The following is a 56,376-nucleotide window of genomic DNA, read 5'->3' on the forward strand; positions in this document are numbered from 1 at the left end:
TCCTTGCCTCCATTCCCGGCAAGGGCTGGACGCCTCCTCGTTTGGAAAATGCGTGACACCATGCAGAACATAGTCTTTCCACCCTCCATCTGGGCTGCCACTGCCCCTGCCCGCACACAAGCAAAGCCGCTGACCAATGACGCGGAAGCCGATGTCGCCATCGTCGGCGGTGGCTTTACGGGACTTTCAGCAGCGCTCCATCTGGCGAAACGCGGCAAGCGTGTCATCCTGCTGGAAGGCAATGCGGTCGGCTGGGGCGCATCGGGGCGCAACAATGGACAGGTCATTCCGACCATGACTTCGGCGGAACCCGATGCAATCGCCAAACGCTACGGCGCATCGGGCGAACGTTTTGCTCGACTGATCGGCAATAGCGCCGACATTCTGTTTTCCATCGTGCGTGATGAAAACATCGAGGCCGAGGCCGAGCAGAACGGCTGGTTCCAGCCTGCCCATTCGCCGGGCCGGGTGAAGCTTTCGCAAACCCGCGTGGACGCATGGAAACGCTTCGGCTTCCCGGCGGAATTTTTCGACCGCGCCGCAACATCGCGGCTGTTGGGCAGCGATTTCTGGTATGGTGGCATGTTCAACCCGACCGGCGGTCATATCAATCCGCTGGCCTTCGCGCGCGGTCTTGCCACTGCTGCCGAACGCCACGGCGCGATCATTCACGAACAAAGCCCGGTCATCTCCTATGCCCAGGTGGGTGATCACTGGGAGGTCAAGACCGCCAGCGCCACAGTGCGCGCCAAGGGCTTTTTGCTCGCCACCAACGCCTATACCGGCGAGTTGCGTGAAGGGCTTGCTCCGCGCCTTGCCCGCACCATCGTGCCGGTGCTCTCGTGGCAGATGGCGACCGCGCCCGTCAGCGATAATCTGCGCGCAACGATTTTGCCCGGTCGGCAGGCCGTTTCCGACACCCGCGGCGACCTGCGTTTCTTCCGCTACGATGCCCGCAACCGGCTGATTACCGGCGGCGTGGTGATGGGCGATTTCAACATCGCAGAACGCGTCAAGCGCAAGACGGCGCGCAACATGGCGGAAGCCTTTCCAGCGCTTGGCGAGCCGGAAATCACCCATGTGTGGAGCGGCTATATCGGCATGACATGGGATCGCTTTCCACGCGTTCATCAGCTCGGCCCCAATGGCTGGGCCTGGATCGGCTGCAACGGGCGCGGCGTTGCGCTTGGCACATCGCTCGGGCGGGAATTTGCACGTGCGCTCGACGGCGAGCCTGTGCAGGAACTTGCCCTGCCCGTCTCGGAACCGGCACCGCTGCCTTTTCATAAAGTCGCGCGAAAGATTGCCCCGTTCTACCTCGCATGGCTTCGGCGCAAGGATCTCTCCGAGCCAAATCTCTAGTCCCGCTCATTTAACGTTCATGTGAAAGGTCAGGTCCATGAATCAAATGTCAATTCTCGAACGTCGCCGCATCGAAGCGCTGGTTCTCAAGAATGTTTACGAAGTTATTCGCGAACGCTCCGGTGAGGAAGAAGCGCAGGCTGCAATCGGCGAAGCCGTCAGCCGTTCGGCCATCGAACAGGGCAAGAGCTTTGCCGACGAGCTGGGCCGCACGCCAACGATACAGGACTTTGCCGATATCCAGCCGCTGTGGACGAAGGAAAACGCACTGGAGATCGACGTGATTTCGCAGGGCGAAGATCATTTCGATTTCAACGTTACGCGATGCCGTTATTCGGAAATGTACCGCGAGATGGGTCTTGGCCATATCGGCCACCTGCTCTCCTGCAATCGCGATGGCGATTTCTGCATCGGCTACAACCCAGAAATGAAGCTGGAACGCTCGCAGACCATCATGAAGGGCGCAAGCCACTGCGATTTCCGCTACCGTCTCGACAAGACTGAAGACAACACAAAAGGAGCCTGACATGCCGGTTGAAAACTGGACATCGAACCAGCTGGACGAACTCGTCGCGTTCCGTCGTGACCTGCACGAAAACCCGGAGCTGCTTTACGATGTAAACCGGACTGCAGAAAAAGTTGCCGAAGCGCTGCGCGCCGCAGGCGTCGATGAGGTGGTGGCCGGCATCGGACGCACCGGCGTCGTCGGCGTCATTCGCGGCCAGTCGAACCGTTCCGGTCGCGCCATCGGCCTGCGTGCCGACATGGATGCGCTGCCGATCCTCGAAGAAACCGGCGCGGAATGGTCATCGAAAGTGCCGGGGAAAATGCATGCCTGCGGCCATGACGGCCATACGACCATGCTTCTGGGCGCTGCCCGCGAACTGGCGCAAAGCCGCGCCTTCGACGGCACCGTCATCGTTATCTTCCAGCCTGCCGAAGAAGGCGGCGCAGGCGCAAAGGCGATGATCGACGACGGCCTGTTCAAGCGCTGGCCGGTCAATGAAGTCTACGGCATGCATAACCGCCCGAATCTTCCCGTCGGACACTTCATCATCAATTCCGGCCCGATCATGGGATCGGTTGACATTCTCGACATCACCATCGAGGGCGTTGGCGGACATGCGGCCTCCCCACACCAGACCATCGACCCCATCCCGGTGACGGCAGCACTCATTCAGGCAATCCAGACGCTGACCGCACGCACCGTCGACCCGCTGGATTCCGCAGTGATCTCGATCACCACCATTCAGGGTGGTGATGCTTTCAACGTGATTCCGCAGAAAATCCGGTTGACCGGTACGGTCCGCACGCTTCGTGAGGAAGTGCGCGACCATATCGAGGAAAAGCTGGCTCGCGCCGTGCAGGGCATTGCCGATGCTTTCGGCGCCAAGGCCACGCTCGACTATCAGCGCAGCTATCCGGTGACCGTTAATCACGAGCGCGAGACGGAACTGGCCGCAATCGCTGCCGATGCAGTTGCGGGCGCTGACCGCGTGGCTCGGGATATGCCGGCAACGCTTGGCGGTGAAGACTTTGCCTTCATGCTGAACGAGGTGCCGGGCGCGATGATCAATATCGGCAACGGCCCGAGCGCCAATCTCCATCATCCGAAATATGACTTCAACGACGATGTCATTGCCTGGGGTTGCTCGTACTGGACAACGCTCGTGCGCCATCGGCTGCCGACCGAGAACTGATAGCCGCCTATATATCTATTCAGGGCGGCGCCCCAAAGGGCCGCCCTTTGTATTTTTCGTAAAAAGCGAAGTGTTTTTACACTAAAACCTCTAGTTTATCTGAGCCTCACGTAATATAACGCGCTCCCAATAATCCATCGCGGCTTTTCCCGATGGGAAAAGAGAATCCGGTTTGGACGCATATCCTGAACGTCTCAGTTTCGGAAATGCGGGAAGCCAATGGTAGAGCGGGAAATCCATGAATATCGAGTCTGCCTTGAGCGACAGCGCCAATATTTTTGACCTTGCGCCAATCTCCCTGTGGCTTGAGGATTATAGCGGTCTGCGCAAGCAGTTCGAAGAATGGCGCGCGCTTGGCATTACCGATCTCGGGGCTTTCCTGCACGAAGACACAACCCGGCTGCGCATCTGTACCAGCCATATCCGGGTTCTGAAGGTCAACCGCAAGACGCTTTCGCTTTTCGAGGCGGACAGCGTCAGTCATCTGGTCGCCAACCTCGAACGCGTGTTTCGCGACGACATGCTGGACCCGCATATCGATGAGATGGTCCAGCTCTGGAACGGCGGCGGTACTTTCTCAAGCGACACCATCAACTATTCGCTCGGCGGCAAGCGGCTCGACATCCAGCTCAAGGGCGTCGTGCTTCCCGGCTATGAACACACTTGGGAGCGGGTTCTGCTTTCCATCGAGGATGTGACCGCTCGCGAGAATGCCCGCCGCGAGCAGGATCGGCACAAGCAGCACGCAGTGGGCCTTTTCGAACATTCACCGGTTTCGCTCTGGGTCGAGGATTTCAGCCGCATCAAGCAACTGATGGACGATGTGCGCCAGCGCGGCATCGTTGATTTTCGGGTGTTTACCGACGTGCATCCAGAATTCGTGCGCCAGTGCATGAGCGAAATCCGCGTGCTCGAAATCAACACCGAGACGACGGCCCTATTTCTCGCGTCCGACAAGAAAACGCTGCTGCAGAACCTGCCGCATATCTTCAAGGACGAGATGGAAGCCTCTTTCCGCGAACAGCTGATCGACCTGTGGAACGGGATCCTGTTCCAGCGTCGCGAAGTGGTGAACTATGCGCTCGATGGGTCCGAACGGCATGTTCTGCTGCAGTTCTCTGTTCTGCCGGGACATGAGACGGATTGGTCGCTGGTGCAGGTCGCACTTACCGACATCACGGCGCGCAAGAAGGCCGAGGCCTATCTGGAATATCTGGGCAAGCACGATGTGCTGACCAAGCTGCACAATCGCGCCTATTATGTCGATGAGCTTAACCGGCTTGAGCGCAAGGGCCATACGCCCGTTTCAGTCATCATCATCGATCTCAACGGCCTCAAGGCCGCGAATGATCAATGGGGCCATGCGACAGGCGACGGATTGCTGCGACGCATCGGAGAAGTGCTGAATGAAGCCGTGAAGCAGCCGGGCCATGCCGCACGCATTGGCGGTGACGAATTCGCGGTTGTGCTGCCTTATGTCGATGAGCGCGGCGCCGAGGCGATGGTCGAGGACATTCAGCGGCTGGTCGATATCAACAACCAGTATTATTCCCAACTCAAGCTCAATCTTTCCATCGGCTCTGCGACCAGCATGCCGGGCGAGAAGCTGGAAACCGTTGCCAAGCGCGCCGACCTGCTGATGTATGAGAACAAGCGCCAGCAGTATACGAGCGGTACAATCTAGAGCATTTCCTGTTTTGATTGAATCATTGGAAACACTCTATCTCTTTGTTTTTAAGCATGTCTTTATCCCAAAACCGGTCCCCACTTTTGGGAGACATGCTCTAGTCATCAAATGCGATAATCGTCTTGCCGCGCGTCAGATCGGTGACGAGGCGGGATAGTTCATCCCGCGCGGCGATGGGCATTGTGCCCGCCATTTTCACGCCGGTGCCGGTGAAATTCTCTTGCGCGATGGCAAGGTTTTCCACCGCTGTCAGGCGTGCTTTCAGCAGCGCATGATCTGAAAAATCGCAGGCGAACTGAAATCCGACCAGCGGAATAACTTCTGTTTTCTCAGCCTGTCGCAGACAGGTAGCGGCAGTGCCGCCATAGGCGCGCATCAGGCCACCACTTCCCAGAAGAATGCCGCCGAACCAGCGCGTAACCACGACTGCAATATTGTCCAGCTGCTGGCCGTCGATTGCCTGCAGGATCGGCTTTCCTGCCGTGCCGCTTGGCTCACCGTCGTCACTGAAACGGTAGTTCTGCCCCATGCGCCAGGCCCAGCAATTATGGCTCGCCGACAGATCGGAATGCTCGCTCAAAAAATCCTTCGCCGCCTGCTCGTTTGCGACAGGCGCAGCAATGGCCAGAAATCGACTTTTCTTGATCTCCTGACTAAAGGTTTCGACGCGACTGATCGTGAACATGGCAATCCTACAAAGATGATTGCGGGGCCTAGCATTTTCCATTGAGGATGACGACCCCTTCCAGCTTCCCCTGGCATTGCGCCCACCGGATATAGGGTATAAGGCAATTGAAAAATGAGCCCAAATTTTTGAGCTCTGTTCTTGCATATCCAGATGAAAGGTCCCGCCGATGTTCGATTTGATCGTGAGAAACGCCAATCTCCCCGACGGTCGCGAGAAGCAGGACATTTTGGTCAAGGACGGCAAGATTGCCGATATCGGGCCCTCCAAGGGGGAGCATCAGGCGGCTCAGGAAATCGATGCAACCGACCGGCTCGTGACCCCGCCTTTCATCGATCCGCATTTCCATATGGACGCGACCCTGTCGCTCGGCCTGCCGCGCCTCAACCGTTCCGGTACGCTTCTTGAAGGCATCGCGCTCTGGGGCGAACTGAAGCCGATGCTGACCGTTGAAGCCATGGTCGAGCGCGCGCTGCGTTATTGCGATCTGGCCGTTTCGCAGGGCCTGCTGGCCATTCGCAGCCATGTCGATGTCAGCGATCCGCGCCTTCTCACTGCTGAAGCGATGATTGAAGTGCGCGAGAAGGTGAAGCCTTACATCGACCTGCAGCTCGTGGCCTTCCCGCAGGATGGTTACTACCGTTCGCCGGGCGCAGTCGATCTCGTCAACCGCTCGCTCGATATGGGCCTCGACGTCGTCGGCGGCATTCCGCATTTTGAGCGCACCATGGCTGATGGCGCAGCCTCGCTGGAGGAACTCTGCCGCATTGCCGCTGAACGCGGGCTGCCGGTCGATATCCATTGCGACGAAAGCGACGATCCGATGTCGCGCCATGTCGAGACGCTGGCGGCGCAGACCATGCGTTTTGGCCTGCAGGGCCGCGTTTCCGGTTCGCACCTCACCTCCATGCATTCCATGGATAATTATTACGTCTCGAAGCTCATCCCGCTGATTGCGGAAGCAAAGATGAACGCCATCCCGAACCCGCTCATCAACATCACGCTTCAGGGCCGCGCGGACACCTATCCCAAGCGCCGCGGAATGACACGCGTGCCGGAGCTGATGGCTGCCGGTATCAATGTCGCTTTCGGCCACGATTGCGTGATGGACCCCTGGTACTCGATGGGTTCCGGCGACATGCTGGAAGTCGGTCACATGGCGATCCATGTCGCACAGATGACCTCCATCGAAGGCAAGAAACAGGTTTTCGATGCACTCACCGTCAATTCCGCCAAGGCACTGGGCCTCGACGGCTATGGCCTTGCCAAGGGCTGCAATGCCGATTTCGTAGTGCTGCAGGCGCGCGATCCGATTGAAGCGCTGCGGCTCAAGGCAAACCGCCTCAAGGTCGTGAAGCGCGGCAAGGTCATCGCCGAAACCCCGCAGCGCATAAGCCGCATCAATCTCGAAGGCCGTCCGTCTTCGGTTGACGGGGCTGATTACGCGCCAATCGGCTAACAATTTCAACAGTTTCGGCCTACCCGGCACATTGCCGGATGAACGAACCGGAACAGTCGCGGCTTGAAACCCCATGCCTAATTTTCAGGCCGCAGCCTAATTCGCTTGTATTCGAGGCAGATTGAGCAAAGATAGAACCGTTGCTCATACATTCTGCTCACACAAAACGAAGCAACCGGCAGTGCATTCCCGGCACGCCGAAAACACAAAAGAGGGGTCCTATGACCAAAATCATCAAAGCACCTAACTTTACCCGTCGCGACATTCTCGCAATGTCTGCAGCACTCGGCGCAACGGCAATGACCACTCGCGTCTTTGCGGCCGATGAAAAGCTGAAAGTCGCAGGCATCCACGCCTCGCCGGTCGAAAATGCCTGGAATTCCCGCCTTCACGAGGCACTGAAGCAGGCAAATGACGAAGGCGTCATCGAATATGTCTTTTCCGAAGGCGTTTCGGCGAGCGACTACCCCCGCGCCATGCGCGAATATGCCGAACAAGGCATCAAGCTGATTGTCGGCGAATCCTATGCCGTCGAACGCGAAGCGCGCCAGGTGGCAGGCGATTATCCGAAGACGGCTTTCGTCATGGGCTCCTCCGGCAAGCCGCAGGGCGATAATTTTGGTGTTTTCGGCACCTGGAACTTTGAATCTGCCTATCTCGCAGGCATGCTGGCAGGCGCGATGAGCAAGTCCGGCACCTTCGGCTCCGTCGGTGCCGTGCCGATCCCGGAAGTCAACATGCTCATCAATGCCTTTCAGGATGGCGTGAAGGAAACCCGTCCCGATGCGAAGTTCATCGCATCGTTCATTGGCACCTTCTTTGACCCACCGAAAGCACGCGAAGCCGGTCTTGCCCAGATCGACTCCGGTGCCGACATCCTGTTCGGTGAGCGCATCGGCACAGCCGATGCCGCCAAGGAACGCGGTATCAAGGCCATCGGCTCGCTGATCGACTATACGCCGCGCTATCCCGACACGGTCTTCGCCAATGCGATCTGGAATTTCCGCCCGATCCTGAATGCGGCTATCGCCGACGTGAAGGCCAGCCAGGCAACCGGCAAGGATTACACGCCGTTCAGCCTGATGAAGGAAGGCGGCAACGACATCATCTACGTCAAGGGCATTGCCCCTGCCGAAGCGGAAGCCAAGATGGAAGCCCGCCGTGTGGAACTGAAGGAAGGCAAGTTCGAGTACAAGCCGAACCCGGCCGAACCGAAGTAATCATTTAGGACGGGCAAGCATATCGTGGCAATCGACATGAACCAGCAGGATGCGACCGCGCTCGCGCAGGCGATTGTGGAAGGAATCCTCAGTGCCGAACAGGCCATGGATGCCGCTCTCGACGCAGCAGAAAAATGGCGCCCCTTGGGCGCCATTGCATATCTCGATCGCGATCTTGGCCGCGCCGGTGCCATCGCATTCGATGCAGCGCCATCCAGAGCTGCCTTCGCGGGCGTTCCCTCCTTGTTCAAGGATCTGGGCGGGCCCTGTGCCGGTCTGCCGATCCGACTCGGCTCGCAGGCATTCCTCAATGCCTCACCTCAGATGGATTCCGAACTCGGCCACCGGCTACGCGCAGCCGGATTGAATTTCTTCGGTACTACCACCGTTCCCGAATTCGGTCTGGCGCTTGCGAGCGAGCCAGCGGGAGCTCCTCCCGCACGCCACCCCTTCGATGAAACGCTTTCACCCGGTGGATCATCCGGCGGAGCAGCAGCAGCGGTTGCAACCGGGATAGTCGCAATTGCGCACGCTACCGACGCTGGTGGTTCCATCCGCGTACCCGCCGCAACCTGCGGGCTTGTCGGCCTGAAACCAAGTCGCGGTGCTATGCCCGCTGGTCCGCATTTCGGCAATTATCTCGCAGGCATTGCGAGCGAATTTGCGCTTTGCCGCTCGGTCCGTGATGCGAAAGCGTTACTGCCGCTTGTCGAAGGCAAAACAGAAGGCTTTCTGCCCGACCCGGCGATGCAGGCAGGCGATTTGCCGGACCGCCTTCGTATCGGCATAGTGACCGGCGATCTCGCAAACTATCCAATCACATCAGAGCGCTTGCAGGTTGTGGCAGAGGCGGCGCATTTCCTTGAGGTACAGGGGCACACAATCCGCGAAATCCCGGCTTCGGAATTCAGCCCGCTGATCGCTTCCAGCACGCGCGCATTCGACCGTATCATTTCCGTCAATCTTGCGGCTGCAATCGATTTTCTGGCCCTTGATGAAGACAAGCTTGAACCGCTCACCCGCGCCGTTGCGGAGCGCGGGCGGCGCATGGAAGCCACCGCGCTTTACCGCGCCATGAACGGAGCTGTCAGCGCCGCACATATGCTCTGGCAGATTTTCCGCGACATCGACGTGCTGATTACACCCATGCTCGCGCGCGGGCCAATGCCGCTCGGCTCCTTTCCCATGGATCACGGTGATGTCGATGCACATTGGCAGAAGATGAATGCTTTCGCACCTTATGCAGCGCTCGCCAATATTTCCGGTTTTCCGGCGCTCTCGCTTCCCTTTGCGACGGATACCAACAACATGCCGGTCGCCTTGCAGCTTGTAGCGCCGATGGGCGCGGACCGGCTGCTTTTGAGCCTTGGCCAGCGTCTGGAGGCGGACCAGCGCTGGCAGCACAGATTTCCCGTTGCGGGGTTGAACATATGACCACGACCGTTCTTGAACTGCAGAACATCACCAAGCGGTTTGGCCAGCTTACCGCCAATGACGATATTTCGCTGAAGCTTGAGCGCGGCGAAATCCTCGCTTTCCTGGGCGAGAATGGCGCAGGCAAAACCACGCTGATGAATATCCTGTTCGGCCATTATGTGCCGGATGAGGGCCGTGTCTTCGTCAAGGGTGCAGAAATCCCGCAGGGCAAGCCCCGCGCCGCCATCGATGCGGGCGTTGGCATGGTGCACCAGCATTTCACGCTCGCGCCCAATCTCACGGTTCTGGAAAACATCATCACCGGCACTGAAAGCCTCTGGAAGCTCAAATCTGCGCATGGTGCTGCGCGCGCCAAGATCGCGCAGATTGCCGAGCGTTTCGGCCTCAAGGTCGATCCGGATATGCGGCTTGGCGATCTTTCGGTCGGCGAACAACAGCGCGTGGAAATTCTCAAAGCGCTTTATAACGACGCCGACATTCTGATCCTCGACGAACCGACCGCCGTTCTGACCACGCAGGAAGCCGAAAACCTCTTCGCGACACTGAAAGAAATGGCACGTCAGGGCCTGTCGCTGATCTTCATCTCGCACAAGCTGCATGAAGTCATGTCGGCAGCCGACCGCGTTGTCGTCCTGCGCGGCGGAAAGCTTGTCGCTGAGCGCAAGGCCTCCGAAACCTCGAAGGAGGAACTCGCTGAACTGATGGTTGGCCGTCGTGTTTCGCGCCCTTCGCGTGCAGCGGCCACGCCCGGCGAAACCTTGCTGGAAGCAAAGAATGTAACAGTGGTGGAAGATGGCGCGACACGCTTGACTGATCTCGGCTTTCACCTTCGCGCTGGCGAAACGCTCGGCATCATCGGCGTTTCCGGCAACGGCCAGGCAGCGCTTGGGCGTCTCGTTTCGGGTCTCAGCCAGCCTGCGAGTGGCTCACTTGTCATGTTCGGCCAAACGGTCACCAAATTCGACCCGCGCCAGTTTGTGGCGGAAGGTGTTGGCCGCATCCCGGAAGATCGCAACGCTGAAGGCGCAATCGGTGACCTGACGCTTTGGGAAAATGCTGTGCTTGAACGCGTGCGTGATCCGCAGTTCTCCAATGGTCTTCTGGTCAATCGCGCGGCTGCGCGTGAATTTACCGACCGCATCATCAAGGATTTCGATGTGCGCGGCGGCACGCCTGATAGCCGCATTCGCCTGCTTTCCGGCGGCAACATGCAGAAGCTTATTCTGGGTCGCAATCTGGAAACGGCTCCGCGCATTCTGATCGCGGCGCAACCGACGCGTGGCCTTGATGAAGGTGCCGTCGCAGCCATTCATGCCCGTATTCTGGAAGCGCGGGCAAAGGGAGCAGCGGTTCTGCTAATCTCGGAAGATCTGGATGAAATTATCGGCCTTGCCGACCGCGTACAGGCCATCGTCAAGGGCCGCCTCTCGCCGCCGATTGACGCCGGAGAAGCCAATGCGCAACGGCTGGGCCTGATGATGGCTGGGGAATGGCAGACTAATCTCACGAAGGGGCTGAACTGATGCGTATTGAAAGACGCGAAACACGGCCCATGGCACTGGTAGCAACCGCACCAATTATCGCCGTTTTGACCGCCTTTGTGCTTGCCGGACTGCTCATTGCCGCTGCCGGTGCGCCGGTTTTGGAATCCTTCCGCCAGATAGCCATCGGCGCTTTCGGCAACAAGCTTTCGATCACCGAAACACTCACCCGCGCAACACCCCTGATGCTGACCGGCCTTGCCGCTGCCGTCGCCTTCCGCTCCAAACTCTGGAATATCGGCGCCGAAGGCCAGTTCTATATGGGTGCGCTGGCGGTGGTCGCCTGTGGGACGCAATTGCAGCTTCCAGCCGCTATTCTCATTCCGCTGCTGCTCGTGGTCGGCGCGATTGCAGGCATGATTTTCCTGCTCATCCCGCTCGGGCTTCGCCTGCGCTTCGGTGTCGATGAAGTGGTGACGACACTACTCTTGAACTTCGTTGCCGTGCTCATCGTCTCGATGATGATCGAAGGGCCGATGAAAGACCCCCTCGCCTTTGGCTGGCCGCAATCCGAGCCTGTGCCGGATGCGGCGGTGCTGCCGAAAATCATGGCGGGCATGCGGCTTCACATTGGCATAGTCATCGCTATCGCTCTTGCGCTCATCATCGCCTATGTGCAAAAGCGCACCGTGTTCGGGCTGGAAACCAAGGCTGCCGGTCTCAACCCGCAAGCCGCGCGTTTTGCAGGCGTTCCGCTTGGCAAGACACTGGTGAAAGTCGCCTGCATTTCCGGTGGTCTTGCAGGACTTGCAGGCGCAATACAGGTCATGGGCGTTAAGGGTTACGTCACGACCGATCTGTCGCCGGGCTTCGGCTATTCCGGCATCATTGTCGCCATGTTGGCCAATTTGAATCCTATCGGCGCGATCTTCTCCGCACTTTTTGCTGCCGCAATGTTTGTCGGTGCCGACGGCATGAGCCGTGCCATTGGCATTCCGAGCTTCATCGCCGATGTCACCGTGGCGCTGTCGCTTCTGACTATGCTGGTTGCTCTGTTCTTCACACAATACAGGATCGCCCGATGAACGAGTTGATGGATATCCTGCTCTCCGCAGGCCTCTGGGTCTCGGTCCTGCGCATTGCAACGCCACTGATCTTCGGCACGCTCGGTGCGCTTTATTGCGAACGGGCGGGCGTGCTCAATCTCGGTATCGAAGGAATCATGACCTTCGGCGCGATGATCGGCTGGCTGACTGTCTATAATGGTGCCGACCTGTGGGTCGGTGTGCTCGCCGCCGCCGCTTCCGGCGCTCTGTTCGGCCTGCTTCATGCAGCCCTCACCGTCCCGCTCGGCCTGTCACAGCATGTGGTCGGTCTTGGCATCACATTATTTGTATCGAGCCTTAGCTATTTCCTGTTTCGTCTTCTGGTGCCGCTCTCTTCAACTCCGCCGACGATCACACCATTCCAGCCGGTCAATCCGTCCTGGCTTGCGGATATTCCGTTCGTCGGACAGGTGCTTGGCACCCAAACGGCCCTCACATGGATCGCCATTCCGCTGGCTCTCCTGCTTGGTTATGTGCTTTTCCGCACGCCGCTCGGCCTTGCCATCCGCATGACCGGTGAAAACCCGCATGCCGCCGAAGCGCAGGGCATCAACCCGATCCGCGTGCGCATTTTCACAATCATGTTCGGCAGCGCGCTCATGGCTGTCGGCGGCGCGTTCCTTACGCTTTCCGCCTTCAATTCGTTTTTCCCGACGATGATGCAGGGACGCGGCTGGGTCTGTATCGCGCTCGTCGTTTTCGCTTCTTGGAAGCCTGCTCGTGCGCTTCTGGGTGCCTTGCTCTTTGCACTCTTCGATGCTTTCCAGCTGCGTCTGCAGACGGTCTACGGCAAGGTCGTTCCGTATCAGCTTTTCCTGATGATCCCTTATATCATGTCGATTGTGGCGCTCATCGTGATGGCGCGGCGGGCACGTGTCCCGCAGGCGCTGATGCAGCCCTATCGTCGCGGAGAACGTTGATCGCATAGTGCGCGATAAAATAGGCAATGGTGAAAACAGCCAGTCCACCAAAGACATCGCTCAGATGGTGTCCGCCGTGCAGCAGGATCGCGGGTACCATGAATATATTCAGAGCGAGTACCGGTAAACGCACCCATGCGATGCGCCATGTAAAGACCACGGACATGGCAGCCATGACGGTGTGGAACGACGGGAATCCGATCAGGCCGAGCACATTGGCTGGCGTCAGATAATCTACCCCTTCCTTCGACAAGCGGATCAATTCCAAGCCATAGGACGGACCGACAGCCAATCCTGCACTTCTCACAACATCATCAGGCAGGTTCCATACAGCCGATGTACCGAATGTTGGAAAAAAGGCCCACACCACGATGCTGAGAAGAGCGCCTACAATTCCAGTCATCAGGAAATGAGCAAGTTTTTCTGATTGCCCCGAAAAGCCGAGCAACAGAACAACCATCACCAACTGCGGCAGAGAAGTGAAGTAAACTATCTTCAACAGTGCTGAAACACCGGGCCACTGCGCAATGTATGTGACCAGACTTGGCCAATCATATCCCATCAGTCGATCGACCCCGACCAGGAATTCGTCAATTCGCGGGAAATGGATCGGCAGCAACATATAGTTAAAGACCGACCCGACCAGTGTGAACAATATGAAGCCCGCAGTCAGAATGAGTGTCTCCGCAATCCGGGCATCATTCCTTACGAAGCGATAAAACAGGCCGAGCATGATCGTTCCAAGACCGATCGCCCCGATCATTCCGTAGCCTGTCCAGTCTACGCGAATGCCCTTCGCGGCAATCAGAAGAATGTCGATTGCGCCCAACGCACCAACGACAGTCAGAACAAATCGCTCATAACGCGAGAATATCATCAGCGCCCCCAATTGATCTCATAATCGACCAAAGAGCTGAAGTTCACGTTAAACGTGCAAACAAAAACGGCGCCCGAAGGCGCCGTTTTCTTTTATGTTGTCGAACTTATGCAGCGCTGGACTTGCCGCTCTTTTCGAAGCGCTTGCGCTCATTCGGGTCGAGGTAGAGCTTGCGAAGACGGATCGACTTCGGCGTCACTTCAACCAGCTCGTCGTCCTGAATCCACGACAGAGCGCGTTCCAGCGTCATCTTGATCGGCGGGGTGAGCTTCACGGCTTCATCCTTGCCTGCGGCGCGGATGTTGGTGAGCTTCTTGCCCTTGAGCACGTTGACTTCCAGATCGTTGTCACGGCTGTGAATGCCGATCAGCATGCCCTGATAGACCTTGACACCAGCGTCGATGATCATCGGGCCGCGATCTTCAAGGTTGAACAATGCGTAAGCAACAGCTTCACCCTGATCGTTGGAGATCAGAACGCCATTGTTGCGACCAGCGATTTCACCCTTGTACGGCTGATAGTCGTGGAACAGACGGTTCATGATCGCCGTGCCGCGCGTATCGGTCAGAAGTTCCGATTGATAGCCGATCAGACCACGGGTCGGTGCGTAGAACACCATACGAACGCGGTTGCCGCCGGAAGGACGCAGCTCGACCATTTCGGCCTTGCGTTCGGACATCTTCTGCACAACCGTGCCGGAATATTCTTCATCGACGTCGATGACGACTTCTTCCACCGGCTCCAGCTTCTCGCCGTTCTCGCCGTCCTTCATGACGACGCGCGGACGCGAAACGCCAAGCTCGAAGCCCTCACGGCGCATGTTTTCGATCAGAACTGCAAGCTGCAATTCGCCACGACCGGACACGAAGAACGAATCCTTTTCGGTCGATTCCTCAATCTTCAGTGCAACGTTGCCTTCAGCTTCCTTGAGCAGACGGTCACGGATAACGCGGCTCGTCACCTTGTCGCCTTCGGTGCCCGCATAAGGGCTGTCATTGACGATGAAGGACATGGTCACGGTCGGCGGATCGATTGGCTGAGCAGCCAGCGGCTCGCTTACCGAAGGATCGCAGAAGGTGTCGGCAACGGTGCCCTTGGAAAGACCGGCGATAGCGACGATGTCACCTGCATGGGCTTCGTCAATGGCCTGACGCTCGATACCGCGGAATGCAAGGATCTTCGAGATACGGCCGTTTTCGAGCAACGAACCATCCTGACCGAGAACCTTGACGGCCTGGTTCGGCTTGATCGAGCCGGAATGGATACGACCGGTGATGATGCGGCCCAGGAACGGATCGGCTTCGAGGATCGTACCAATCATGCGGAACGGACCTTCAGCAACCTTCGGTGCCGGAACGTGCTTGAGCACGAGGTCGAACAGCGGAGCCAGACCTTCGTCCTGCGGGCCTTCCGGGTTCAGCGCCATCCAGCCGTTACGGCCTGAACCGTACAGGATCGGGAAGTCGAGCTGTTCGTCGGTCGCGTCGAGATTGGCGAAGAGGTCGAACACTTCGTTGATGACTTCTTCATGACGGCCATCCGGACGGTCGATCTTGTTGATCGCAACGATCGGACGCAGGCCGACTTTCAGCGCCTTGCCAACAACGAACTTCGTCTGTGGCATTGGACCTTCAGCAGCATCAACGAGAACGATAGCGCCGTCCACCATCGAGAGGATACGCTCAACTTCACCGCCGAAGTCGGCGTGGCCCGGCGTGTCGACGATGTTGATACGCGTGTTTTTCCAGACAACCGAAGTGGCCTTCGCGAGAATGGTGATCCCGCGTTCCTTTTCGATGTCGTTGGAATCCATCATGCGTTCTGCAACGCGCTGGTTGTCGCGGAACGAGCCGGACTGCTTCAGGAGTTCATCGACCAGAGTGGTTTTGCCATGATCGACGTGTGCGATAATAGCGATATTACGCAATTCCATATGGAGATCACTTCTATATGAGTTGGGAGCCGCGCCAACAAACCCGCGCGGAAAAACAATGCGGCGCTCTTACAGGTTTTTTTGCATTTTAGAAAGGGGCAGCGCGAAACTGCCCCCCAATTAACCCGAAAAACCCGAATTTCATTGCATTTTTACACTGTCATTCTGACAGTTTTTTGAATTCTTTTTGGGCATGTCGTTATCGAAAAACCGGTTTCCACTTTTTTCGCGACATGCCCGAGCCTTACAAGAGCGTGCCTGACAAAATGACCAGCGCGACGCTGAAATAGATCACGAGACCGGTCACATCGACCAGTGTGGCGACGAAAGGCGCCGATGCGCTGGCCGGATCGAATCCGAGCCTTTGCAGGATGAAAGGCAGCATGGAGCCTGTCAGCGAGCCGAAAGTCACGATGCAGACCAGCGCCATACCGACGGTCGCGGCCACCAGAATCCAGTGTTCGCCATAGTCGTAGATGCCAAGCGTCTGCCAGATGGCGATGCGAATGATGCCAATGACGCCGAGGAAGCTGCCAAGGGCCAAGCCCGTTGGCAATTCGCGCAGGGCGACACGCCACCAGTCCTTGAGCTTGATTTCCTGCAAGGCCAGCGCGCGGATAATCAGCGACGTCGCCTGAGAGCCGGAGTTACCGCCCGATGACATGATGAGCGGGATGAACAGCGTCAGCACGAGAGCCTTTTCAAGCTCCAGCTCGAAATGCTGCATCGCGCTCGCGGTCAGCATCTCGCCGAGGAAAAGGATGCCGAGCCAGCCCGCACGCTTCTTCAGCATCTCGCCGAAGCCGATGCGCATATAGGGCTTGTCGAGCGCCTCCATACCGCCGAAACGGTAAGCGTCCTCGCTTGCCTCTTCCGTCATGGCGTCGAGCACGTCATCAACGGTCACAATGCCGATGATGTGACGGCTTTCGTCCACCACAGGTACGGCCAGAAGGTCGTGCTTGCGGAACAGGCGCGCCACTTCCTCACGACTTGCGAGAGGCGAAATGGTGATCGGCTCTTCGTCGCGGGCGATAGACAGAATCGGTTCGTCCGGCTGGCGGATGATGAGGCGGCGCAAGCTGACCACACCCAACAGAACACGGCTGGCCGGATCAACCACGTAGATTGCATAAACCGTCTCGCGCGTGCGTTCGACCTTGCGGATATATTCCAGCGTCTGGCCAACATTCCAGTTGGAAGGCACGGCAATGAATTCGATGGTCATGAGCGAGCCCGCCGTATTCGGCGGATAGCCCATCAATTTCTTCAGCGCGACCTTGGTTTCAGGCGCGAGAATGGGAAACAGGCGTGCGCGGTCGTCGTCTTCCAGTTCCTGAAAAACGTCGGTTGCACGGTCCGCCGACATACCATCGAGCAGGAGACTCGCGAGGCCGGGCGGCAGGGTAGCGATGATTTCGGTAGCACGGTGAAGTTCCGGCTGGTCGAGCAGACGGATGGCATCTTCGTGCGAAAGCTGCGCGATGACGGCGACTGCATCATCGGCATCGAGTTCGTTAACGAGTTCCACTGCGTCGCCGGTACGCATGTCCGCAATGCGGCTTGCGATGGCAGCAGCAGGGAGGTCGGCAACATTGAGTACTTCCGGGAAGAAGTTGTTGTCGGTCATGGGCTTGCCTTTCTGTCGATCCGCCGTCGAAGGCAGACCGTGCAAGCCGACCGCAAGCGATCAGATCACGAACTGCCTTGACGGCTGAAACAATCGACTGTGACTGTCGCTGGGCATAAGAGAATAAAACTCCGGTTGAAAATGCTGCCGCAGAAATTCGGCTGCGAGCGTGATTTGCGCTGGGTCGCCAATAAAGTCAAGCCCTGCAAGACGATGTCGAACGCTTTTTCCAAGCTCCTGCCCCGGCAGCGAGACGCCCGCGATGTGGAAACCGTGAAAGCGGCCTTCCAGCCCTTGCCCCTCTGCTACTTAACTCCTAAGTCTGATCCATATCGAATTCATCTGAACCGGAGTCTCATCATGTCCGACAAGACCGCTTACAATCGCGCCCTGACTGAATGGAGCGGACCGCTGGGCCTGCCGGATTTCACCGCTTTCAAGGATGACGATTTCGCGTCTGCATTCGATGCCGCGTTGGCTGCGGACCTCGCAGAAGTGGAAGTCATCGCGAAGGCGACCGATGAAGCGACCATCGATAATACGCTGAAAGCTCTGCAACTGACCGGCAAGGCGCTCGACCGCGTTTCATCGATTTTCTGGATGCGCGCTGGTGCGCATAGCAACGACACGATCCAGGCGCTCGAACGCGAGATCGCGCCGAAAATGTCACGTCATTATTCGCGCATCATGATGGACCCGGCGCTTTTCGCCCGCATCGACGCGCTCTATGAAAATCGCGATATGCTGGACCTCGACACCGAGACCAAACGCGTTCTTGAAAAGACATGGAAAGGTTTTGTCCGCTCCGGTGCGAAGCTCGATGAGGCGGGCAAAACGGAGCTTGCAGGCATCAATGAAAAGCTTGCCGGACTTGGCGCGCGCTTTGGTCAGAATGTGCTGAAGGATGAATCAAGCTGGGCCCTGTTCATCACCGATGAAGCCGACCTCGCCGGTCTGCCGGATTTCCTGAAGAACGCCATGCAAAGTGCCGCCGCTGAACGCGGCAAACCGGATGCCTGGGCGGTTACGCTATCACGCTCGATTGTCGAGCCATTCCTTTCCTTCTCCGAAAATCGTGAACTGCGCGAACAGGCGTTCAATGCCTGGGCGAAGCGCGGCGAGAATGGCGGCGAAAGCGACAATCGTGACATCGTGCGCGAAATGGTGGAACTGCGCGAGCGCAAGGCACATCTGCTCGGTTACGCCAATTTTGCCGCCTACAAGCTCGACGACACCATGGCCAAGACGCCGAAGGCGGTCATGGACCTGCTGGAACCCGTCTGGGACAAGGCACGCGCCAAGGCCCATGAAGAAGAAGTCGAACTGGAGCGCCTGATCGCAGCCGATGGCGGCAATCACAAGGTTGCGCCATGGGATTGGCGCTTCTATACTGAAAAGCTGCGTGCCGAACGCTTCGCCTTCGATGAGGCGGAACTGAAGCCTTATCTTCAGCTCGAAAAAATCATCGAAGCCGCTTTTGACGTGGCAGGCCGCCTGTTCGGCATCCGCTTCGAGGAAAAGAAGGGCATCGCTGCGTGGCATCCGGATGTGCGGGTGTTTCAGGTGTTCAATGCGGATGGCAGCGAACGCGGCCTTTTCCTCGGCGACTATTTCGCCCGCACCTCGAAGCGCTCAGGTGCATGGATGAGTTCTCTCCAATCGAGCCACAAGCTCGATGGCGGACAGAAGCCAATCATCTACAATGTGATGAATTTTGCAAAACCAAAGGCAGGTGAACCTGCCCTGCTCTCACTTGACGATGCGCGCACGCTGTTCCACGAGTTCGGCCATGCGCTGCATGGGCTTCTGTCGGATGTGACCTGGCCCGCCGTTTCCGGCACTGCCGTTTCGCGCGATTTCGTGGAACTGCCGTCGCAGCTTTACGAACACTGGTTGACCGTCCCGGCCGTTCTCGAGAAATACGCTGTGCATTATCGCACCGGCGAGGCCATGCCGAAGGCGCTCCTCGACAAGGTGCTTGCGGCCCGCACCTTCAATGCAGGCTTCAACACAGTCGAGTTCACCTCATCCGCGCTGGTGGATATGGCGTTCCATACCGGTAAGGAAAAGATCGCTGATCCGCTCGCTTTCGAGGTAAAGACGCTGGAAAAGCTTTCCATGCCGGATGCGATCATCATGCGCCATCGCACGCCGCATTTCACCCATGTCTTCTCCGGCGACGGTTATTCCGCTGGCTACTACTCCTATATGTGGTCGGAAGTGCTGGATGCGGACGCTTTCTCCGCATTCGAGGAGACCGGCGACGCCTTCAATCCTGAACTAGCGGCGAAGTTGAAGCAGCATATCTATGCCGCTGGCGGTAGCCGCGACCCGGAAGAGCTTTACAAGGCATTCCGTGGCAAGATGCCGACGCCGGACGCGATGATTGAAAAGCGCGGTTTGAACTAAAGCCAAAACAAAAGGCCGGGAAACCGGCCTTTTTTCAACTCTTGTGGGCTAGAATATTCACGAGCCGACCGTACGGGTCACGCGTGTAGAAGCGGCGCACGCCCCATTCCTCATCCGCCGGGCCATATTCAACGGGAAATCCCAACGCGATCGCGCGCTCCAGCACCGTATCGACATCATCGACCTCGATGGAAAGATCGGGCACCGGTGTGCCCGCCCCGCCCTCACTCATGATGCTCACCTGTACCCGTGCCTGCGCATCCGTGGCATAGGTGACGATCCAGCCGAAATCCATCGCCACATCAAGGCCAAGCAAGTCGCCGTAGAAGCGCTTTGCCGCCGCAGGATCGGCGGCTGCAATATTGGCAACGATGCGGCGGACGGCCATCAGTATTCGCCGAGCTTGATGTCCGGCGTGTAATCGACGCCGTCGACTTCCTTCACCACCGGCTGGCCGCAGTGCATGACGCCGGTTGCGGCGTTGAAAGCATAGGTCGGCGAACCATGGAGCAGCCAGCCCTTGTTGAGCGCCGCCGTGACGCGATGACAGAATGCGGAATCATCCGGACCTGTAATGAAACGATATAACTTCATGCTGTTACTTCCTCTGTTATAACTTTACGCCCGCTTTAGCGAGTACACGCTCGGCCATTTCGAGATGCAGACGTTCGACCATCTGCCCGTCGAGTGAGACGACGCCTTTCTCGGCATTTTCAGGCCGGGCAAAGACTTCAACGACAGCGCGGGCATGGGCCACCTCGTACTCGGTCGGTGAGAATGCGCGGTTAGCCGCTTCAATCTGGCCGGGATGAATCAGCGTCTTGCCATCGAACCCCATGGCGGCACCTTGCGCGCATTCCGCCTCGAAGCCAACGCTATCCCGAAAATCATTGTAAACACCGTCGAGAACGGTGATCCCGCCAGCGCGCGCTGCAAGAATGATCTGCATCAGCCATGGGACGAGATAGGGCCGCCCCGGTTGCGGACGCACGCCGGTTTCCCGCGCAATATCGTTCGGCCCGACGACGAAACAGGCAAGCCGCACCGCCGAACGATGTCCGAGAACCGCAATCTCGTCGGCATTGAGAATGCCACGCGCGGTTTCGATCATCGCCCAGACACCAAGTGCCGGATCGGCATCCTGACGATCAAGCCGGTTGGCCGCGTCGATTATGTCTTGCGGGCGTTCGACCTTGGGCAAAAGGATTGCATCTGCACCCATTTTCGCAGCCGCCGCGACATCATCCTTGCCCCACGGCGTTTCCGTCATATTGACCCGTACAATCCGCTCGAAACCAACCTTCGGATGGCTTGCGAAATGCGCGGCCAGCGCATCGCGTGCCGCGACCTTCGCCTCCGGCGCGACGGAATCCTCCAGATCATAGATCACGCAATCCGCTGACAGGGTCAGAGACTTTTCCAGAGCGCGAGCGTTGGCGGCAGGAACGAAAAGGACAGAACGACGGGGACGAACAATAGTTTTCATACCCCGATTTGTGCACCGAACCATCCTGCAGCGCAAGCGCCGAGAGCGCGAGCAGGCAGGCCCTTGAAATTCTGTATCGACGCGCCTATTTTCCAGCCTTCGGTTGGAATGCACCTGCCGTCCGCAGCCTTTGGCCATGGTAAAGCATTCCTGTTTCACGTTTTTGTTCCGGTGACGGCAGAAACGGCAATGCGGGCACCCGTTCATGAAAACGCCGCTCACAATCAGGAGCGAAAACAATGACCACAGCTATTATCGCTGGGACCAACAACGCTGACTTCAAGCATCAGGCCCGCCGTCTGCGGCAGGCTTTGAGCGAGGAAGGCATCAACATCAGCCACGGCAAGGCACTCGACCTTGTGGCGCGCCAGTCCGGCACACGCGACTGGAATACGCTGGCCGCCAATGACAGCAAGGTGGAGACCGCACCCGTCGAGGGCGATACCGCGCCTTACCGCGTCGGGCAGCGCATCACCGGCATGTTTCACACCACGCCGTTCGATGCCCGTATCATCGCCGTTGAGGAAACGATCAAGCCTGAACTGTGGCGCATCACGCTTCAGTTCGATCCGGCCATCGATGTGGCGGTTTCGCCGAACCTCTCAATGCGGCGCAGGCGTTATACGATCGTCGTTGGCACAGATGGCAAATCCCGCCGCCTGACCGGCAGCGAGACCGGTGGCGTCGCCCTCAATGTCTGATAATTGCGCAAACTGTATCAACGGCGCATGATCCGGAAAACTTGACGCGGTTTCCAGACAGGATTATGCGCATAACCCGACAGTCGAACTATCCGGCGCGCGGACAAGCGCGCCGGATATTTCGCGAAACGGGTCGGGAGTTGCGACCTATTGGGCAGTTTCGGCCTCAAACGTTGACTCTCGGTCAAGCTGATGTAAACCAGTTTGCAAATTGCAAATTCCCAACCGACAGGTTCAGGACATGGATAAGTTCACCAAGCTCACGGGCGTTGCCGCCCCCCTGCCGATCGTCAATATCGATACGGACATGATCATTCCGAAGGATTACCTGAAGACGATCAAGCGCACGGGTCTGAGCAAGGGTCTTTTCGCCGAAATGCGCTTCAACGAAGACGGCACGGAGAACCCGGATTTCGTTCTGAACAAGCCGGGCTATCGCAACGCACAGATTCTCGTTGCAGGCGACAATTTCGGCTGCGGCTCCTCGCGCGAACATGCGCCATGGGCCCTGCTCGATTTCGGCATCCGTTGTGTGATCTCGACCTCGTTTGCCGATATCTTCTACAATAACTGCTTCAAGAACGGCATTCTGCCGATCAAGGTCAGCCAGGAAGATCTGGACAAGCTGATGGACGACGCCTCGCGCGGCGCCAATGCGACGCTCACCGTCGATCTCGAAGCCAAGGAAATTCACGGTCCAGATGGCGGTTCGATTTCCTTTGATGTCGATGATTTCAAGCGCCACTGCCTGCTCAACGGTCTCGACGATATCGGCCTGACCATGGAAAAGGCTGGCAGCATCGACACATTCGAGGCCAAGCGCGCCGAATTGCGTCCCTGGGCATAATGTCGGTATGCACTATATATACTCGGCCAGAATGCTCGGTCGCAGGTTTGGTGGCCTGCACAAGTGAATAGGACACGATTGGCTGGAATGGCCCGAGAAGATCAAAGCGGTGACTGGGCGGGACGTCTCTCGCCCTCGCTGGACGAAATCGAATCCATCGCGATTGAAGCTCTTGCGCATCTGCCGCAGGAGTTTCGTGCGTTGTGCGGCGACATCATTATTCAGATCGCCGATTTCCCTGACGATCAGATCATCGAGGATATGGGGCTGGAAACGCCTTTTGATCTGCTCGGCCTTTTCGAAGGTCGTGGCATCGGTGAACGTTTCAGCCTGCAGACCGGCGAAGGCCCCAACCGCATCACGCTCTACCGCCGTGCGATCCTTGACTATTGGTCCGAACATGAAGAAACGCTGGGCGATATCATCACCCATGTTCTGATCCACGAGATCGGCCATCATTTTGGCTTGTCCGATGACGATATGGAAAATATCGAGGCGCAGGCAGAGTAAAGCCGCACAGCCGAGATGGCTGTCTGAATTTGTCGTTTTCGACGAAACCATCGGCAGTTCTGGCAGTTCTTCCTCGGATTCTGGCACAATCGCATACAGATATTGCATGGAGAGAATGCTATGGATTCTCTTGATGCAACTAATGGTCTGATTCCGACATTTGCATCCTTGGGATATGAGCGCCGAGCAAATGTCGAAATCAAAAAGACCACTAGTAACCTTATGAATCTAGTGGATTTTTCGAGTTTGATGTTTGAAACGAGATCTATATTGGACGGGTATCAAACGTCAAATTCAATCCACTAGAGTAGCGATATGAGCATTTCCCCCGCCATCTACCAGCTCCTCCTCGTATATGTGACTTACATCATTGCAGCTGGCAGCCCTGGTCCGAGTACGATGCGGATCATGGGCGTAGCCATGGACCAGGGCCGCAAATCAGGGCTTGTCTTTGCTGCCGGTGTCGTTACAGGCTCCATTTTTTTGGGGCGTGATGGCTGCGACTGGCGTCTCGGCCATCCTCACACGATTTGCCGAAGCTCTGTTCATCCTGAAAATCTTCGGCGGACTTTATCTGCTTTATCTTGCCTTCAAGGCCGGACGCGCGGCCATGACATCAGACAAAGCATTGGCTATGCGAGCTTCCAGCAGCAAAGCAATTCTGTCCCATGGCGAGCTTTATCGCCGTGGACTTCTGATGCATCTGTCAAACCCGAAGTCCATCCTGTCCTGGATCGCATTGGTTACGCTGGGACTCGGCACCAACTCTTCATGGCCACATCTGGCGGCGTTTCTGGGTGGCTGCATCGTGCTCAGCATCACCATTTTCTGCGGCTATGCCATCATATTTTCCACTATGCCAATGGTGCGCCTCTATCGTCGTGCGCGTCGCTGGATCGAAGGCGTCCTCGCGGCTGTCTTTGGCCTTGCCGGTATCCGCCTGCTTCTGTCGCGCTAACCTGATTGAGAAAGAGCACCATGAAACTCTTCAAAGGTCTTTCAGCCTTTCCGCTGACACCAAACGACACCGATGGCAAACTCATTGAGGATACGCTCTGCGTTTTTCTTGAGCGCATTCACGAGGCGGGAGCGGATTCTATCGGTCTTCTGGGAAGTACTGGCGGCTATGCCTTTGTCACGCGGGAACAGCGGTTGCATACGATCAATACCGCCGTCAGATTTATCGGCGGCAGAACACCGATCATCGTCGGCGTCGGCGTGTTGCGGACGGATGATGCGCAGACGCTGGCCCGGGACGCAGCAGATGCCGGTGCAGACGGGCTGTTGCTGGCGCCTGTTTCCTATACGCCGCTGACGCAAGACGAGGTTTTCCAGCACTTCAAGACCGTTGCCGAGACGACCGATCTTCCCCTTTGCATCTACAATAATCCCGGCACGACAAAGTTCATCTTCAACGACGAACTGATTGCACGGCTTGCCAGTGTGAAGAATATCAGCGCGATCAAGATGCCTCTGCCCGCAAATGGCGATTACGAAGGCGCAATGTCAAAGCTGCGTGCCGAAACTCCGCCAAGCTTCGCGATCGGCTATAGCGGCGACTGGGGGGCTGCGGATGCACTGCTGGCTGGTGCCGATGCCTGGTACAGCGTGGTTGCAGGACTTCTTCCCGACCCCGCTCTGGCGTTGACGCGCGCTGCGCAAAGCGGAAACAATACTGAGGCAGAACGCATAAATGCAGCTTTCACACCGCTTTGGGACCTGTTCAAAACCCACAGCAGTTTCCGCGTCATGTATGTCATTGCCGACCTTCTCGGTCTCGCGAAAATCGAGCCACCACGTCCGATCCTGCCGTTGGGAACCGAAGCATACGGGCAGGTTGAGGCTGCACTTGAGCACCTGAGGGAAATAGAGAGCTGACTTAAAGCGCCGCATCCTCACTCAAGAATTTGATCGCCATAAGCGCGGCACAACGACTGAGCAAGATGTCTCGTTCGACTGTAAGGTCCGCAGCAAAACGATCAGCAAGTCGACGATACGAGGCGTCTATAGTCGGATTTATAAGGTAGCGCTCCTCCATTTGCTCGCAAGTGGAACGAAGCTCACGAATATCAGGCATTATAGTCATCGTATGGCTTCCTACTAAAATTCGGAAGATATCATAAAACAAAGGCGCCCTCATCGGGCGCCTTTTGCATTTCTTTGTTAAGCGACGCTCAGACGAACATCGATATTGCCGCGTGTCGCATGCGAGTACGGGCAGACAATATGCGCAGCCTGAACCAGTTCTTCGGCCTTCGCCTTGTCCACGCCCGGAAGTGCCACTTGCAGCGCCACATCAAGCCCGAAGCCAGTGCCATCTTCACGCGGACCAATGCCGACCGTCGCAGTCACGGTGCTGTCTGCGGAAATGGCAACTTTCTCCTTGGCGGCAACGAATTTCAACGCGCCCAGGAAGCAGGCCGCATAGCCAGAAGCGAAAAGCTGCTCAGGATTGGTGCCTTCGCCGCCCGAACCGCCGAGTTCCTTCGGCGTATCGAGAACGACACTGAGCCGTCCGTCGGCAGTCTTGGCGCTGCCGGTGCGGCCGCCGGTTGCTGTGGATTGGGTTGTGTACAGAATTGGCATTTGGGCTTCTCCTTTGGTTTGTCTCCGCAGCCAAACTTGCAGATAGTTAAATTGTGCACAATCTAATTTTGCAAAACTTAACTTCACAATTATGTGATGCGCAATCCAATTGCGCATGATGTATGTATTTGCCAAGGAGTTATCACTATGAAGCGCGACGATCAGGATTCCAATCTCGGTCTTTCCAACATGGTCTGCTTTGCGATCTACTCGACCGCGAATGCGCTGACGCGCGCCTACCAGCCAATTCTGAGCAAGCTTGATCTGACCTATCCGCAGTTTCTGGTGATGATAGTGCTCTGGGAACAAGACGACCGGACGGTCTCTGAGATCGGCGCAAAGCTCAATCTGGATTCTGGAACCCTGACCCCGCTGCTGAAACGTCTTGAAGCCGCCGGACGCATTACGCGGCGACGCGACCCGCAGGACGAGCGACAGGTCCGCATCACATTGACTGAAGAAGGACAGGCACTGCGCAGGGAAGCCGAGAGCATTCCTGAACAGGTGTTCTGCGCGCTTGGTCAACCCATCGATGAGTTGCAGGATTTGCGCACAAGGTTGCTCGATATACGCGGCAATCTCGCGGAGAGCATTTCCCGCTAACAAAAAAGCGCCGGGTGACCGGCGCTTTTTAATATCAGTACTGAGTACTGTAGATCAGGCAGCAAGCGCCTTTGGCTTGATAAGGCCGCGCGCGACCAGCAATTCAGCGATCTGGATCGTGTTGAGAGCAGCGCCCTTGCGCAGATTGTCGGAAACAACCCACAGAGCCAGACCGTTCTCGACGGTGATGTCTTCGCGGATACGGCTGATATAAGTCGCATCTTCGCCAGCGGATTCGTAAGGCGTGATGTAGCCACCGTTCTCATGCTTGTCGACAACCTGGCAGCCTGGAGCTTCGCGCAGAATCTCGCGTGCTTCTTCCGGCGTGATCGGGTTTTCGAACTCGATATTGACCGCTTCGGAGTGACCAATGAAGACCGGAACGCGAACGGCCGTCGCCGTCAGCTTGATCTTCGGATCGAGCATCTTCTTGGTTTCGGCCACCATCTTCCATTCTTCCTTGGTGTAGCCGTCTTCCATGAAGACATCGATATGCGGGATCACGTTGAACGCGATGCGCTTGGTGAACTTCTTCGCAGAGACAGGGTCGGCGACGAAAACAGCGCGCGACTGTTCGAACAGCTCATCCATACCTTCCTTGCCTGCACCCGAAACCGACTGATAGGTCGAGACGACGACGCGCTTGATCTTGGCAACATCGTGCAAAGGCTTCAGAGCCACGACGAGCTGAGCCGTCGAGCAGTTCGGATTGGCAATGATGTTCTTCTTGCGGAAGCCTTCGACTGCATCCGGGTTCACTTCCGGCACGATCAGCGGCACTTCCGAGTCATAACGCCAGGCCGAGGAATTATCGATGACGACGCAGCCCTGCTTGCCGATCTTCGGCGACCATTCCTTGGAAATCTCGCCGCCAGCAGACATCAGGCAGATGTCCGTATCGGAGAAATCATACGTGTCGAGCGCCTTGACCTTCAGCGTCCGGTCGCCATAGGACACTTCCGTGCCCTGGCTGCGGCGCGATGCAAGCGCTACAACTTCGTCAGCCGGAAAGCCGCGTTCTTCGAGGATATTGAGCATTTCGCGCCCGACATTTCCGGTGGCGCCGACAACTGCAACCTTGAAACCCATTTTTCGTCTCCTGTCCCTCTCCGCTTCCAGATTCGGAACCCCGCAGGCCACGCGGGACTTCCGCCCCCGGGCCAGACCCGGGGAGAGGGCGAGCAGGCCAAGGGAATCAGACCGTTTTCGTGGTCGTTTTAGTAATGGCCGTGAGTGTTTTGGAAATCGAAGGCATGCGCGCTGCCCCGGCAAAAATGCCGGCAGTTCCAAGCGAAACTGACGCTACGTTGACGCGATCCACGCGGGTTCTCCTTCGTTCGCCACTGCTTTTACGCGGTTTAAAGATGGAGTCAATTCTCTACCTCTTCAAGAAGCGCATTTTTTAAGGCTCTCGCTCTCTACGACAGTATTTCAAGCTGGCAATTCTGTCTCATACTAAAGACTACTGCACGAATCCCCTTTTTCGGTTCATCATGCAAGTGTGAGGAGAGTGCCCGGACAGTTGAGAGGAACTGTTCCCGGCGCATCAGGCGAACTTCATTTACCCGGTGAAGAAAGATCGTCTTACATTTGCCCGTCAGGGGCTCTGTTTGGGAGGACAGATTAATGGCAGTCTCGTCAAGTGCCGACGTCGGCACGCAGAAAATGACGAGCGAAGAACGCAAGGTGATCTTTGCGTCGTCGCTTGGTACCGTCTTCGAATGGTACGACTTCTATCTTTACGGAACACTCGCAGCCTTCATCGGCGCGGCCTTCTTCAATGAATACCCGGAAGCAACCCGAAACATCTTCGTCCTGCTTGCTTTCGCGGCAGGCTTCCTCGTCCGTCCGTTCGGCGCTCTCGTCTTCGGACGCATCGGCGATCTCGTCGGTCGTAAATACACATTCCTTGTCACCATCGTCATCATGGGCGCATCCACGTTCCTCGTGGGTATCCTGCCCGGCTCGGCCACGCTCGGCATTTTCGCACCGATCATCCTGATCGCCCTGCGCATGCTGCAGGGTCTCGCACTCGGTGGTGAATATGGCGGCGCTGCAACCTATGTTGCGGAACATGCTCCGAACAACCGTCGCGGCTTCTTCACGTCATGGATCCAGACCACGGCGACACTCGGCCTGTTCCTGTCGCTGCTGGTCATTCTCGGCATTCAGGCCGTGATGAGCAAGGAAGCATTCGCGGCCTGGGGCTGGCGTATTCCATTCCTCGTCTCCATCGTCCTGCTCGGCATTTCCGTCTGGATCCGCATGCAGATGAGCGAGTCGCCCGCATTCAAGCGCATGAAGGAAGAAGGCAAGACCTCCAAGGCTCCGCTTTCCGAAGCATTCGGTCAGTGGAAGAACGCGAAGATCGCACTCATCGCCCTCTTCGGCCTTACCGCCGGTCAGGCCGTGGTGTGGTATTGCGGTCAGTTCTATGCGCTGTTCTTCCTCCAGAACGTTCTGAAGGTCGAAAACCAGTCGGCAAACATCATGGTTGCTATCGCGCTCCTGATCGGCACCGGCGGCTTCGTCTTCTTCGGCTGGCTGTCGGACAAGATCGGTCGCAAGCCGATCATCATGGCAGGCCTTCTGCTCGCTGCCCTGACCTACTTCCCGTTGTTCAAAGCACTAACCGGTGCTGCGAATCCGGCTCTGGCTCAGGCTGAACAGACCATCAAGGCAACTGTTACTGCAGCGCCTGGCGATTGTAACTTCCAGTTCAACGCCACCGGCACGTCGAAGTTCACCACGTCTTGCGATGTGGCGACGAGCTTCCTCGCCAAGAGTTCGGTGCCTTATGAAATCGTCCAGACGGCAGCAGCTGGCACCCCTGCAACCGTTACGATCGGTGACAGCACGATCACGTCCTACGACGCTGTTCAGGCTGGAGCAGATGCTGCAGCCAAGCAGTCGGCACTGTCTCACGACGTGAACCTCGCCCTGCAGAAAGCCGGTTTCCCGCTCGTTCGCGATGCTGCGAAAGTGCCGGACAGCAAGCTTGATGCATTCGTCGCCGCCAATCCGGAACTTCAGCTGAATGCCGAAGCAATCCGTGGTGGAGACAAGGCCATGGTTCCGGCTGCCGATCTGGTAAAGCAGAAGCTTCTGACCCAGACCGAAGCTGACGGCCTTGGCGTCAGCACCGATCAGGCCGTCTACACCATCCCGAATGCCGGTGCATTCAAGATGGTTGCCGACCCTGCACAGGTGAACTGGTTCCTGACAATCGCCATCCTGACTATCCTCGTCATCTATGTGACGATGGTGTACGGCCCGATTGCCGCGATCCTTGTCGAGATGTTCCCGACCCGCATTCGCTATACCGGCATGTCGCTGCCATATCACATCGGCAATGGCTGGTTCGGCGGTCTGCTTCCGGCTGGCGTGTTCGCACTGAGCGCTGCCAAGGGGGACATCTATTACGGCCTCTGGTACCCGATCATCATCGCTTCTATCACCTTCGTAATCGGCATGATCTTCGTCAAGGAAACCAAGGGCGTCGACCTGCATAAACTCGACTAATCATCGCAGCTGCACAAAGCAAAACGCCGCCCATCGGGCGGCGTTTTCATGTTTCTCCGAGTTTCATCGGCGATATTGCGCTTCAATCTCGATCAGCTTCTGCTTGCGCCACAGACCGCCGCCATAGCCGGTCAGTGACCCGTCCGCGCCGATCACACGATGACATGGAATGATGATGGCAATCTGGTTCGCCCCATTGGCCCGCGCGACCGCACGCACGGCAAGCGGCTTTTCCATGGCCTGCGCCAGTTCACTGTAACTGCGCGTTTCCCCTGCCCCGATATTCTGAAGCGCGCGCCAGACACCTTGCGTAAATGCGCTGCCATGCAGCACCAGCGGTAAATCGAACCTCGGAGAATTGCCGTCAAAGAAGGCATTCAACTGCTGCTCGACGTGATCATGCGTATCGAAACGACCGATCCCCAGATCACCGCGACAGGTAGCATAAAGCTTCTTCAGTTCCGCAGATAGCGCCTTGCGATCAGCGAATTCGAGAAGATGCAGGCTTCGTGCATCGCAGATCGCAATCATCGTGCCAAGTGGCGTCTTGATCCAGTCGGCGCGCAACAAGCCATCACCCCGCAATTTGCCGGGTGGAAGCCCCAGAATACGTGCAAAGGCACTACGAAAAGCTTCGGGAGATTCAAAACCCGCATCAATCTGGGCATCAATCACGCGCCCACCATCGGCAAGCGCCTGAAACCCATGTCGCAGGCGTTCCTGCCGCGCCATTTCCAGAAATGTCATTCCGAAATGACGGCGGAAACTGCGACGGACGGTCGAGACATCAAGCCCCATCCGGGCAACATCCTCTTCGCTCCAGCGTCGTTCCGGATCGGCCTCAAGCGCGTCGAGAAGCTTCTTGACGGAAGGCTCCGCCTCCGCAGCGGGCTGTAGCGGATGGCATCTTTTGCAAGGCCGGAAACCGTCGGCCATGCATTCGGCAACCGATGCGAAGAAGCGGCAGTTTTCCTGTTTCGGTTTCCGCGCCGGACAAGTCAGGCGGCAGAAAATTCCGGTTGAGACAACACCGACATAGGCCCTGCCCTCATAAGCGGCATCGCGGGCGACAAGTGCATCGTAGAGTTTGTTTTGATCTGGGAGCGTGAACAACATGCCGCTATTCTTATGCAGCACAGCATGAATTTACAGCCTCAAATCGGGCACTTATTCAAAAAAGAAAAGCCCGCCATGCGAAGTGCATGGCGGGCTTTCAGCAAGCGGTCTTGTCACGCTTATTGAGCGGAAAGCTTCGAAAACTTGTCGAGGATGGCATCGCCCATTTCGACGGTGCCAATCTTGGTCTTGCCTTCCGACCAGATGTCGGCAGTGCGCAGACCATCATCCAGAACCTGTGCGATCGCCGCTTCCAGGCGATCCGCTTCTTCAACGAGGTTGAACGAATAACGCAGGCACATGGCAAGCGAAGCAATCATTGCAATCGGATTGGCAACGCCCTTGCCAGCGATGTCCGGCGCGGAACCGTGTACCGGCTCATAAAGCGCCTTGCGCTTGCCGGTTTTGGAATCAACCGCACCAAGCGAAGCCGACGGCAGCATTCCAAGCGAACCGGTCAGCATTGCGGCAACGTCAGACAGCATGTCGCCGAAAAGATTGTCTGTCACAATAACGTCGAACTGCTTCGGCCAACGCACAAGCTGCATGCCGCCAGCGTCAGCCAGCATATGCTCCAGTTCAACGTCGGCGTGCTTGTCCTTGTGACGCGCGGTAACAACCTGATTCCACAGGACGCCCGACTTCATCACATTGCGCTTTTCCATCGACGTAACCTTGTTGCGGCGCGTGCGCGCCAGCTCGAAGGCGACATCGGCGATGCGCTCAATTTCGTAGGTGTCATAGACCTGCGTATCGATACCGCGCTTCTGGCCATTGCCGAGGTCGATGATTTCCTTCGGTTCACCGAAGTAAACGCCGCCGGTCAGCTCACGCAGGATAAGGATGTCGAGACCCTCGATCACTTCCGGCTTCAGCGACGAAGAATGAGCCAGCGCCGGGTAGCAGATGGCCGGACGCAGATTTGCATAAAGCTGCATGTCCTTGCGCAGACGCAGAAGACCGGCTTCCGGGCGGACTTCATAAGGCACGCTATCCCACTTCGGACCGCCGACAGCGCCGAACAGCGTGGCATCGGCAGCCAGCGCCTTCTCCATATCCGCATCCGAAATCGCCTGACCGTGCGCGTCGTAAGCGCAGCCGCCAACCAGACCTTCTTCGGTTTCAAAGCCGAGATTGAGGCCCGAGTTGAGGAAAGCGATGATCTTGCGGACTTCCGCCATCGCCTCTGGGCCGATGCCGTCGCCGGGCAGGAGAAGGAGTTTTCTGGATGCCATAATGCCAAGCCTCTGTTTTGTTTCGCATATTCGGGAGAATGGGGACCCGTTTCGCCGAGAATATTGCGTTCAAATTCACGACAGTAACGAATGGCATGACGCCGTCCGAAACCATCTTTATCTAGTTCCGCGAGGGTTATAGAGCCCTGTTGTCCGACAAGCAATAATGCGCATGGCTGAAACTTATGAAAAAGATAGAGGCTTATACAGAAATTATATAACAGCCGATAAAGCAGACACAGTTCGACGTTTCAGAGTTCCCGCAATCTGCAAATCGGCCTGCGGTCACTCCGTCAAACTGCGCGCTTCGGATGGCAGCATGATCGGGATTCCGCCCCGGACCGGATAGGCAAGCTTTGCCTTGCGCGAGATCAACTCGCCATGTTCCGCATCATATTCCAACGGCCCTTTGGTAAGCGGGCATACGAGAAGTTCCAGCAGACGTACGTCGATATTGCCGGTTTGCGTCTTGTCGTCCATTGTCTTATTCCCGAAGTTTATTGCAGCCGCGATCCGAAATCGTCGTCCTTTACTCTGGCCAATACCATTTCGGTAATGGCAATCAAAGTTGCTGCACGCGTCTTCAAATCGGGCGCTTCCAGAAGGGCCTGTTTTTCTGCAGGGCCAAAAGGCGACATGATGGAGAGCGCATTGACGAGGGTTTCATTGTTTGCCCGTGCAATACTGTCCCAGTCGGCTTCCAGATTGTGCGCTTCAAGATAATCGCGGAAAGCACCCAGCAAAGCATCCCGGTCGATTTCCGACGAATCCCGCGCCTCCTCCAGATCGGCCAGAAACGGCATGATCCGGCATTGCCGGTAAGGCTGACGGCAATGCATTTCTTCACGCACGCGAAATCGGCAGATACCCTGCAGGGTAATCAGCAGGCGACCGTCGCCCGTTTCGGCAAAGGTCGTGATACGGCCAAGACAGCCGACATTACTCAATTGCGGACGGAGGCTTTCATCAAGCTCATCGATCATTTCGTCATCGTCGCCATCGATTTTCGGCTGGATCATGCCGATGATGCGCTTGCCCGCCAAGGCATTTTCGATCATCGCCAGATAGCGCGGTTCGAAAATATTGAGCGGAAGCTGGCCACCGGGCAGAAGCAGCGCCCCCTTCAACGGGAAAACCGGCACCGTCTCGGGTATATCGGCGCCCGTTCTGTAACGGGCATTGCCCACCTGCATTACAACCTCCTCAAAAGCATATCGCTTTTTATCGTACTCTTACGACACGCTTTAAGCTTTTGTTTTCATGCATGTCTTTACCCCAAAACCGGTTCCCACTTTTGGGAGACATGCATTAGGGCTCACGAAACATGCGCCCTAACAGTTGGAATCCGCATGGCGCACAAAACATAATTTGCCCGCCATGCTCCCGACCGCTCGCGATCAGGAGAACAGAAGCGACGACAGCTTGCGCCGCGCGCCGAGCGTCGCCGGATCGGCATTGCCCCATGCCTCGAAAAACTGGAGCAGCTGCTTGCGTGCGCCGTCTTCATTCCATTCGCGGTCGGACTTCATGATGAAAAGCAGCTCACTAGCCGCATCTTCACGCCGCCCCTGTGCATTACGCACCTGCGCAAGATCAAACCGGGCCTGATAATCCTTCGGATCAGCCTGAATTCGCTTCTCAAGCGCAATCGGATCACCGATGAGCTTGACCTGATCAGCCAGCGCAAGGCGCGCTTCCAGCGCTCGAACGGCAGGCGCATTCTGTTTGTCAGCCGGAAGCTGGGCCAGAATTTCCCGCGCCTTTTCCGCATCGCCGGATTCCAGAAGGCAGGTCGCAAGACCGACAATCGCATCGACATTATCTGGAACGGCATGAAGGATGGACGAGAAAATCTCCGACGCCTGAACGAAATCACCGGCTTCGATCAGCTCATTCGCGGCCGTGATGGCTTCGGCAAGCGCCGCTTCCGCGTCGCTCGGCCCACCGATTTTGGCGATGAATTCCTTCACCTTCGATTCAGGGACGGCCCCCATGAAACCATCGACCGGCTGGCCATTGACGAAAGCGATGACCGCCGGAATGGACTGAATACCAAGCTGACCGGCAATGGCCGGATGATCGTCGATATTCATCTTGACCAGTTTGACGGCACCACCAGCGTCCCGCACGGCCTTTTCAATGATCGGTGTCAGCTGCTTGCAAGGTCCGCACCATGGCGCCCAGAAATCCACCAGCACGGGCTGATTGCGGGATTCGGTAATTACATCCGCCTGGAAACCTGCCGTCGTCGTGTCCTTGACGAGATCAGTTCCTCCGGCAGCGGCTGGTGCCGAACCGAAAGAAACATTTGCCGTCATCTGGCCACCTGCACCGGCATAAGGATTGTTCTGGCTGGTCATAAGAAATTCCTTCGTATTTTCCGACCGATGCGACGGTCCGCATACAAGCCGGTGTCGTTCTTTCAGTTCGTATCTTCAAAAGCCAATTTCAAGACGGTCGATTCAGCAAGTTGCGCTGTAACTTAGCGCTCCCGCCTCTCACTTCAATTGCCAATTGCCGTGTGCAAGAAAGCCGCCCGTTTTGAAAATCAGTTTATACCGAAGTGTCCGCTTTCGCACCTTCGGAAACGGCGAGAATGCGCGGTTCATGTCCGGTGGAAGTGAGGAAAGCGACGAGGTCTTCGCGCTTGATGGAAGTCGTGGCTTCGTTGGTCAGCGGATGGCCGTTGATGACGTCATATTTCATCAGATCAGCATCAAGAATGACCTGCACATTATGTGCTGTATCGTTGACCGCGCCAAACACCGTAACTGCACCCGGAATCACACCCAGGTATTCCAGCAGCTTTTCCGGCTTGCCGAACGAAACGCGGCTTGCCGCACCAATCAGCTGATGGATCGACTTCAGATCGACCACCGCGTCCTCCTCGACTGTCACGAGAAAGAAATTGTCTTTCTTGTCCTTCAGGAAGAGATTTTTCGTATGGCCGCCCGGGATTTCACCACGCAGGCTTTGGGAATCCGCGACCGTGAACAAGGGAGGATGTTCGACAGTTTTCACTTCGATACCGAGTTTCTGAAGATAATCGTGAAGTTCGCTCGGCGACAAAGGCATGATTCCACCCCATTCTGTTCGGCATTGAATATGTTGAGCATGTCATCACGCTCCTCACGCTTCGACGACTTGCAACAGCGCTTATAGACCATGGATAGAGGCTTAGAAACCATGCAAAGCAAATTGGATTGTTCGCACAAAACGCACCAGCCTCGCTCACGCCTCTGACAGCCGATTCCATTATCCGTGGAGGCTCATTTTTCTTGCTTTGACGAGAAAACGCAGCAGAGAACACGACACGCATTCTGGAAAGAATAATATTTACAGATACTTATCAATTAACCGGCAGCTAATTTCGTTGAAACGACATTTTCCTGTAATTTCCCTGTTGCAATCTCCGGGGCGTTAGTTCATATAGCGCCTGCCTGACGGAAACGACTGGCGCGAGCGGGTGTAGCTCAGGGGTAGAGCACAACCTTGCCAAGGTTGGGGTCGAGGGTTCGAATCCCTTCGCCCGCTCCAGTTTTCCGATCAGATAAGCAACAAAATCCCGGCTTTGTCCGGGATTTTTGCTTTTAAGGCGTATTTTGCGTCAGCTAAGTTCCACGGTTTGCCAGTGCGGATTACCGCAGGATCACGAGTTCAGCCGACTTGGAACCAATCGCCGACTGAACCCTTAACTTGCTAAAAGTGCAGCGTGTCAGGTCACCACGTTTTCTTCGTAAGTCTTTTTCACCCCCGGCACACAAAGACAGGCTGGCACGATCAGAACGGCGATAAGCATCATCGCTACAAAAGTTGCGTGCAGGGCATGTTGAAGCGCTAGCCGAAGCTCCTGCTGATCTATCAACATCTCCGCGCCATTCAACAGATCCCGAAGTTGGTCTGACGTAATCGCTTCGCCATGATTGGCGTTGGCAAGACCATAGGTCAGCACCGCACCGAGAATGGCTGCTCCGAGCGTACTGCCCAAATTGCGCGAGAAGACGTTTGATGCCGTGGCGCTGCCGCGCTCCGACCAACTCACACTATCCTGTGTCAGGATGAGCGCCCCAATGTTGAGCAGCCCCATGCCGAAACCCATGATCAGAGAACCGGTTCCAGCCAGTGTGGCTGAACTTGATGGAGTCAGCATGACAAGCAGGGAGGTGCCAATCGGAATGCAGATGCTTCCGGCGATCATGATCGGGCGTAATCCGAACCGCGTGAACTGCCGTGATGCGATCGTGGCACCGCATGGCCAGCCCAGCAACAACATGGTCAGGGCAAAGCCCGCGACCACAGGAGAACGGTCGAGAACTGTCTGTACATACATCGGCAGGAATGTCGTCAGCCCCATGATCGACATGCTGGCCAGAAAAACCGCCAGATTGGAGAAAGCGATAGGACGTTTCAGCCACAGGTCCGGTGCGACCATAGGCTCCTTCGCGCGACGTTCCTGCCAGATGAAGGCAATCAGCGAAAGAGCAAAGAGAATGAACGCCAGAATTCCTTCAAGCGAAACCGCGCTCTCCATCAGGGTGAGCGCAATCATCAGCGAGGAGATGGAGACGGCGAAAAGTGCTGCGCCAAGCACATCGATCGATACCGGCTTTGTCCGCTTCTCCTCATGAAGAAAGAGAAGAAAGCCCGATGCCGCCAGAATACCGACCGGCACATTAATCCAGAATACCCAGGCCCAGCTCAAGTTGTGAATGATGAGACTGCCAAGCAACGGACCGACAACGGCTGACAATGCCCAGACACTTGCAAGGTATCCCTGAACCTTGCTGCGCTGCGCTCCAGGGAAAAGATCGGCCACCACGGTCATGGCCGCAGGCTGGATTGCCCCCGCCCCGACGCCCTGCAACAGCCGGAAAACAATCATTGAAGGCATCGACCACGCAAAACCAGCCAGCACCGAAGCGGTCAAGAACAGCGCAATACCAAAAACAAGCACCGGCTTGCGCCCGTAAATGTCGGCCAGTTTGCCAAACACGACTGTCGTTGCTGTCTGTGTCAAAAGAAATGACGAGAAAACCCAGGAGTAGAGATTGAGCTGGCCCAGCTGCGCCGCGATCTGCGGCATTGCCGTCGACACAATCGTTGCCTCGACGGCGATCATGGCCATGCTTGCCATAATCGCGGCAACTACAAGCCCGCGATGAGAATGTTTTTCTGTCATGGATTGCCTTCAGACCAGAACCGGTCGTCGTTGATGGAAGCCTCCTCGCCTCCGACCTGTTTCTTAGACCTGCCCGATCACCACCGCAATAGGATGCCCGTCCCGACCAGTACACATTGTTGCTACCTCACTTGGATCGGGTTCGCTCAATCGACGGAAATGTTCTACCTGCTTGTTTTAGCGCACAACTTATCGGAAAACCGCTTCACACTTTGTAGAAACGCCTAACCTCTTGGAGAATGACCATGACAAACAGCACACCGCCCTATTTTCTGGAGGATACGGACGAAAGCGAAATCTCTTCCGATGTCGCAGGCATCGGCAATTTTCTGGTGACCACCCATATCCCCATACGGGCAGACGGTTCCATGGAAACCGGCGACATAACAGTCCAAAGCGAATGCACGCTGAACAGCCTCAAAGCATCGCTCGAAAAGGCTGGCAGCAGTCTGGCGAATGTTATTCACCTGACGATCTATCTGACTGACATCAATGAACGCCCCGCCTTCAACGAAGTTTATCTGCGCTTTTTCAAAAAGCCTTTTCCGGTTCGTTGCGCGGTCGGCGTCGCCGGGCTCGCCACGCCTGAAATGCGGGTCGAAGTCACGGCAATGGCCGTGCGCAATCAATAAGTTACGGAGCGGACGATCAGACGGTTTCGTTCAGCATATCCGGGCGTCGCGCACGAGCGACCCCGAGCTCAAGCAGGCTTCAGCGCACATTCTGCAAGAATTGCATATCATCATGCACTAATTTCATAACCTACTTCTTTGGGCTGCCTAGCCGTTGCTTCCGGGTTTATGCAATGCTCATGCATCAAACCAGAGGAGGGGTTCGATAAAATGAAAAAAATCATAACAATAATGGGTATCGCAGGCGCTATTCTGGCTACCGGATTCTCTGCCTATGCGGGAGAGACGCTGGATCGCGTCATGGAAAAAAAGGCCATGGTTGTCGCGACCAATGCTGGCTGGCCGCCCCAGAGCTTTCTGGATGATTCCAACAAGTTGGTAGGCTTCGACGTGGACGTGGCCAACGAGATCGGCAAGCGTCTTGGCGTCACCGTTTCCTTCGAAACACCAGACTGGGCAACATTGACAGGTGGTCGTTGGCAGGGTCGTTATGACGTTGGCGTCGGATCGGTCACGCCAACCAAAGCCCGCGCTAACGTCATCGATTTTGCTGGCATCTACTACTACAGTCCCTATGTCTATGTCGTTCATAAGGACAGCGCGGCAAAATCTGTCGCCGACCTGAAAGGCAAAATCATCGGTGTCGAGACCGCAACGACTTCAGAAGATTACGCTCGTCGGCAGTTGGAAATCGATGCCCCCGGCCTTCCCCCGATTGAGTACAAGCTCGAACCAGGCGAAATTCGCACTTTCGCAGATTCCATGCTGCCATTCGACGATCTGAGACTGGGTGATGGCGTCCGCATCGATGCAATCATCGCTCCAGAGCAAACGGCACAGAACGCCATCAAGAATGGCTACCCCGTAAAGATTATCGAAGGTGAATACGCTTTCCGTGAGCCGTTGGTGGTTATTGCCGAAAAAAACGATCCAGACTGGACAGCCAAGATTGGCGAAATCATCAAGCAGATGAAGTCTGACGGTACTTTGGCGACACTCACTGCAAAGTGGTACGGCAAAGACTACAGCGCCGACTGATATTACCCTTACATCAATATTGAAATGAGCCATCGTGACGATGGCTCATCCGATATGCTTTTCCTGGTGTTGCGATGACTTATCCGGCCACTTATTACAGCCAAACAAAGGCGGACGATTTCGCGCGTCCAACGCTTGAACGCGAAACAACAGCAGATGTCGCAGTGATTGGCGGCGGACTTGCAGGTTTGTCGGCCGCGTTGCAGATGTCGCGAGCTGGCAAGAAAGTCGTTGTCCTGGAAGCTGAAAGCATCGGCTTTGGCGCATCCGGACGCAATGGTGGATTTGTCAGCCCCGGCTTCGCGTCCGGTGGCGATGACATTGCTGCCCGCACGGGCAAGACGATTGCCAAAACACTTCATGAATTATCGATTGAAGGCGTCGAATTTGTTCGACAGAACATTGACACGCTGAAGATTGAAGAAGCCCAACTCATTCCCGGCATTATGAGCGTGCGCCGGTATGACGACGGTGAAAGCCTGAAACATTATGCCGAAGCGCTTCAACGCGATTATGGCTACAGAATAGATTTTCACCCGACAGCTGAAACGCGCAATATTCTGAATTCCAAACGCTATTTTCAATCCGTCTACGACCCTAATGCATTTCATATCCATCCGCTGAACTACTTGCGGGCGCTCGGTTGCGAGATAGAGCGGCTCGGCGGACGGATATTCGAGAACAGCCGCGTACTCCAATTGCTCGACCACAATGATGGCAAGCTTATAAAAACAGCCCGCGGGCAGGTCAAAGCGGGCAAAATACTGATCACCACAGGTGGCTACACCGATGGGCTCGTCAGCCAGATCAGACGGGCCTATCTGCCCATTGCCACCTATGTGATGGTGAGCGAAGAAGCGCCCGAACTGATCGCGTCGGCGATCCGCACCACGGCCGCGATTGGTGATAACCGTCGTGCCGGTGACTACTACCGTGTAATCGATGGTGGTCGCAGGCTTTTATGGGGCGGACGCATCACGACGAGAGCAGCCGATACGCCCGGCGTAGTCCGTGAATTGCGCAACGAAATGGTTGGAACCTACCCTCAGCTTGCTTCACTGAAGACAGAGTTGGCATGGTCGGGCCTGATGTCCTACGCCAGACACTTGATGCCCCAGATCGGTCAATTGGACCGCGCTACATGGTACTGCACAGCCTTCGGGGGGCACGGGCTGAACACAACCGCGATCGGCGGAAAGATCGTGGCCGAAGCCATTTGCGGACAGAGTGACCGCTACAAACTCTTCGAAAAATTCGGGCTGGTCTGGGCCGGAGGCGCCGCAGGTCTCGCAGCCGCCCAGCTAACCTATTGGAAACTGCAGATGCAGGATTGGCTTGCGGAGCGAAAGGCAAGCTGACAGGGGAGAGAACATGCTCGGGAGGTTTTTTCTGACGCGGCCCGAGGCCGCTAAACGTACTGTCCAGATAGCGTTCTTTGTTATCCTGACAGCACTCTTCTGTTTCATGAATATCCGGTTCTCCGGCATAACAAACTGGCTTGGCATCGACCCGAAAGTCGCAAAAGCCGGCTTCACCAAGGCGACGCTAATCTCCTCGATACTGCTTAGCATCGTCATCTTCGCGAATTGGAGTTTCCTGAGACTTTTTCCGCGTTGGGCGCAGATCACGGCAATATGGCTGGAACTGTTCCTGCTGCTGATGATCTTCTTCTATTCATTCGATCTCTCATTTGATTTTATCGCAAGAAAGATCGGATTTCTGATCAGCCAGGGTGTCGTCACGACGCTTTATATTTCCGCAGCCTCGATATTCTTCGCAACCATTCTGGCTCTGATCGGTGCGGTGGCCAAGCTTTCTAAGAATGGCCTCATCTACGGCCTGGCGACGTTCTACACTTCGCTTTTTCGTGGCCTGCCATTGTTGATGCAGATCTACATTATCTACCTTGGACTGCCGCAGGTGGGCTATGTCATCGGACCTATTCCCGCCGGTATTCTGGCGCTGTCCCTATGCTACGGCGCCTATATGACGGAAATCTTCCGCGCAGGCATTGAGAGCATTCCCCGCGGGCAGCAGGAGGGCGCATATGCGTTGGGTCTAGGGCCCTCGCAAACCATGTGGCTGGTCACGCTTCCTCAAGCGATGCGCATCATAATTCCGCCAACCGGCAACCAGTTCATCGCGATGCTCAAGGACTCGTCTCTAGTCTCCGTCATCGGCGTTTGGGAACTCATGTATCTTGCCCGTACCCAAGGTCAGACCGAGTTCCGGCACATCGAAATGCTCATCACCGCATCGATGATCTATTGGGCCCTGTCCATCGTTCTGGAATATGGTCAGGCCAAACTCGAAGCTCGCTTCAAGCGTTCCATCGCGCGTTAAGCGCGATGGAAATCCACTTCTCATTCGGTCGCCCCGACAAGGGGGACATGCTGATAAATGACAAGCAGAGCGATCATGGACAAGCGTCACGAAATTCTGTTCGAGCCGATCAAGATTGGCCCTGTTACGACGAAGAACCGCTTTTATCAGGTTCCGCATTGTAGCGGCATGGGTCATCGTTATCCCGAGCACGATCTGCGGCTGCGTGAAATGAAAGCGGAGGGCGGCTGGGGTGTCGTTTCCACACAGGAAACCGAAATCCATCCGACGTCAGATATCACGCCATCCAATCAGGGCCGCATATGGGACGAGAAAGACGCCGACCGTCTCCAGAAGCTGACTGAGGCCGTCCACCAGCATGGTAGTCTCGCTGCAATCCAGCTTGTGCATAATGGTATCCACGTCTCCAACCGTTTGACCAGACTGGCGCCGCTCGGTCCCATGGACATGATTGTCGATGTGGAGGACCCAGTTCAGGCAAGAGCCATGGACAAAGCTGACATCGCCCGGTTTCGCAAATGGCATCGCGATGCCGCACTTCGCGCCAAACGGGCCGGTTTCGATATTATCTATGTCTATGCGGGTCACGACATGACCTTACTGCAGCATTTTCTGCTGCAACGCTACAATACCCGCACGGATGAATATGGCGGGTCGTTCGAAAACCGCTTGCGATTGTTCCGCGAGGTTCTGGCCGATACGCGCGACGCTGTCGGCGACAAATGCGCAATCGCAGTCCGCTTTGCGGTTGAGGAGTTTCTGGGCGACCAGGGCATCCAGCACAATGGTGAAGGTCGGGACGTCATTGCCGCTCTCGCCGATGAACCCGATCTTTGGGATGTAAACCTGTCCGGCTGGTCCAACGACAGCCAGACGTCGCGCTTTTCGCAGGAAGGCTTTCAGGAGCCTTACATCTCATTTGTGAAATCACTCACCAGCAAACCAGTTGTGGGTGTTGGTCGCTATACCTCACCGGATACCATGGTACAGGCCATCCGCTCCGGTGTTCTGGACCTCATCGGCGCAGCCCGTCCGTCAATCGCCGATCCATTTCTGCCCGAGAAAATCCGGAGCGGTCGCATCGACGACATTCGCGAATGCATTGGCTGCAATATATGCACGGCCAGCGACAACACCGTTGCACCATTGCGATGCACGCAAAACCCGACGATTGGCGAAGAAGCGCGCAAGGACTGGCATCCGGAGAAAATCAGCAGGTTGCAGGCCACCGAGAAAGTTTTGGTGGTCGGCGGAGGACCAGCCGGTCTGGAAGCCGCTCGCGCCATGGCCGAGCGCGGTGCAGAAGTCATCATAGCCGAAAAGCATACCCATTGGGGTGGGCGCGTCACGGAGGAAGCGGCCCTCCCCGGGCTGGCAAGCTGGGCGCGTGTTCGCGATTGGCGCATGATGCAATTGCAGCGCGCGACCAATGTGGAGATGTATCTCGACAGCCAACTCGATGCCGACGAGATTCTGACTTACGGAATCCCGCATGTGGTGCTGGCCACCGGAGCGCACTGGCGCGCGGATGCAGTCGGTCGCTCGCATCGGCAACCTCCGGAAACACTGGAAGGACGCACGCTGAGCGTCAACGCTATCCTGAAAGACAAAACATCACTCGATGCGTGCCACGGACCTCTGGTGATATTTGATGATGATCGTTACTATCTCGGATCGGTTCTGGCCGAGCTGGCCGTGAGCCGCGGTATTGATACGACATTGGTCACGCCAGCGCCGATCGTGGCTCCCTGGACGGAACACACGCTTGAACAATCAAAAATTCAAACAAGATTGATAGAACTGGGTGTCAGGATAATCCCGCTGCATAAGCTCGCAAGACAAACATCGGACAGTCTGTCGGTCGCATGTGTCTATTCCGGCAGGGAAACCGAGGTTCCATGCAGCACACTGGTACCAGTGACCAGCCGCCATCCCAACAACACGCTGCAAGCTGCTTTGGAAGCCCGCAAAAATGACTGGCAAGATGCGGGCGTGATATCCGTCACGGCGATTGGCGACTGTTACGCACCATCTATCATCGCAGCTGCGGTCTATAGCGGCCATTATTACGCCCGTAATTTTGGCGCACAGGCCCCGGAAAATATGGATATGTATCGATAAAGACCCATCCGGTCGGCCAGCGTTCTGTTGATAGGCGAGGCTCGAACAGGTGTAACGGCGCAGGCGTTCGGACCGTCAAACAGCAGCTATCAACGGGTGGCTCCTGTGACCTTTAGTCTGGACGAACCAAGAGCTTGAATCTGACTCACCATGGCATGCGATTGGTCTCGCATCGCCGATGGTGTCATGCCGAAGTGCTGGCGAAACACCCGATTGAAATAGGAAAGATCGCCAAAGCCAACCTCGTAAGCAATTGAACTGATCGAGCGATTGTTATGTCGTGAAACACGCAGTCGGGCCATATCCAGTCGACGCTCAAGCACGTAACGGGAGAACGTCGTATTCTCAGCCTGAAAAAGCTTTTGGACCTGACGGGCAGTAACGCCAAACCTTGCGGTAACCGTACCAAGATCGAAGGTTGCATCCGACAGACCAGTCTCGATGAAAGCTTTGATCTGCGAAAGGTTCAGACCTGAGCGATGTTTACGGTGATCGTCCCGGAGAAACTCCAGAACCATTGGCAACACCTGTCGGAAGTGCGCCGCGATCATCTCGGCTTCGCCGGGCGCGTGCGTGCCTCGCATAAGCAGATAGGCACCATGCGTAATAAGGAGCTTTAATGGTGGATAGGCCTTCGGTATTGGGCGCATCAAAAAGTTTTTCACGGCCTGTTTTGAGACCGGAAAATAGCTCACAGGCAAACGTCCACAATCGACACGTCCGCCTTCAGGGAGCCACCATTCATACGCCTTGTCCGGCGACAGAAAAACTACGTCACCCGGCAACAGGTTCAATGTCTCACCGGATTGTCGGATGCGAAGCGCTCCTTCCATGCTTCGCACCATAAGCAATTGATCGGCCGAGCATCCGCCTTTACCCCGGATCAATATCTCGCAACTCGGAAAATAGCAGGTCATGATCCGGAGCGGATCTACCGAGCAGTAAATACCCCGGACAGCACCCTGTGCAGTTGCGCCCACGACCAGCGAGACATCTCCCACAATCTCAGTGAGCGCCGAAGCACAGAGTTTGCAGTCGGTTTCATTCCCGATATCGGCAATATGAAAGTGCTGCGGAACTATCGTTTCGATCTGCTTAGACGGAATCATGATGCATCCTTGCAACACGGGTAAATGACCAACGGTCAGTTCGTCCTGGTCCTATCAATTTTCGCCAGGAACCAAGCCGAACGCACAGGCCACCCTATAAAGTTGACAATAATAATCTAGTTTAAACGACTTTCGCGGAGACGGCCAGTCCTGTCTCCGTCGAATGAAGGCGGGACGACAAAAGGAGACCTTCATGGATCACCCTCATGACCAGGCACCATGTCCTTTGCGTCCAGGGGCGACTGTAACAGATTGATGGAAAACCGACGCCACGGATTGGCCATCCATCGGATTCCATTGACTATTCTCACTTGGGGAAAAACATGAACAGGCAATTCATAGTTCTGCTGCTCTCAGGCTGCGGATTTACGACGGCAGCGTTTGCACAGGAAACTGCAGGCAACGACGCAGGGGTTACGCGGCTGGACCAGATTATCATCACCGCCGGACGCAATGAGAGCTCAATTGCCGCTGTTGCTCAATCCGTTCAGGTGATTGATCGGGAACAAGTCGAAGAAGCGATGCGAATCTCGCCGAATGCCAGCGACTTGATTTCGCGCCTGGTTCCCGGTTTCGCACCAAGCAACCAGACCATATCCGGCGCGTCGGAAACATTTCGTGGTCGCAGCGTTCTGATCATGGTGGACGGTGTGCCCCGCAACACGCCACTGCGCGACCTGTCACGCATCCTGTCGATGATCGATCTCAATTCTGTTGAACGCATTGAGGTCGTGAACGGAGCTTCAAGCCTCTACGGTGCCGGCGGGACAGGCGGAACGATCAATTTCATCACCAAGCGGGGCACCAGCGACAAGCCGACCGTCACGGTACGCACCGGCCTTTCCGGCTACACGGAAAACCTTGGCAAATCGACCGCGCCGGAAACGAGCATCTCCATTGAGGGTCGAAAAGACAAGCTCGACTATTACTTCTCCGGAACCGGCGATTGGACCCGCCGCACCTATGACGGACATGGCAATGAAATGCCATCCGACGCCATGCTTGGACAAGGTGGCGGCGACAGGACGGTCAACGGCAATTTCTTCGGTGTCGTAGGCTATGAAAGCGGTCCGCGCCGGTTTGAAGTCAGCTTTGACTGGACCTACGCCAAGCAGAAGCCGGAATGGTTCACCAACTACACGACGAACCCGGTTTCACCGAGATTCGGTTCAGCCTACACCGGCGAACCACTTCGCGAGGATTCCAAGTATCTGACTGCAAAATATACCGATCAGGATTTTGCACTCGGCAATCTCGAAGTGAAGGCTTTCTATAACAAGATCTTCAAACAGTCCCCGTTCACCGAACTTTCGGCTGTGAACACTCAGGTCTATTATTCGGGAAATCCCCGACAGCCGACCGCATGGTTCAACCAGTCGAAATATGACTTCGACCGGACAGGCGTGAACATGACCATCACGACACCGATGGATTTCATCACCAATGGCAGCAAGCTGACCTGGGGTGTGGATTACGCTTACGACAAGGTGGCGCAGACCCTGCTGAACGACGAAGATGCTATCGCCCCGATGACGCAGAATTCCATCGCAGCTTTTGCGCAGGCCGAAGTTCCAGTCACGGAACGGTTCCGTTTGCAGGGCGGCGCGCGTTTCGATCAGTTCTACCTCGATGTGAATGATTTCACGCGGCCTACAGCAGTTGCCTGGCCTGCGCGGTCACTGGCGAATATCTATCCGGCGATCAGCGTTCTTGGTGGTTCGTTTGACTACAACGCATGGACCTTCAACGCTGGAGCGGTGTACGACGTCACGGAAGAGGTGCAGGCCTTCGGTAATTTCTCGCAAGGCTACAGCCTTACGGATATCGGCGCATTTACACGCCGCGCGGGTGTCAATTCACTTGCCGAAATCTGTGATGCCTACGGCTCGATAGCTGCCATCTATGGCTGCCGCGGCACGCCTGACTACACGATCAGCTATGCCGACATCGCGCCAAAGCCTCAGCTGGTCAACACTTATGAAGTGGGTCTGCGCGGCGATTGGGGCGATCTTCGCAGCACGGTGAGCAGCTATATTTCCACCTCCAAGGATGGTGTGAACTATGATATCGCGGCAAACCGCGTAAGCCAGCAGAAGGAACGTATCTGGGGCGTGGAGGCACGAGCCGACTACGACATCAATTCGATGTTCACCATCGGCGGTCTGGTTGCCTATCAGGAAGGCAAATATGACGCCAACCGGGATGGCAGCATCGGTTCGGACGAATACCTTCCCAATAACCGTATTCCAACCACATGGAAGGGGCTTGCCTATACCACAGTGTCGTTCGAAGGCGGGTACAAGGTCCGGGGGGAAGTTGAATATTTCTCGGGTCGCGACCGTATCAAGGGTCAGCAGATAGACGACGCTACATTGGTGAATATGGCGTTCTCGAAAACCTTCGAGAACGGCAGCGAAGCAAGCCTCGCCGTCCGCAACGTCTTCGACACCTATTATATCAACCCCACGGCAACAGCCACGCGTAACGCACCTGTAGCAGGGCTGGGGCGCAGCGTTTTCCTTTCCTATAAAGTGACGTTCTAAGGCAGAGCCGGGCGATGAAGATGCTTTTCAGCACCACGGCCTGCCTGGCAGGCCCGCACTCTCACAAGGGCAATCGATGATGACGATTGCCCCCTCTTCCATCGCCCGTCCCTCATCACGGAAACGGTTGTTCTGTGTCCTTGCAGGGCTCTATCTGGCTCAGGGCATTCCGACCTATCTGTTTGCTGCCGCCCTGCCTCCCATCTTGCGGGAACAGGATGTGTCACGCACCGCTATCGGCATGTTTTCCATTCTGCTTCTGCCCATGGTCCTGAAGTTTGCATGGGCACCTTTGGTCGACCGCTTCAGACCATGGGCACGTTCTCACCGGGCTGGCTGGGTCGTGCTTACGCAAAGCGGGATCATCGCGGCCATAGTGTGCCTCATCCCGCTGGGTCCGGATAATGTCACCGGAATTTTCATTGTCGGCTTCATTGCCTCTCTTTTGCTTGCCACTCAGGACATAGCGACCGATGGCTATGCTGCAAAATATCTCGACGAGGCAGACAGACCTCTCGGCAACGCCATCCAGGGCGGTGCGGTCGCTTTCGGCGTTCTGATCGGCGGAACGCTGGGACTGGTTCTTTATCACCACGCAGGCTGGGCGATCATGCTTGGCACGATTGCATTTCTTTCGCTCATTCCTTTGATCGCCGCCTTATCGATGCGGGAAAACGACCCCGCACCTTTGCTCGACGGGCGGGCTCTTTCACGTCCCTCGATCATGCATTTCCTACGCCGCGCCGAAGCACGGCAGATTCTGTGGATTGCACTGATCTATCGGGCAAGCGAAGGGCTGATGAAAGCCATGGAGGGACCCTATCTGGTGGATGCGGGCGTTCCGCTCGACGTGATCGGCTATCTGTCAGGTGCCGCCGCCGCAACCGCAGGCATTGCCGGTTCTGCCATCGCCGCCGTTCTTCTTCGTCGCAATGGTGTCGCCGCAGTGCTTGGGCTTCTGGGGAGCTTGAGAACAATCTGCTTCCTACTGTTCACCCTGCATGCTTTCGGCGCACTGGGTGGAATCTGGCCGCTTTACGGGGCATCGGCATTTCAGACGATCATCCGGTACATGGAGATCGTTGCGCTCTACAGCCTTTTCATGAGCGTCACATCGCCCGATCAGCCTGGAACTGATTTTACGATCCTCGCCTGCGCACAGATTGTTGTCTATCTGGCTGGTTCTATGGTTTCAGGCATCCTTGCAGATCGTCTGGGCTACGGCCCTCTCTTCGCTCTGGCCGCAGTGCTTTCGGGGCTGGCCGTTCTCGCCACAATTAGGATGCTCAAGACACTACCGAGGACAGGCGTTGATGCCATTGGCAGGCGGCCGTCATGATCCAGCATCCCTCTTGTTCTTCATGTATCTCGGGCCTTCATCGAGAAGGCGAGAAGCGCTGCCATGCCAGCAAGGATCGCGCTGACAAAAAGCGGTGCCTGCGCAGAGACTGTAAAAAGATAGCCGCCGGAGATCGCGCCCGCTCCTTGGCCAAGTACGTGAGCACTTGCAAGCCAACCAGCCGCAGCCCCCTGTTCTCCCTGTTCCATCCGTCCGGTGAGCCATCCAAGATAGTTGGGCGTGGCAATCGCCATTCCTACTCCGGCCATCACCAGTCCGCAGAGATTCACATATGCGAGGGGTACCGCCACGAGCAGGACACCAGCAGCCAGCAGAACTGTACCGAGGATAACGCAGGTTCCATTGTCGAGCCGCAACCGGGGAATGACCAGTATCTGCGTTGCGATCATCGCAAGCGCCACAACAATCAGCGTGATCCCCGCAGCAGCGGTTGCCTCGGCCGGACCAACGGCAAGATGCAGTTGCAGCAGCGGTCCGAGGATCATCTGAACATGTCCGAAGGACATCGTGACCAGAAATCCAAGTCCGAGGAATGGCAGCAGGCGTCCGTCGAGTGGAGAAAGATATGCCCGACTATCGGAACGCGGACCAGCTTTGCCGACAGTGTCGTTTGCAGCAGGCGCCAGCAGGAGACTGAGCGGACTTGCAACGAGCAGCATAAGTGGCAGAAGCGGCATGACACTGGCGGTCACTGCCGCAGCGGAACCCAGAATGCGGCCAATGCTGAGCCCGGCGCTGAGCCGTGCCAAGGCAACGGTGCGCTCCTTTTGCGGCAACAATCCGGAAATCCAGGCTTGAGCAATCGGCATAATTCCAGCGGATGCTGCCCCATAGACGAGGCGCGATACTACGAGCAAACCGAGAGCCGGCACATAGGGCAGCGGGCCCACCACCATCAGCGCCAGAAAGATGAGTTGTGCCAGCAGAAGTACGAGCCCCAGCCAATACAGCGCGCGCCGCGCTCCAATTCGAGCGCCGAGCATTCCACACAAGGGAGCGCTGGCAACGAAGGCCACGGCACCAAGCCCCGCTGTAAGACCGATCTCACCTGTTTGCAGACCCGTCGCAGTCGCGATGAGAGGGACAAGAGCAATGAATGCTGTCTGATTAAAACCGATAGTCGAAACGGCAATCGAAAGACGAGAGGACATTTTAAGCGCCGTATCATCGAAACCCATGGAAATCACCGCATGTTTAATTTTCTATATCGGTAGCAATGTCTGCATAGTATGTAAATAAAAAATCATAACTATTTCGGAGAAGCGAAATGAATATAGTAATTAATACAAATTACCTCGCTGTATCGGAAAGTATATTTATAAATTCTCTGAAACGAGAATGGAAAAATTGGGAAATAGTGGATGGACCCCCATCACCTGCTGGAGGTACAACAAAAAAATACTTACTTCTGAAGCTTCCGGCATCAGATATCGAGGTCAGGGTGCCTGTGACTTTCTGGTCGCTCGCCGGATATCATTGCTTCGGCGCGCCTATGTGGAAATCCAATGGCGACCGGTTGGAACCTATAAGTTTGCCAGAACTCGCGCTCCTGCTTCTCAAAGAAAATGAGATCGGCGGCAGCGTTTCACCCAATGCGAAACTACTCTTCCAGCAAAGAGTGCTGGACAGCACGCGCTCAATTACCGACCTCCTCCGGGAAACCGCCGATGAACGACCTTTTGTTGAATCAGACCCTGATTTCATCACGGCCGAAAAAGCGTTGCGGTTCGGTCATGCGGTACATCCGTTTCCACGCAGCCGGGATGAATTCACCGATGAAGACAACCGCCGGTTTGGCCCGGAATATGGCAATGCCTTTGCTTTGCGGTGGTGGGCTGTCGAACCAGAACTGCTGGCACAGGGAGCGGCTGATGGCTTCGACGTTGCCGAAGCTATAGTATCCATTGCGTCGGATTCTCGACTGATTGAAAAAGCGGCCGGGCGACCGCTCATTCCGTTGCACCCATGGCAGGCGTCTCGCCTGTCGCTACGCCCGGATATCCAGCAACTGGAACGTCAGGGCAAGTTGATCGATCTCGGCAGCAGCGGCCCTGACTGGCGCGCGACAAGCTCGTTGCGCGCGATATATTCTCGCGAGAGCGACTGGATGCTCAAATTTTCGCTCAGCCTCCGGCTTACCAATTCGCGCCGCATCGTAGAACCAAGCGAATGCCTGCGGGGCATTAACGTCCATCGGCTCGTAACGGGAACAATCGGCAAGGCCCTGAAAGAACGTTTTCCGGATTTTCACATTATGGGTGAACCCGGCTGGATATCTCTGCGTTTGCCGGACGGCTCCATCAACAATGAAACGATTACAGTTTTCCGGGAAAACCCGTTTCGCGGTGAGCAGCAACCGCACGCGGCCGTTCTTGCAGCGCTTTGCGAACGTCACCCGGATGGGAATGGAAGCCATGTCGCAGACCTCATACGCCGGATCGCCGCGTCGGAGGGAGCCCCAGAGACTGATGTAGCGAAGCGCTGGTTCGAACGCTTTCTGGATGTTGCCATTGCGCCTTTCATGATTGCCCAAGGCGATTACGGCCTGCTTTTTGGCGCTCATCAGCAGAATCTCGTTCTTGGCCTCCAGGACGGTTGGCCGAATGCGCTCTATTTCCGTGATTGCCAGGGTACAGGTTACGTCCGCTCTTTCTTGCCGTTTCTGCGCGAACATCTGCCTGAGGCAGGTGCTGCTACCGACCATGTCTTCGGCAGTGACGAAGCTGCTCAACTGATTGGATACTATCTGTTCATCAACGGCGTTTTCGCACTTATCGCCGCGCTGGGCTCGGCGCGTTTCATTGATGAAAATGAACTTTTTGCGGCCCTGCAACGCTTTCTGGAACGGCTACACAAGCGGCCTGTGCGGGACAAGACCGCGCTGGATTATCTCCTTCACAGCCCCACGCTGGTTGCCAAGGGAAATTTCATGATCTCGGCTGGAAACGTCAATGAAAACACCGACGTGACCGATCCCCTCGCCTCCTACATCCAGTTTCCCAACCCCATTTCGACACGGTGAAGCCATGAATGTTCAAACGAAGAGTAGTGACTATCAACGCCTTTCGCCACACGCGGAAATAGGTGGTGAATTATCCTGGCATTATTGCGCGACGAATTCCGAGCGGCTTGCGGCAAGGCTGGACAAGAGTGGACGTATATTCCTGTTCGGAGAAGCCGGAGCGTTTCGCGCCGAAGCAAGCCTCACCTTCGACCGGCAGACAATCGCACTGCAAGATGTGAGGCTCGATCCTTTGCATAGCGATGCGACCATGCTGCTTGCAGCCCTGTTGGATGCCGTCTTTCTGCGTTTTCCCGACATTGCGGCTTTGACGCTACCACCAGCCAGCGAACTTGCTCCAGTCAGCGCCTTGGCTCTGCGGGAAGTCGAAGGTTTGGCCGTAGTGGATCGCTGTGTGTTACACCAGTTGCCGTTGCTGTGGCGCAAACAGGCTGCCCATATGCCTTATCCCAGCATCCGATCGGCACTCGGTCCCGCCGACCGGCTGCCATTGCTTCGTCCTCCCCGTCCATCCGGCATATTTTACGAACGCTGGATACCTGATCTGAACAAGACAGTTTCCTTCCGCCCCATCGATCGTCGTACGGATCTAGACTTGTTCTACGGCTGGATGAATCAGGGACGCGTCTCCTTTTTCTGGGAGCTGGCGCAAAGTCCAGAGGCACTTGAGACCTACCTCGCAGATCAGGAGCGGGACCCGCATATCTTTGGTGTCATCGCGAATTTTGATAACGAGCCGACCGGCTATTTCGAATTCTATTGGGCACGTGAAGACCGTCTCGGTCCACATTATGAGAGCGAAGATTTCGATCGCGGCTGGCATGGCCTGATTGGCAATCCTCGGCACCTCGGCCGCCCCAAGACGCTCGCGCTTTTCCGCTCGGTCACCCACTATCTTTTCCTTGACGAGCCTCGAACGCAACGCATCGTTGGCGAGCCACGGGCATCCCACCAGAAGATGCTCAGCTATTGCGCAGACGTAGCCTATGACAAGGTGAAGGAATTCGATTTTCCTCACAAGCGCGCCGCTCTGGTGTGTTGTGAACGGGACCGCTTCTTCAAGGAGGTGCCGTTATGAACCGTCAACCAGTCTCCGGGGCTCTTCTTGGCCCGCTTCCGGGCCGCAAAGCGGTTGACGACGAGATATGGGGAATAGTGAACCGAACAGCTATTGCCAAAGCCATCTCGGAACTGTCGTATGAGGAAGGCTTTGCGCCTGTCGCCTTGAACAAGGCTGAAACGATGTGGACGCTGACGCTTGGCGATGCTGTTTCCTATCGTTTTGAAGCACGCCGTCGCATCTGGGGACAGCTGCATATCGATCCGAAAAGCCTCGTGCGGGCGACATCGACAGAAGAAGCTGTGGCAAATGACGCGGTCGGCTTCCTCGCCGAGGCGCGTGATGTTCTGGATATTTCACCAGCCACTTTCTGCACGTATGCAAAGGAGCTTTACAACACGCTGATGGCGGACGCCCGTATCGTGGCACGCCGTGCCGCTTTCGATGCAAGCGAGCTGGCTGGCCTGTCCGACACGGAACTGCAAACACTCCTCGACGGTCATCCCAAGGCGCCGGCAAACAAGGGACGGCTGGGTTGGGGATTGCAGGATAGCGAAACCTACGCACCGGAATTCGATGCACCGATCCAGCTTTTCTGGCTCGCCGCCGCGCGCAACCATTGTCAGCTTGCACTTGCACATGATCTTACAGAGCCTGCGTTGCTAGCCGAATGCCTCGGCACAGGAGAACGACACAATCTGCTTGCTGCGATGAGTGACGTGGGCATTAGCCTTGACACGCATATGCTGCTGCCCGTCCATCCCTGGCAATGGCAATCGATGATTGTCAGCCAATATGCCAGCGAGATTGCTGCCGGGCGACTGGTACCGCTTGGTTGTTTCGGCGATACCTACATTGCGCAACAGTCCCTGCGAACACTTGCCAATCAGGTTCGCGGGCGCGCGCTTCATGTCAAATTGCCGCTTACCGTCCTGAATACGTCTGCCTGGCGTGGCGTTCCCGGAAAATATATGCGGATCGGACCGGCGCTGTCTCACTGGCTCGCGGAAACAGCCAAGAGGGATTCGGCGCTGAAAAACGTCCGGATTCTGCAGGAAGTCGCCGGTGCGTTTTACCCTCATCCGCACTTCGCAACACTGAAAGGCGCGCCCTATCAGTTTTGCGAGATGCTGGGGGCCATCTGGCGGGAGAGTCCGGAAAAGCACTTGCCGCACGGTTGGCGCCCCATGATGATGGGAGCACTGGCGCAGTCTGATAATGCGGGGCGTCCTGTTATAAGCGCCCTGATCGAACGATCCGGCCTGTCCCATGATCAATGGCTCGAACGTCTCTTCGAGGCAATCGCGGTCCCGCTCTACCATTTCTTATGCTGCTATGGAGTTGGCTTCATTGCGCATGGCCAGAATATCACGCTTCTTCTGGACGGCGACATTCCTGCCGGTGTGGCGATCAAGGATTTTCAAGGTGACACCGATCTGATTGACCAAGAGTTTCCGGAGCTGGCAACACTCCCCGCAGATGTAAAGGCGACGTTGAAACGTCGACCGGCTCCCCATCTGCAGCAACATCTCCAGACAGGACATTTTGCGAGCGTACTACGGTTTCTTTCCGAAGCACTGGTCGCTCACGATAGCTATCCCGAATTATCGTTCTACACAAGCCTCTCAGCCCGGTTGAGGTTTTATCAGCAAAGCCATCCGGAACTGGCCGAGCGATATAAAATTTTTGATCTGTTTCTTCCGAAAATACCGCGCATAGCGATTAATCGCGTTCGTCTTGCGATCGGCTATGGCGACACCAATGAGCGGCCTGTTCCCGCTCTTGGTACCGAGTTGAACAATCCTCTTTACCTCGCGGAAATGGCGTCTTTCTCCTCCCAGAGGGCGCAAACTTATATCAATGAAGGAGTTTCAGTATGACACATTCCATTCTTGATCTGTGCGGAATTGGCGTTGGTCCATTCAATCTCAGTCTGGCGGCGCAGCTGGATTCAATCAACGGCGTAAATGTCCAATTTTTTGATCGCAAACCCAAATTCGACTGGCACCCGGGCATGATGCTGCCCGGTGCCGAACTCCAGACCTCCTTCATGAAGGATCTGGTTACAGCCACTAATCCGACGAGCCCGTGGACATTTGCAGCCTATCTGGTCGCCCATAAGCGGTTCTATGAGTTTCTCAACGCTGACTACGACGCCATCCCCCGCAAGGAGTTTGCGCGGTATCTGTCTTGGGCTGCAGGGAATATTCCGAGCCTGAACTTTGGTCAGAATATCCGCGAGATCACTTTTAGCGGCAATCATTTCCAGCTGGCCTTCGATAATGAGGTCCGAACGGCCCGCAATCTGTCCCTCGGTGTGGGGTTGAAACCCTATGTACCTGAATGGGCCAGATCGGTGATTGGCGATCGTGCATTCCATTCAAGCGAAGCCGTACAGAAACTGGACACGCTGAAAGGCAAGAGGATTGTAGTTATCGGCGGAGGGCAAAGCGGCGCGGAGATATTCCAGCATCTGCTGGAACGCAGAGATTCCGACAACGAGATCAGCTGGATCAGCAGGCGACCGAACTTTCAGCCGCTTGATGACTCACCGTTCACCGACGAGCATTTCACCCCGCAATACGTGGCCGAGTTTCATCAGCTTGCCGAGCCGCGACGGCACGCGATCGTCGAGCATCAAAAGCTCGCAAGTGACGGTATTTCTGCGTCGACAATCAGGGCCATATATCGACGTCTCTACGAACAGCGTCATCTGGACGGCGATGCGCTACGGGCGACCTTGCTTCCATACCGGGAAGTTCTTGACCTCAAGCAGGATGGCGCAAGCCTGTCGATCGTGATGCGCAACGGTTTCGATGGCACGATCGAGATGCTCAGCGCCGATCATCTGATCTTTGCCACGGGCTACAAATTTTCACTACCTGAATGCCTCTCTGCAATCCAGGATCGACTATCGGCTGTAGAGGGCAGATCTTTGCGTGTCGGCGCAGATTTTGCTCTCGACTGGAACGGGCCTGCTGACCGCCGGATTTTTGTACTCAACGCAGGCAGGCTTTGCCATGGCATCGCAGAACCACAATTGAGCCTGATGGCCTGGAGAAGCGCTGTCATCACAAATGCGCTTCTAAAACGCGCGCATTTCGATCTGGAATTTCCCGATACCGCTTTCCGCTGGACGTCAGGCAACCTTGATTTGAACCGCTCGGCATCCGGAATATCTTGAAGCCACACTCATCAGCCTAACCCGCGCCAACACATCCACCGGGGTTACACCATGCAGCTCCGGTGGATTGAGAATTACGCTAGCATCTTGCTGCCCACCCTTGGGGTTATGAGCGCGCTGCGATGCGTGCGTATAGAACTCGCTTCCGTGCATCGATATTAGGTCGAACGGTCTTCTGCGAGAAGCCGGAGCCAGTTCGCAAAGATACGAACATCGGTTATGCTTGAGAGATTTCGTGTATTTTTGTGGGAATTTGGTTGCGGGGGCAGGATT

The 56,376-nt window shown here is 56.3% G+C and carries 47 protein-coding genes, 1 tRNA gene and 1 pseudogene (1 of these 49 cut by a window edge); 31 read left to right on the forward strand and 18 right to left on the reverse strand.

What is annotated here, in order from left to right:
• The 5 genes from AC1RHM_RS14940 to AC1RHM_RS14960 all read left to right on the forward strand — a co-directional run.
• Positions 1-56 carry the final stretch of an ABC transporter ATP-binding protein gene (locus tag AC1RHM_RS14940; RefSeq protein WP_010658515.1) on the forward strand. Its footprint begins 1,582 nt before the window's first position, so the window shows 56 of its 1,638 coding nt (coding positions 1,583-1,638); its start codon lies beyond the left edge, outside the window; its stop codon occupies positions 54-56.
• A gap of 4 nt (positions 57-60) precedes the next feature.
• Positions 61-1,362, forward strand: a complete 1,302-nt coding sequence (locus tag AC1RHM_RS14945; RefSeq protein ID WP_010658514.1) for an NAD(P)/FAD-dependent oxidoreductase — start codon at positions 61-63, stop codon at positions 1,360-1,362.
• Between the two features lie 37 nt (positions 1,363-1,399).
• Entirely contained in the window at positions 1,400-1,888 is a 489-nt protein-coding gene (locus tag AC1RHM_RS14950; protein WP_010658513.1) for an L-2-amino-thiazoline-4-carboxylic acid hydrolase, read from the forward strand.
• A gap of 1 nt (position 1,889) precedes the next feature.
• Positions 1,890-3,062: a M20 aminoacylase family protein gene (locus AC1RHM_RS14955; RefSeq protein ID WP_010658512.1), complete on the forward strand. Its 1,173-nt coding sequence runs from the start codon at positions 1,890-1,892 to the stop codon at positions 3,060-3,062.
• A 238-nt stretch (positions 3,063-3,300) separates the two neighbouring features.
• Positions 3,301-4,746, forward strand: coding sequence for a sensor domain-containing diguanylate cyclase (locus AC1RHM_RS14960; RefSeq protein WP_010658511.1), 1,446 nt, complete (start codon positions 3,301-3,303; stop codon positions 4,744-4,746).
• 100 nt (positions 4,747-4,846) lie between these two features.
• Here AC1RHM_RS14960 and AC1RHM_RS14965 read toward each other — a convergent pair whose 3' ends face one another.
• A complete protein-coding gene (locus AC1RHM_RS14965) occupies positions 4,847-5,434 on the reverse strand; it encodes an IMPACT family protein (RefSeq protein ID WP_010658510.1) in 588 nt (195 codons plus the stop codon).
• 169 nt (positions 5,435-5,603) lie between these two features.
• On the opposite strand from AC1RHM_RS14965, the gene AC1RHM_RS14970 reads away from it, so the two are divergent.
• From AC1RHM_RS14970 to AC1RHM_RS14995, 6 genes are all read left to right on the forward strand, one after another.
• On the forward strand, positions 5,604-6,893 hold the full coding sequence (locus AC1RHM_RS14970) for an amidohydrolase family protein (RefSeq protein ID WP_010658509.1): 1,290 nt from the start codon (positions 5,604-5,606) through the stop codon (positions 6,891-6,893).
• 221 nt (positions 6,894-7,114) lie between these two features.
• Complete coding sequence (locus AC1RHM_RS14975) at positions 7,115-8,113, forward strand: BMP family protein (protein WP_010658508.1); 999 nt, start codon at positions 7,115-7,117, stop codon at positions 8,111-8,113.
• 36 nt (positions 8,114-8,149) lie between these two features.
• Complete coding sequence (locus AC1RHM_RS14980; protein WP_036563440.1) at positions 8,150-9,547, forward strand: amidase; 1,398 nt, start codon at positions 8,150-8,152, stop codon at positions 9,545-9,547.
• Positions 9,544-11,073, forward strand: coding sequence for an ABC transporter ATP-binding protein (locus AC1RHM_RS14985; protein WP_010658506.1), 1,530 nt, complete (start codon positions 9,544-9,546; stop codon positions 11,071-11,073). Before AC1RHM_RS14980 ends, AC1RHM_RS14985 begins: the two co-directional genes overlap by 4 nt.
• Positions 11,073-12,116: an ABC transporter permease gene (locus AC1RHM_RS14990; protein WP_010658505.1), complete on the forward strand. Its 1,044-nt coding sequence runs from the start codon at positions 11,073-11,075 to the stop codon at positions 12,114-12,116. The genes AC1RHM_RS14985 and AC1RHM_RS14990 overlap by 1 nt, the downstream gene beginning before the upstream one ends.
• Positions 12,113-13,057: an ABC transporter permease gene (locus tag AC1RHM_RS14995; protein WP_010658504.1), complete on the forward strand. Its 945-nt coding sequence runs from the start codon at positions 12,113-12,115 to the stop codon at positions 13,055-13,057. Before AC1RHM_RS14990 ends, AC1RHM_RS14995 begins: the two co-directional genes overlap by 4 nt.
• Here the strand turns inward: AC1RHM_RS14995 and AC1RHM_RS15000 are convergent.
• The 3 genes from AC1RHM_RS15000 to mgtE all read right to left on the reverse strand — a co-directional run bounded on the left by AC1RHM_RS15000 (position 12,987) and on the right by mgtE (position 17,497).
• Positions 12,987-13,934: a phosphatase PAP2 family protein gene (locus AC1RHM_RS15000; RefSeq protein ID WP_010658503.1), complete on the reverse strand. Its 948-nt coding sequence runs from the start codon at positions 13,932-13,934 to the stop codon at positions 12,987-12,989. The two genes, AC1RHM_RS14995 and AC1RHM_RS15000, sit on opposite strands and share 71 nt — an antisense overlap.
• 106 nt (positions 13,935-14,040) lie before the next feature.
• Positions 14,041-15,867, reverse strand: a complete 1,827-nt coding sequence (gene typA / locus AC1RHM_RS15005; protein ID WP_010658502.1) for a translational GTPase TypA — start codon at positions 15,865-15,867, stop codon at positions 14,041-14,043.
• Between the two features lie 244 nt (positions 15,868-16,111).
• Positions 16,112-17,497, reverse strand: a complete 1,386-nt coding sequence (gene mgtE / locus AC1RHM_RS15010) for a magnesium transporter (RefSeq protein WP_010658501.1) — start codon at positions 17,495-17,497, stop codon at positions 16,112-16,114.
• Between the two features lie 360 nt (positions 17,498-17,857).
• Here mgtE and AC1RHM_RS15015 point away from each other — a divergent pair, with 360 nt between their 5' ends.
• The gene (locus AC1RHM_RS15015; protein WP_105529300.1) at positions 17,858-19,906 is read left to right on the forward strand and encodes a M3 family metallopeptidase; all 2,049 of its coding nucleotides are present in this window, start codon (positions 17,858-17,860) and stop codon (positions 19,904-19,906) included.
• A 34-nt stretch (positions 19,907-19,940) separates the two neighbouring features.
• Here the strand turns inward: AC1RHM_RS15015 and AC1RHM_RS15020 are convergent, their stop codons facing one another.
• Genes AC1RHM_RS15020 through AC1RHM_RS15030 form a run of 3 tightly spaced genes read right to left on the reverse strand, consistent with a single transcriptional unit; the run spans position 19,941 to position 21,392 of the window.
• On the reverse strand, positions 19,941-20,294 hold the full coding sequence (locus AC1RHM_RS15020; protein ID WP_010658499.1) for a VOC family protein: 354 nt from the start codon (positions 20,292-20,294) through the stop codon (positions 19,941-19,943).
• Positions 20,294-20,500, reverse strand: a complete 207-nt coding sequence (locus AC1RHM_RS15025; protein ID WP_010658498.1) for a DUF1737 domain-containing protein — start codon at positions 20,498-20,500, stop codon at positions 20,294-20,296. The genes AC1RHM_RS15020 and AC1RHM_RS15025 overlap by 1 nt, the downstream gene beginning before the upstream one ends.
• A gap of 16 nt (positions 20,501-20,516) precedes the next feature.
• Positions 20,517-21,392 carry an HpcH/HpaI aldolase/citrate lyase family protein gene (locus AC1RHM_RS15030; RefSeq protein ID WP_010658497.1) on the reverse strand — a complete coding sequence of 292 codons (876 nt, stop codon included), beginning with the start codon at positions 21,390-21,392 and terminating at the stop codon, positions 20,517-20,519.
• A gap of 239 nt (positions 21,393-21,631) precedes the next feature.
• Between AC1RHM_RS15030 and AC1RHM_RS15035 the strand changes: the two genes are divergently transcribed.
• The 5 genes and pseudogenes from AC1RHM_RS15035 to AC1RHM_RS15055 all read left to right on the forward strand — a co-directional run bounded on the left by AC1RHM_RS15035 (position 21,632) and on the right by AC1RHM_RS15055 (position 25,328).
• Entirely contained in the window at positions 21,632-22,093 is a 462-nt protein-coding gene (locus AC1RHM_RS15035) for a glyoxalase superfamily protein (RefSeq protein ID WP_010658496.1), read from the forward strand.
• 241 nt (positions 22,094-22,334) lie between these two features.
• A complete protein-coding gene (leuD, locus tag AC1RHM_RS15040) occupies positions 22,335-22,940 on the forward strand; it encodes a 3-isopropylmalate dehydratase small subunit (RefSeq protein WP_010658495.1) in 606 nt (201 codons plus the stop codon).
• Positions 22,941-23,027: 87 nt separating this feature from the next.
• On the forward strand, positions 23,028-23,450 hold the full coding sequence (locus AC1RHM_RS15045) for a metallopeptidase family protein (protein ID WP_012092734.1): 423 nt from the start codon (positions 23,028-23,030) through the stop codon (positions 23,448-23,450).
• A gap of 315 nt (positions 23,451-23,765) precedes the next feature.
• Positions 23,766-24,408: pseudogene (locus AC1RHM_RS15050) on the forward strand (LysE family translocator).
• Between the two features lie 20 nt (positions 24,409-24,428).
• The gene (locus tag AC1RHM_RS15055) at positions 24,429-25,328 is read left to right on the forward strand and encodes a dihydrodipicolinate synthase family protein (RefSeq protein ID WP_010658492.1); all 900 of its coding nucleotides are present in this window, start codon (positions 24,429-24,431) and stop codon (positions 25,326-25,328) included.
• 285 nt (positions 25,329-25,613) lie between these two features.
• Here the strand turns inward: AC1RHM_RS15055 and AC1RHM_RS15060 are convergent, their stop codons facing one another.
• Positions 25,614-26,036, reverse strand: a complete 423-nt coding sequence (locus tag AC1RHM_RS15060) for an organic hydroperoxide resistance protein (RefSeq protein ID WP_010658490.1) — start codon at positions 26,034-26,036, stop codon at positions 25,614-25,616.
• A 147-nt stretch (positions 26,037-26,183) separates the two neighbouring features.
• On the opposite strand from AC1RHM_RS15060, the gene ohrR reads away from it, so the two are divergent.
• Positions 26,184-26,639 (forward strand): transcriptional regulator OhrR, encoded by a 456-nt coding sequence (gene ohrR, locus AC1RHM_RS15065; RefSeq protein ID WP_010658489.1) that lies wholly within the window; start codon positions 26,184-26,186, stop codon positions 26,637-26,639.
• A 54-nt stretch (positions 26,640-26,693) separates the two neighbouring features.
• On the opposite strand, the gene AC1RHM_RS15070 is transcribed toward ohrR, so the two are convergent.
• On the reverse strand, positions 26,694-27,728 hold the full coding sequence (locus AC1RHM_RS15070; protein WP_010658488.1) for an aspartate-semialdehyde dehydrogenase: 1,035 nt from the start codon (positions 27,726-27,728) through the stop codon (positions 26,694-26,696).
• Between the two features lie 537 nt (positions 27,729-28,265).
• Here AC1RHM_RS15070 and AC1RHM_RS15075 point away from each other — a divergent pair.
• Positions 28,266-30,161: an MFS transporter gene (locus tag AC1RHM_RS15075; protein WP_010658486.1), complete on the forward strand. Its 1,896-nt coding sequence runs from the start codon at positions 28,266-28,268 to the stop codon at positions 30,159-30,161.
• 63 nt (positions 30,162-30,224) lie between these two features.
• Here AC1RHM_RS15075 and AC1RHM_RS15080 read toward each other — a convergent pair whose 3' ends face one another.
• The 6 genes from AC1RHM_RS15080 to AC1RHM_RS15105 form a co-directional block, all read right to left on the reverse strand.
• Entirely contained in the window at positions 30,225-31,277 is a 1,053-nt protein-coding gene (locus AC1RHM_RS15080) for a bifunctional transcriptional activator/DNA repair enzyme AdaA (RefSeq protein ID WP_010658485.1), read from the reverse strand.
• Positions 31,278-31,396: 119 nt separating this feature from the next.
• Positions 31,397-32,512 carry a 3-isopropylmalate dehydrogenase gene (leuB, locus tag AC1RHM_RS15085; RefSeq protein ID WP_010658484.1) on the reverse strand — a complete coding sequence of 372 codons (1,116 nt, stop codon included), beginning with the start codon at positions 32,510-32,512 and terminating at the stop codon, positions 31,397-31,399.
• A gap of 285 nt (positions 32,513-32,797) precedes the next feature.
• The gene (locus AC1RHM_RS15090) at positions 32,798-32,992 is read right to left on the reverse strand and encodes a Trm112 family protein (RefSeq protein WP_010658483.1); all 195 of its coding nucleotides are present in this window, start codon (positions 32,990-32,992) and stop codon (positions 32,798-32,800) included.
• Between the two features lie 17 nt (positions 32,993-33,009).
• The gene (locus AC1RHM_RS15095) at positions 33,010-33,705 is read right to left on the reverse strand and encodes an LON peptidase substrate-binding domain-containing protein (protein WP_010658482.1); all 696 of its coding nucleotides are present in this window, start codon (positions 33,703-33,705) and stop codon (positions 33,010-33,012) included.
• Positions 33,706-33,909: 204 nt separating this feature from the next.
• The gene (gene trxA / locus AC1RHM_RS15100; protein WP_010658481.1) at positions 33,910-34,872 is read right to left on the reverse strand and encodes a thioredoxin; all 963 of its coding nucleotides are present in this window, start codon (positions 34,870-34,872) and stop codon (positions 33,910-33,912) included.
• Positions 34,873-35,065: 193 nt separating this feature from the next.
• Positions 35,066-35,587, reverse strand: a complete 522-nt coding sequence (locus AC1RHM_RS15105) for a prolyl-tRNA synthetase associated domain-containing protein (RefSeq protein ID WP_010658480.1) — start codon at positions 35,585-35,587, stop codon at positions 35,066-35,068.
• Positions 35,588-35,974: 387 nt separating this feature from the next.
• On the opposite strand from AC1RHM_RS15105, the gene AC1RHM_RS15110 reads away from it, so the two are divergent.
• Positions 35,975-36,049, forward strand: a tRNA-Gly gene (locus tag AC1RHM_RS15110).
• A gap of 178 nt (positions 36,050-36,227) precedes the next feature.
• Here AC1RHM_RS15110 and AC1RHM_RS15115 read toward each other — a convergent pair.
• Positions 36,228-37,691 carry an MDR family MFS transporter gene (locus AC1RHM_RS15115; RefSeq protein ID WP_010658479.1) on the reverse strand — a complete coding sequence of 488 codons (1,464 nt, stop codon included), beginning with the start codon at positions 37,689-37,691 and terminating at the stop codon, positions 36,228-36,230.
• A gap of 245 nt (positions 37,692-37,936) precedes the next feature.
• Here AC1RHM_RS15115 and AC1RHM_RS15120 point away from each other — a divergent pair, with 245 nt between their 5' ends.
• The 5 genes from AC1RHM_RS15120 (at position 37,937) to AC1RHM_RS15140 (ending at position 43,825) form a co-directional block, all read left to right on the forward strand.
• The gene (locus AC1RHM_RS15120; protein WP_010658478.1) at positions 37,937-38,323 is read left to right on the forward strand and encodes a RidA family protein; all 387 of its coding nucleotides are present in this window, start codon (positions 37,937-37,939) and stop codon (positions 38,321-38,323) included.
• A gap of 210 nt (positions 38,324-38,533) precedes the next feature.
• Entirely contained in the window at positions 38,534-39,361 is an 828-nt protein-coding gene (locus tag AC1RHM_RS15125; protein ID WP_012092708.1) for a transporter substrate-binding domain-containing protein, read from the forward strand.
• A gap of 74 nt (positions 39,362-39,435) precedes the next feature.
• Positions 39,436-40,719 (forward strand): NAD(P)/FAD-dependent oxidoreductase, encoded by a 1,284-nt coding sequence (locus AC1RHM_RS15130; protein ID WP_010658476.1) that lies wholly within the window; start codon positions 39,436-39,438, stop codon positions 40,717-40,719.
• A gap of 13 nt (positions 40,720-40,732) precedes the next feature.
• A complete protein-coding gene (locus tag AC1RHM_RS15135; RefSeq protein ID WP_010658475.1) occupies positions 40,733-41,704 on the forward strand; it encodes an amino acid ABC transporter permease in 972 nt (323 codons plus the stop codon).
• Between the two features lie 57 nt (positions 41,705-41,761).
• Positions 41,762-43,825: an oxidoreductase gene (locus AC1RHM_RS15140; protein WP_029375914.1), complete on the forward strand. Its 2,064-nt coding sequence runs from the start codon at positions 41,762-41,764 to the stop codon at positions 43,823-43,825.
• Between the two features lie 89 nt (positions 43,826-43,914).
• Here the strand turns inward: AC1RHM_RS15140 and AC1RHM_RS15145 are convergent, their stop codons facing one another.
• Entirely contained in the window at positions 43,915-44,934 is a 1,020-nt protein-coding gene (locus AC1RHM_RS15145; RefSeq protein WP_010658473.1) for a helix-turn-helix transcriptional regulator, read from the reverse strand.
• A gap of 323 nt (positions 44,935-45,257) precedes the next feature.
• Between AC1RHM_RS15145 and AC1RHM_RS15150 the strand changes: the two genes are divergently transcribed.
• The gene (locus AC1RHM_RS15150; protein WP_010658472.1) at positions 45,258-47,477 is read left to right on the forward strand and encodes a TonB-dependent receptor; all 2,220 of its coding nucleotides are present in this window, start codon (positions 45,258-45,260) and stop codon (positions 47,475-47,477) included.
• Between the two features lie 76 nt (positions 47,478-47,553).
• Complete coding sequence (locus AC1RHM_RS15155) at positions 47,554-48,816, forward strand: MFS transporter (RefSeq protein ID WP_029375913.1); 1,263 nt, start codon at positions 47,554-47,556, stop codon at positions 48,814-48,816.
• A 20-nt stretch (positions 48,817-48,836) separates the two neighbouring features.
• Here AC1RHM_RS15155 and AC1RHM_RS15160 read toward each other — a convergent pair whose 3' ends face one another.
• On the reverse strand, positions 48,837-50,015 hold the full coding sequence (locus AC1RHM_RS15160; protein WP_010658470.1) for an MFS transporter: 1,179 nt from the start codon (positions 50,013-50,015) through the stop codon (positions 48,837-48,839).
• A gap of 353 nt (positions 50,016-50,368) precedes the next feature.
• On the opposite strand from AC1RHM_RS15160, the gene AC1RHM_RS15165 reads away from it, so the two are divergent.
• The 4 genes from AC1RHM_RS15165 to AC1RHM_RS15180 are packed head-to-tail and all read left to right on the forward strand — an operon-like array spanning position 50,369 to position 56,103.
• Positions 50,369-51,859 (forward strand): IucA/IucC family protein, encoded by a 1,491-nt coding sequence (locus AC1RHM_RS15165; RefSeq protein ID WP_226622728.1) that lies wholly within the window; start codon positions 50,369-50,371, stop codon positions 51,857-51,859.
• A 4-nt stretch (positions 51,860-51,863) separates the two neighbouring features.
• On the forward strand, positions 51,864-52,937 hold the full coding sequence (locus AC1RHM_RS15170; RefSeq protein WP_010658468.1) for a GNAT family N-acetyltransferase: 1,074 nt from the start codon (positions 51,864-51,866) through the stop codon (positions 52,935-52,937).
• Positions 52,934-54,799 carry an IucA/IucC family protein gene (locus AC1RHM_RS15175; RefSeq protein WP_010658467.1) on the forward strand — a complete coding sequence of 622 codons (1,866 nt, stop codon included), beginning with the start codon at positions 52,934-52,936 and terminating at the stop codon, positions 54,797-54,799. Before AC1RHM_RS15170 ends, AC1RHM_RS15175 begins: the two co-directional genes overlap by 4 nt.
• The gene (locus AC1RHM_RS15180) at positions 54,796-56,103 is read left to right on the forward strand and encodes a lysine N(6)-hydroxylase/L-ornithine N(5)-oxygenase family protein (protein WP_010658466.1); all 1,308 of its coding nucleotides are present in this window, start codon (positions 54,796-54,798) and stop codon (positions 56,101-56,103) included. The genes AC1RHM_RS15175 and AC1RHM_RS15180 overlap by 4 nt, the downstream gene beginning before the upstream one ends.
• Positions 56,104-56,376 lie beyond the last annotated feature (273 nt).

The organism is Brucella sp. GW823-FHT04E01, assembly GCF_058796175.1.

Excerpts from the sequence above, each read along its gene's own strand:
- AC1RHM_RS14945 (WP_010658514.1), top strand. The coding sequence starts at position 61 with ATGCAGAACATAGTCTTTCCACCCTCCATCTGGGCTGCCACTGCCCCT.
- AC1RHM_RS14950 (WP_010658513.1), top strand. The coding sequence starts at position 1,400 with ATGAATCAAATGTCAATTCTCGAACGTCGCCGCATCGAAGCGCTGGTT.
- AC1RHM_RS14955 (WP_010658512.1), top strand. The coding sequence starts at position 1,890 with ATGCCGGTTGAAAACTGGACATCGAACCAGCTGGACGAACTCGTCGCG.
- AC1RHM_RS14960 (WP_010658511.1), top strand. The coding sequence starts at position 3,301 with ATGAATATCGAGTCTGCCTTGAGCGACAGCGCCAATATTTTTGACCTT.
- AC1RHM_RS14965 (WP_010658510.1), bottom strand. The coding sequence starts at position 5,434 with ATGTTCACGATCAGTCGCGTCGAAACCTTTAGTCAGGAGATCAAGAAA.
- AC1RHM_RS14970 (WP_010658509.1), top strand. The coding sequence starts at position 5,604 with ATGTTCGATTTGATCGTGAGAAACGCCAATCTCCCCGACGGTCGCGAG.
- AC1RHM_RS14975 (WP_010658508.1), top strand. The coding sequence starts at position 7,115 with ATGACCAAAATCATCAAAGCACCTAACTTTACCCGTCGCGACATTCTC.
- AC1RHM_RS14980 (WP_036563440.1), top strand. The coding sequence starts at position 8,150 with ATGAACCAGCAGGATGCGACCGCGCTCGCGCAGGCGATTGTGGAAGGA.
- AC1RHM_RS14985 (WP_010658506.1), top strand. The coding sequence starts at position 9,544 with ATGACCACGACCGTTCTTGAACTGCAGAACATCACCAAGCGGTTTGGC.
- AC1RHM_RS14990 (WP_010658505.1), top strand. The coding sequence starts at position 11,073 with ATGCGTATTGAAAGACGCGAAACACGGCCCATGGCACTGGTAGCAACC.
- AC1RHM_RS14995 (WP_010658504.1), top strand. The coding sequence starts at position 12,113 with ATGAACGAGTTGATGGATATCCTGCTCTCCGCAGGCCTCTGGGTCTCG.
- AC1RHM_RS15000 (WP_010658503.1), bottom strand. The coding sequence starts at position 13,934 with ATGATATTCTCGCGTTATGAGCGATTTGTTCTGACTGTCGTTGGTGCG.
- typA (WP_010658502.1), bottom strand. The coding sequence starts at position 15,867 with ATGGAATTGCGTAATATCGCTATTATCGCACACGTCGATCATGGCAAA.
- mgtE (WP_010658501.1), bottom strand. The coding sequence starts at position 17,497 with ATGACCGACAACAACTTCTTCCCGGAAGTACTCAATGTTGCCGACCTC.
- AC1RHM_RS15015 (WP_105529300.1), top strand. The coding sequence starts at position 17,858 with ATGTCCGACAAGACCGCTTACAATCGCGCCCTGACTGAATGGAGCGGA.
- AC1RHM_RS15020 (WP_010658499.1), bottom strand. The coding sequence starts at position 20,294 with ATGGCCGTCCGCCGCATCGTTGCCAATATTGCAGCCGCCGATCCTGCG.
- AC1RHM_RS15025 (WP_010658498.1), bottom strand. The coding sequence starts at position 20,500 with ATGAAGTTATATCGTTTCATTACAGGTCCGGATGATTCCGCATTCTGT.
- AC1RHM_RS15030 (WP_010658497.1), bottom strand. The coding sequence starts at position 21,392 with ATGAAAACTATTGTTCGTCCCCGTCGTTCTGTCCTTTTCGTTCCTGCC.
- AC1RHM_RS15035 (WP_010658496.1), top strand. The coding sequence starts at position 21,632 with ATGACCACAGCTATTATCGCTGGGACCAACAACGCTGACTTCAAGCAT.
- leuD (WP_010658495.1), top strand. The coding sequence starts at position 22,335 with ATGGATAAGTTCACCAAGCTCACGGGCGTTGCCGCCCCCCTGCCGATC.
- AC1RHM_RS15045 (WP_012092734.1), top strand. The coding sequence starts at position 23,028 with ATGGCCCGAGAAGATCAAAGCGGTGACTGGGCGGGACGTCTCTCGCCC.
- AC1RHM_RS15055 (WP_010658492.1), top strand. The coding sequence starts at position 24,429 with ATGAAACTCTTCAAAGGTCTTTCAGCCTTTCCGCTGACACCAAACGAC.
- AC1RHM_RS15060 (WP_010658490.1), bottom strand. The coding sequence starts at position 26,036 with ATGCCAATTCTGTACACAACCCAATCCACAGCAACCGGCGGCCGCACC.
- ohrR (WP_010658489.1), top strand. The coding sequence starts at position 26,184 with ATGAAGCGCGACGATCAGGATTCCAATCTCGGTCTTTCCAACATGGTC.
- AC1RHM_RS15070 (WP_010658488.1), bottom strand. The coding sequence starts at position 27,728 with ATGGGTTTCAAGGTTGCAGTTGTCGGCGCCACCGGAAATGTCGGGCGC.
- AC1RHM_RS15075 (WP_010658486.1), top strand. The coding sequence starts at position 28,266 with ATGGCAGTCTCGTCAAGTGCCGACGTCGGCACGCAGAAAATGACGAGC.
- AC1RHM_RS15080 (WP_010658485.1), bottom strand. The coding sequence starts at position 31,277 with ATGTTGTTCACGCTCCCAGATCAAAACAAACTCTACGATGCACTTGTC.
- leuB (WP_010658484.1), bottom strand. The coding sequence starts at position 32,512 with ATGGCATCCAGAAAACTCCTTCTCCTGCCCGGCGACGGCATCGGCCCA.
- AC1RHM_RS15090 (WP_010658483.1), bottom strand. The coding sequence starts at position 32,992 with ATGGACGACAAGACGCAAACCGGCAATATCGACGTACGTCTGCTGGAA.
- AC1RHM_RS15095 (WP_010658482.1), bottom strand. The coding sequence starts at position 33,705 with ATGCAGGTGGGCAATGCCCGTTACAGAACGGGCGCCGATATACCCGAG.
- trxA (WP_010658481.1), bottom strand. The coding sequence starts at position 34,872 with ATGACCAGCCAGAACAATCCTTATGCCGGTGCAGGTGGCCAGATGACG.
- AC1RHM_RS15105 (WP_010658480.1), bottom strand. The coding sequence starts at position 35,587 with ATGCCTTTGTCGCCGAGCGAACTTCACGATTATCTTCAGAAACTCGGT.
- AC1RHM_RS15115 (WP_010658479.1), bottom strand. The coding sequence starts at position 37,691 with ATGACAGAAAAACATTCTCATCGCGGGCTTGTAGTTGCCGCGATTATG.
- AC1RHM_RS15120 (WP_010658478.1), top strand. The coding sequence starts at position 37,937 with ATGACAAACAGCACACCGCCCTATTTTCTGGAGGATACGGACGAAAGC.
- AC1RHM_RS15125 (WP_012092708.1), top strand. The coding sequence starts at position 38,534 with ATGAAAAAAATCATAACAATAATGGGTATCGCAGGCGCTATTCTGGCT.
- AC1RHM_RS15130 (WP_010658476.1), top strand. The coding sequence starts at position 39,436 with ATGACTTATCCGGCCACTTATTACAGCCAAACAAAGGCGGACGATTTC.
- AC1RHM_RS15135 (WP_010658475.1), top strand. The coding sequence starts at position 40,733 with ATGCTCGGGAGGTTTTTTCTGACGCGGCCCGAGGCCGCTAAACGTACT.
- AC1RHM_RS15140 (WP_029375914.1), top strand. The coding sequence starts at position 41,762 with ATGACAAGCAGAGCGATCATGGACAAGCGTCACGAAATTCTGTTCGAG.
- AC1RHM_RS15145 (WP_010658473.1), bottom strand. The coding sequence starts at position 44,934 with ATGATTCCGTCTAAGCAGATCGAAACGATAGTTCCGCAGCACTTTCAT.
- AC1RHM_RS15150 (WP_010658472.1), top strand. The coding sequence starts at position 45,258 with ATGAACAGGCAATTCATAGTTCTGCTGCTCTCAGGCTGCGGATTTACG.
- AC1RHM_RS15155 (WP_029375913.1), top strand. The coding sequence starts at position 47,554 with ATGATGACGATTGCCCCCTCTTCCATCGCCCGTCCCTCATCACGGAAA.
- AC1RHM_RS15160 (WP_010658470.1), bottom strand. The coding sequence starts at position 50,015 with ATGGGTTTCGATGATACGGCGCTTAAAATGTCCTCTCGTCTTTCGATT.
- AC1RHM_RS15170 (WP_010658468.1), top strand. The coding sequence starts at position 51,864 with ATGAATGTTCAAACGAAGAGTAGTGACTATCAACGCCTTTCGCCACAC.
- AC1RHM_RS15175 (WP_010658467.1), top strand. The coding sequence starts at position 52,934 with ATGAACCGTCAACCAGTCTCCGGGGCTCTTCTTGGCCCGCTTCCGGGC.
- AC1RHM_RS15180 (WP_010658466.1), top strand. The coding sequence starts at position 54,796 with ATGACACATTCCATTCTTGATCTGTGCGGAATTGGCGTTGGTCCATTC.